This window comes from Streptomyces sp. NPDC033270 (assembly GCF_055576575.1).
Genome location: NZ_JBVIRA010000030.1, coordinates 49,424 through 102,498 on the forward strand (window position 1 = coordinate 49,424; position 53,075 = coordinate 102,498).

The following is a 53,075-nucleotide window of genomic DNA, read 5'->3' on the forward strand; positions in this document are numbered from 1 at the left end:
CATCTCCCGGGGAAAACTGTTGGGCGCTCACCACCACCACGACCAAAAACCCCGAGGAGAGGCCTTTGGCACCTTGGCCGCCTTTCTGGGGGCCCCTGGCTCCCCCCCCCCCCCCCCCCCCCCGCCACGGGACGAACACCTCACCCGTGCCGAAGACCGCATCGCCGCCGCCATCGCTGTCCCCGTACTGTTCTGAGTGCTCCACTAAGTACGGAGAATGCACCAGTCTCAGAGGGAAGGTCGTCCTCAGGCCAAGGTGGAGATGCAGAACGGGTGGCCTGCGGGATCCAGCAGGACCCGCCACCGGTCGGGGTCCGGTTGGAATTCGGGCTTGACGGCTCCCAGGGCGAGCAGGCGAGTCTGAGCGGAATCCAAGTCGTCGACTCCTAGTTCTATGTGAGCCTGCTTCTCCTGGGAGGGGTCTGGCCAAGTGGGGCGGCGGTAGTCGGTGAGCCGGTTGAATCCCAGTCCGGCAGCTCCCTCTTGGCCGAGCAGGACGAAATCGTCGGTGGAGAAGACCACAGGCAGGCCGAGGGCCTCTCCGTAGAAGTGGGCCAGCTCGGCGGGGTCGGGGCAGTCGAAGGTGACAGCCGAGTAGCGGAACGTGGATACTGACGTGTCTTTACGACTCATGAGCGGAACGGTATTAGGGATCCAGGACAGGCTGAGTCCTAGTTAGAGGCGTCTCACGTGGCAAGTTTCGCGAGCTTCTTGTAGCAGGTCAGGACGGTGGCCATGGCCACGCCTCGGCTCCGCCAGTCGTTGCGGACCACGTACGGGATCTTGAGACCACGAGCAGCCCATGGCAGGCTCATGCCGCATGATCGATACATTCGCGAAAGACAACCTGCACGGGAGACTGCGGCGGGACCGCAAGGCGCTGCTCTGGAAACTCGACGGCTTGTCCGAATACGACGCCCGCCGACCTTTGACAGCGACCGGGACCAACCTCCTCGGCCTGGTCAAACACGTGGCCACCGTCGAGGCCAGGTACTTCGGCGAGGTCTTCGACCGCCCTTCCCCGGAACCGCTGCCCCGGTGGCAGGACTCCAACGGCAGCGATCTGTGGGCGACCGAGGACGAGACCCGCGATCAGATCATCGGGTTCTACCGGCGCACGTGGGAACACTCGGACGCGACGATCAACGAGCTTCCCCTCGACGCCCCCGGCCACGTGCCGTGGTGGCCGGAGCCTCATCCCAACACGAACCTGTTCGCCATCATGGTCCATGTCCTCGGCGAGTCCATCCGGCATGCCGGGCACGCCGATATCCTGCGCGAGGGCCTCGACGGCCGGACCGGGGTGCGCGCCGAACACGAGAAACAGATCGACGAGGAAGCCCGTGCAGCCTACTGCGCGAAGATCGAGCAGGCCGCCAGGTCGGCCGCACCAGTCAAGGCTTAGAGGTTGTCTCACGTGACGTGATGATCGTGCGGCATGATGCCGGTCGTGGGAGCTGATCTATCGAAGCATCTGGTTCCTGATGAACTCTGGGAGCCGGCCGCCCCGTTGCTGCCGTCGTTCGCTGCTCGTCCGCAAGGTGGTGGGACCGCTCCGTGTGACGAGCGGGCCGTGTTCACGGCGGTGGTGAACGCGCTGACCAGCGGCTGCGCCTGGCGGCATCTGCCGCCGACGCTCGGCACCTCGACCGCCACCGCGTCCCCGGCACCACGGCAACCGGGGTGTTCTTCCTGGCCTGGGCGCTCTACCTCCGGCTGGGGCTGGGCTTTTCGCCGCTGAAGGCGGGCCTGTCCGGGCTGCCGCTCTCCCTGCTGCTGATGGCCGGCGCAGGCGTCTCGCTGCAGGTGCTGGTGCCGCGCTTCGGGCGCCGGGTACTCCAAGGCGGGCGCGCTGATCGCCGCGGCCGGGATGGTCCTCTTCGCATGGCTGACCGGCCACTACGGCACGGCCATCGCACTGTGGCAGACGATGCTGCCGCTGGTGCCGATGGGCATCGGCACGGGCCTGATCGTCGCACCACTGGCGGGCATCAGCCTGTCCTTGCCTTCGCGCTGCTGTACGCGGTGCCACGCAGTGCCGGGCGCAAGAGTGCCGACGTGGCCGTCGGCGACGCCCGAGCCGAGGAGCAGGCCGCAAAGCGGTACTGGGGTGCCTGCCGCACTCGCCCGCTGACGCGGAACCGGCCGGAGCGGGTGCTACGGCTCCACGGATGCGCGTACGCCCAATGGGACGTTCGCTGACCTATTGGACTTCTAGCGTCGAGGTGTCCCGCCAGGGCCGCGTCCACCGGGCGCGGCCGTGCCGCCCCGGTCTCCACGCACGGCGACCGGTGGCAGATGCGCGACCACACGTTACGTCTATGGAAAAGGAGGAGCCGTCGTGGGCTTCATGGATCCGGGAAATGTCGTCTGGTTCGAGATCAGCACTACGGACGGCCAGGCCGTGGAGGACTTCTACGGCTCGCTGCTGGGCTGGGAGTTTTCCGTCGACCCGGACTCGTCAGTGGGCGGGGTCACCTACACGCGCATCATGGCGCCGGGCATGCCCTACCCAATGGGGGCGATCTACGACAACATCAACAGTCCCGAGGAGGCGTTGAACGTCTCGATCGTCTCGGCGGACGTCGCCGCCGACCAGGAGCGGCTGGAGAAGCTGGGTGCCCAGGTGATCGTTCCGGCCACCCGGGTATCCGATGTGACCACCTTCGCGCGGCTGGCCGATCCTCGGGGCAACGTGTTCTCGCTGTTCCAGAACAACCAGACGCCCGAGCGGCTGAAGGAGTTCGCCGAGCAAGGGCAGGAGCAGATGAAGGAGATGACGGGCAAGCCCGTGCCCGGCTCCTATGCCTGGTTCGAGGTCGGCACAACCGACGCCAAGGCGACAGAGGACTTCTACGGCCAGGCGTTCGGCTGGCGGTTCGCCTTCGACGACACCGCCGGGGGCAAGCAGTACCACAACGTCTTCACCGGCAATCAGTGGCCGTCGGGCGGTATGTACGACCTCGGCGCGGACGGCGTCGACTACCTGATGCCCGACTTCCTGGTCACCGACGTGCCCGCCGTCACCGCCAACGCCATTGAGCTGGGCGCCACCGTCGAGTTCGGTCCGGATACCAACCCCGACGGACTGGTGTACTCCCGGATCGTCGACCCGCGCGGCAACCGCTTCGGCCTGTTCTCCGCGCCCACCGACGGACAGAACGCCTGACGACCCTCGTGTGTCCATGGGGCGGTGCGTACGCCTGAAAGGCATGCGTATGCCCGGCCCATGGGCCGAGGACCCTGCAAAGGAGACGACATGAAGATCGCGTTGCTGGGCACCGGATTCGGGCAGGCACACGCCGCCGTATACGCCGCTCGCGGGGATGTCGAGGTGGTGATGTTCGGCCGGAACCCGGACAAGACCGCCGAGGCCGCCGGAAAGTTCGGGTTCACCTCGTCCACGGACATGGACCGGGCATTCGAGGACGACTTCGGCCTGGTCGACATCTGCCTGCCGCTGCCGCTGCACGCCGAGTACGTACTGCGGGCGCTGGACGCCGACAAGCACGCGCTGGTCGAGCTGCCGCTCGCCGGCACCATGGACGACGCCCGACGCGTGGTCGAGGCCGCCGAACGCAGCGACAAGCAGGTGTTCGTGGACATGTTCGAGCGGTTCGTCCCGGCCAACCGGGCGCTGTTCGACGCCGTCCGCGACGGCACGTACGGCCGTCTTGAGCAGCTGACGCTGTGGAACCGGACCGCGCACCTGTGGCCGGGTGTCTCGTTGGGGCTGGGGACGCTGCCGCTGGAGGCCATGCACAGCGACATGGACATCGTCACGCGTACCCTCGGCCGGCCACGCAGCATCGAGGTCACCACGGTCGCCCGCGACGCCGACAGTGCCGCGATCGAGGCGACCCTGGGCTTCGACGGCGCGTTCGCCCGTGACTCGGTCTCCTCGCTGATGCCCATGTCGTGGGGCGCCCGCGGCGGTTACACCGCCACCTTCAGCGACGGTGTGCTGGAGGCGGTCTCGTCGATGGGCTTCGACGGCAAACCCACCGGAACCGTCACCGCCTACACCGCCGCCGGCGCCCGTGAGCTGGACCTGCCGCCCGCCGACCAGTACACCGCGATGATCGACCACGTCCTGGCCTGCCTGCGCGGCGAGGTCGCCAACGAGATCGCACCGGCAACCGCACTGGATGCTCTCCAGCTCACCCTCGACATCGACCAACAGGTCAACGGCAATACGTAGACGAACCTTACGTAAACGAACTTCCAGAGAGCCCATGAACGACGAAATCCTCATCGCGGGCGCACGCGAGCACAATCTCCGCAACGTCTCGCTGCGTATCCCCAAGAACAAGATCACGGCCTTCACGGGTGTTTCGGGCTCGGGCAAGTCGTCGCTGGTGTTCTCGACCCTCGCGGTGGAGGCACAACGACAGCTGAACGAAACCTTCACCACCTTCGTCCGCAACCGGCTGCCCCGCTACGAGAAGCCCGACGCCGACCGGATCGACCAGCTGTCCACCGCGGTGGTCGTGGACCAGAAGCCGATCGGTGCCAACGCCCGGTCCACCGTCGGCACCGCCACCGACATCGCCTCGATCATCCGGCTGCTGTTCTCGCGCGCAGGGGAATCCTCGGCGGGCATGGCGACGGCGTACTCCTTCAATACGCCCGAGGGTGCCTGCCCGACCTGCGCCGGGCTCGGCCGGACCGTCCAGCCCGACGTGGATGCGTTCTTCGACACCACCAAATCGCTGAACCAGGGCGCGCTGCGCTTCCCGCTGTTCAACGTTGGTGGTGTGCAGTGGAACCTGTTCACCCGCGCCGGCCGATTCGACCTGGACAAACCGCTGAAGCACTACGGGCAGCAGGAGTGGCGACGCCTGCTGCACGGCGAACCCGGCTCTTCCTCCGCCTCCGACGAGGGACTGATTCCGCGTTTCGAACGGCTCTACCTGGGCCGGGACATCTCCGCACTCTCGCCCCGCACCCGTAAGGCCGTCGAGGACTTCACGGTCCAGGGAACCTGCCCCAGCTGTCACGGGGCACGGCTCAACGAGGCCGCGCTGGGGACCCGCGTCAACGGACACCGCATCAGCGACTGGATGGCGATGGAGGTCACCGAGCTGATCGGCGTACTCGGCCGGGTCGACCACCCCCTGGGCACCCCGCTCGCCGAACAGGCCGCCTTGGGACTACGCCGCCTCGACGACATCGGGCTCGGATACCTCAACCTGGGCCGCGAGACCTCGACCCTGTCCGGCGGCGAGGCGCAGCGCCTGAAGACAGTGCGCTTCCTCGGCTCGTCGCTGACCGGGATGACGTACATCTTCGACGAGCCGTCCACCGGCCTGCACCCCCGCGACGTCGGCCGGATGAACGCCCTGCTGCGCGAGCTGCGCGACCGCGGCAACACCGTGCTCGTCGTGGAGCACGACCGCGACGTCATCGCCGCCGCCGACCACGTCATCGACATGGGACCCGGCGCCGGCACCCACGGCGGCCGCGCCGTCTACCAGGGCACCGCCGCCGGCCTCCGGAAGGCCGACACCCTCACCGGCCGCTGCCTGCGCCGCACCCCGGCACTGAAGGAACAGGTCCGTCCCCCGACCGGCTGGCTGACGGTCAAGGACGCCGCCCTACACAACCTCAAGGACATCACGGTCGAGATTCCCACCGGCCTGCTGACCGTGTTCACCGGGGTCGCAGGATCGGGCAAGTCCACCCTGGTCACCGAGGTGTTCACCGCCCAGCACCCCGAAGCGATCGTGGTCGGCCAGGGCAGCATCGGCGGGTCCTCCCGCTCCACCCCGCTCAGCCACCTCGGCATCATGGACACCGTCCGCAAGGCGTTCGCCAAAGCCAACGGCGTCGACGCCGGGTACCTCAGCTTCAACTCGCGCGGTGCCTGCCCCGTCTGCCACGGCAAGGGCGAGATCACCGCCGACATGGCCTTCATGGACCCCGTCACCACCACCTGTGAGACCTGCGCCGGCACCCGCTACGACCCCGACGTGCTCGCCCACACCCTGCACGGCAAGAACATCGTCGACGTCCTCGGCCTCACCGCCGAGGAAGCCACCGGCTTCTTCACCGACCGAACCCTCACCCGCAAGATCGGCCTGCTGAACGAGGTCGGCCTCGGCTACCTCACCCTCGGCCAGCCCCTCTCCACCCTCTCCGGCGGCGAACGCCAACGCCTCAAGCTCGCCGGGGAACTCCACAAGACCGGCGGCATCTACGTCCTGGACGAACCCACCACCGGCCTGCACATGTCCGACATCCAGACCCTGCTGGCGCTCCTGGACCGGATGGTCGACGCGGGCAACACCGTCCTGGTCGTCGAACACGACCTCGACGTCATCGAGCACGCCGACTGGATCATCGACCTCGGCCCCGACGGTGGACGGGGCGGCGGCCGGATCGTCTTCGAAGGCACCCCCACGGACCTCCTGACGGCCGAAGGGTCCTTCACCGCGGAACACCTCCGCCGCGACCTCGCCGGCGCGTGACCGGCCGGGCACCCCACGTCGTCCGCGGTGTCGGCCTCCTGCGCCTAGGGCCTGTCCGATGGGTCAGGGTCGGAAAGGCCGCGGCGCCTGGTGCGGTGCATCGCAAGGCGCCGGAGCGTCTCGATAGCGGAGCTCTCGGGACGTTTCGGCAACGCCGCGAGGTGCCGTGCCAGGCGCCGCGGCCCCGGCCATGACCCGTCGGACAGGCCCTAGCACGCCGGTGAGGTCCTCGTCCGGCCCACCGAGGCCCCTCCGGTAGTTCCCGCAAACTTCCGGGGGTTCCGGCAGACGACCAACTCGCAGCGCTGACAGGGCGGTTAGCCATGCCCTTCAGTCGTTCAGGTATGCCGCATCAGTCGCCGCCCCGGCTCTGGACCTGGCCCTGGATGGCGCCCAGGGCACGTTCGGCGATCCGCTGAAGGTGCGGGACGATCTCGGGCGGTCCGACGAGGGTGTACTCCAGACGCAGTGCGGCGATACGGAAGGCCAGGTACTCGGGAGAGTCCACGGCCGTGCGCAGTCGGCAGCGGTGCTCGTCGATCCGTTCAAGAGTTCCGAGTGAGGACGGCACGCCCTCGGCGGCGCGCTCGACCGGGGCGTGGATGATCAGTTCGGCGCGGCAGTTGCCCGGGCCGGCGGCCAGGGCGTCGGCCACGTAGACGGCGGCGTCCTGGCCGTCGGGCAGCTCTCGTTCGGGGACGCGGGAGCCGGTGCGGTGCAGGGCGTCGATCCGGTCGACGCGGAAGGTGCGCCAGTCGGCGCGGTCCAGGTCGTAGGCGACGAGGTACCAGCGCCGCCCGGCGGCCACCAGCCGCTTGGGTTCGGCCAACCGCCGGGAGGGCTCCCCGCGTGCCGGTGCGTAGCCGAAGCGGATCTTCTCGTGGGTGACGCAGGCGGCGGCGAGGGCGGCCAGCAGCTCGGCGTCGGCCCCTCGGACGGGCTGGGGGAGGAAGGTGGCGGCCTCGGCGAGGTGCGACACCCGTCGCCGCAGCCGCGAGGGCAGCACCTGCTCCAGCTTGGCCAGGGCCCGCAACGAGGTGTCCTCGATACCGCTGACCGCTGCCGTGGCTGCCGCGCGCAGGCCGATGGCGATGGCCACGGCCTCGTCGTCGTCCAGGAGGAGCGGCGGCATGGCCGTGCCCGCGCTGAGGCGGTAGCCGCCGATGTTTCCCTGTGTGGCCTGGACGGGATAGCCCAGCTCCCGCAGGTGCTCGATATCGCGGCGGATGGTGCGGGGCGTGACACCCAGGCGCTCGGCGAGCTCGGCGCCCGTCCAGTCGCGCGGGGCCTGCAGCAGGGAGAGCAGCTGCAGCAGACGGGCAGCGGGATCTCTGGAGCCTCGCGCCTCTGTTGTCTCTCCCGGATCGATTCGCATGCCGCTCACCCTCACCGGGCTTTAGGACATTGAGTGACCTATTGGTCCCTTACCGTCGAAGGCATCGGGAGAAACACCCGGTTCTGGGGCGCCGCCTACGGCGCCGTGCGCGACAAGTACGGCGTCATCTGGGAGACCAACTGCTACCTCCCGCAGGGTGATGGCGACGGGACCGGCGAGCCCGCCTGACGGCCCGGCCGCCGCGGGCTCAGGTTCACGAGGCGAGTTCGCGCTCCAGCGGGGTGCGGTAGGCGGGGGTGAAGCGGCGCTCCCCGAGGAAGGCCGTCATCCGTTCCGCCTCGGCCTCGATGGCCGTACGGGCCTCTCGTCCGGGATCCTCGAGCAGCCGCCAGGCCAGGGCTCCGTCCTTGCGCTGCGCCCAGCCGCCGATGATCCGGCCGTCCCACCACACGGTCGGGCCGATGTTGCCCATCCGGTCGAAGAGCGCGGGGACGTGGTCGGGATCGAGGTAGAAGCCGCGCTCCCGCCAGCCCATGGGCGTGGGGTCCAGCGCGGGCAGCAGCACGGCCGAAGGCTCCGGATCGGCAACCGGAGCGTCCAGGTCCTCCGCCAGCGCATAGCCGGCGCCCGCGTCCAGCCGGACCTCGACCGCCTCAGCGGTGGCTACGGCCTTGCGGGTCTCGGTGACCGTCCAGCCGGTCCACCACTTCAGGTCGGCGATCGTGCCCGGCCCGAAGGCACCCAGCCAGTGGCGGACCAGTTCGGCGCGGGCCGACGGGGCGGGAGTGTCCGGCAGTTCAGGAGCGAGGGTCCAGGCGTGCTGGTTGCTGGTCCAGCCGCCGCGGCGACTGCCGCGGGTGAGGTGGCCGTCGGCGGCCAGGGCGAAGAGCAGGTCGGTGGCGATACTGCGGCGCGACTCGTACCGCTTGCCTGGCGAGACCACCAACTGTCGGTCCAGTCCCGGGACGGCGGCGGCCAGCTCTGCCGTAGTGGCCTCGCCTCGATCTCGTACGGCCTCCAGGGTGCTGCGGGTGACGTTCTCCAGCCAGGTGGCGTCCCCGTAGTTGTTCTCTTCCAGCCGGCGCAGCAATCCCTTGGTGCGGGCCGCGGCGTTCGGTCGGCCGACGGCCGCCAGCATCACGGGCGCCAGGGAGGTGGGGACGACGAAGAGGGTGCAGCGCATCGCCGTCATCCGCAGCAGCTCCTTCCGCTCGTACAGCTCGCGCTCGACCGACTCGTGGCGGGGATCGGCCAGGCGGGCGGCGGCCGAGAGGTAGACCGCGGCGGCGTCGGTGGCGTGCAGGGCCAGCACCGAATCGACCACCTCACGGGTGGTTGTCGCGCGCCGGCCGGGGCCTGGCAGGTGGCGTCGGGCCAGGTGGGTGCGGCGCTGTGCGTCGGTGATGCGGGGAACGGCGCTCATGCGGGGGCCTCGGGGACCTGTGGGGTGTCCTGGCCCGTGGCGGGGGCGGGCAGGTTCGGGTTGGGGGTGAGGATGCGGCGCAGGATGTCTTCGACCTCCGCCCTGGTGGGAGGTGTGGTGCCGGCCAGGCCGCGCAGGGTCAGGCCGTTGGTGGCCACGGCCGCGGTACGGGCGGTGAGCGGGTCCACGTACGGCATCAGGGCCTCGATGCTCAGCTCGATGAACCGGTCGGCGATCGGACGCAGCGCGGGTCGGCGCAGTGCGGCAAGGTACAGCTCGAACTCCATGACCTGCTGGTCGCGTTGGGGTCCGAAGCAGCCCATGAGGGCGTCGGTGAGCAGCACGGTGAGCTGCTCGGGGGTGAGCTCGGGGCGCTGGGCGACCCAGTCGGCGAGGTAGGCGGCGTAGCGGTCGACGGCCCGCTGGAGGGCGGCCTGGATGAGGTCGTCCTTGGTTGCGAAGTGGTAGGTCGTCGCGCCGAGCGGGACGCCGGCCCGCTCGGCGACCGCGCGGTGGGTCAGCCCCTCGATGCCGCGCTCGGCGATGACCTGCTCCGTGGCGGTGGTGATCTCCGCTATCCGCCGCTTGGGGTCATACCGCCGCTTCGCGCCGCCCTGACCAGCCATGACCGTCCCTCCCAGGTGTCTCACACACATCGACGACATTGACTTATGTACGAAGGTATCAATCTTCCCTCGAACGTACCGAACGCACCCTTGCGCCTCCAGATACCCCCATCCCTCTCGTGTTTTTTCCGTTACTCACCGCCATTTAAGCAGGTGGAGCGGATTGCCGTTCAGGGTATTTTTGCCCTATTTGCCAGTACCCCTCGACAGAGAAGCTGCACGTATGTACTAATTGGATTGACGGGGTGCCGCGAGCATCCCGCAGACCTGAGAGCACAGGGTTTCCTTCACCCCCGCTACGCGCTCCAGCCCGCCCGACCGTCACAGGCGGTACGGCGTCACGACATCGTGCGAAGGCGTAGCGCGAAGCACCCCGGCAGCCGGCCCCGGCCCCGGCCCACGAGCCCCAGCCCCCTCTGAGCCCACCCCCACGTCATCCAGCAGGAGAAGACCATGCCTTTCGCACCGTGCATCAGCGTCCGCGACACCGCCGCCAGCCTCGCCTTCTACAAGCGGCTCGGCTTCGACGCCGACTCCAGCACCGCCCGCCCCGGCGACGACATCCACATGCTCCTCTATCGCGGCGAATTCGCCGCGATGATCTACAGCAACGCAGACCTGAAGAACTGGCTGCCCGTCCTGGCCGACACCCCCATCGGCTTCGCCGGCATGTTCTACCTGGCCGTCGACGACCTCGAAGCCGCCTTCGCGCACATCGCGCAGCACGCCGAGATCGTCAAGCCCCTCACCACCGACCACAACGGGCAGCGGATGTTCTACCTCCGCGACCCGGACGGCTACGTCATCGGCCTCAACGAGAAGGCCGCACTCCAGGCCAGCGACCTCGGCAAGTACGCCTGAACGCTCCCGAAGTACGCCCAGCCACTCCGGTCATCCCGCCAACCCCGCTCGGAGGAAAGCCCACCATGATGAACATCGCCCCCTGCCTGGCCGTGAAGGACCCCCTGGCCACCGCCGCCTTCTACCAGAAGCTCGGCTTCGGCGTCCTCGACACCGGCCCCCTCAACCCCGAACACCCGCTGCTGATCATCACCCACGAGGGCAAGCCCGCCCTGATGGTCCAGACGGACACCAGCCTGCGCGAGCTGCTCCCCACCATGCAGCCCACCAACGGCTGTTCGGGCATCCACTACTTCATGGTCGACGACTTCGACGCCACCGTCGAACGCATCCGCCCCCACGTCGAGGTCGTCAAGGACACCGTCACCAACTACGACCGCACCGGCCGCGAGTTCTTCTTCCGCGACCCCGACGGCTACATCCTCGGCATCTTCGGCCCCGACAACATCGATGCCTTCCGACACCAGACCGAAGCCGGAACCGGTAGCGCCTGAGGGCACCGCCACCGTGCACGCTCCCGCCATCTCCGCCTGCCTCGGCGTCAACGACCTCGACGAGACCATCGCCTACTACGAGAAGCTCGCTTCCAGGCACTCCCCGCCCCACCGGGCGCCTACATCCGCGTGCTGACCTACGGCGGCGAGTTCGCCTTCATGCTCGAGCAGACGAAGCTGCTCGGCACCTGGCTAGGGCCTGTCCGATGGGTCAGGGTCGGAGAGGCCCTAAGGGTCCGGTCGGCGCCCCAGGCCACCAGGCCCGCTACTTCCGCGGCCTGAACGGCTACCTCATCGGCGTCACCCAAAAGACCCAGCACTGACCACCCGCCCGCCCTGCACGACATCAACAACCCTCACCCAACAAGGAGTTACCCCATGAAGATCGCAGTTCTCGGCACCGGAGGCGGTGGCCGCGCGCACGCAGCCAAGCTGCTCGAACTCGGCCACGACGTCCACATCGGCACCCGCGACCCTGAGGCCACTCTCGCCCGCACCGAACCCGACATGATGGGCAACCCGCCCTACAGCCAGTGGCTCACCGACCACCCCGGCGTCCAGCTGCGCACCTTCGCCGACGCGGCCAAAGCAGCCGACCTCGTCATCAACGGCATCGACGGCGCCAGCGCCCTGAAGGCCCTCGCCGCCATCGCCGACCAACTCACCGGCAAGACCCTCATCGACTACGCAGTCCCGTACCTCTACAACCCGCAGGTCGAGCACCCTTGGCCCACCCCGTGGGGCGTCATGCCGAAGCTCGACCCGTGCGACACCGACAGCCTCGCCGAGCAGATCCAGCGCGCCCTGCCGAACGTCAAGGTCGTCAAGTCCTTCGTCACCCAGGAACAGGACACCGTCGTCAACCCCAAGGCCATCGGCGGCGGCGACCACACCATGTTCCTCGCCGGCGACGACGCCGAGGCGAAGAAGTCCGTCACCGAGCTGCTGCACTCATACGGCTGGACCGACATCCTCGATCTCGGCAACCTCGTCGCCGCCCGCGGCATGGAGATGTACGCCCACATGCACAGCGCCATCGGCCTCACCCTCGGCCTCGGCAACCACTTCGGCGTCAAAATCGTCCGCTGACCCCAGCTCGTCCGGACGCACGGAGAGCCGGTTCGCTCACCGGCCATCCTCTACCGCGGTGTTCAGCTGCTGTCCGGCGAGAGGAACACGACCGCGGTGTGGGACTGTGGCAGGCGTGGCGCGAAGCAGGTAGCCGGAGAACCAGGTGGGGAAGGCCCGTCGCAGCGTGCTCGGTCCGGTCAAGGTGACGGCTCCTGAGCGCAGGAGCGGGCCCCATGGGGTCTCACCAAGCCAGTAGCGGGTCAGTGCCTCCAGGTCGGCGTCTACGTGCAAGGCCACCTCAAAGCCGCCGTCGTCAGTGCACAGGTCGATCTGCGGCCGGCTGATGTGCAGGAAGTACGGCCCGCCCTGGGTTCCGCGGAAACGCAGTTCGACGATGGTCCGCCGCTCCGGCAGGTGCTCGGTCACGGTACGGCGGCGGATGTCCCACACGAGGACTTCGGGGTCGAGGTGTTCGGGCCGCAGGCCGCGCCGGTCCCAGTGCATGGCCCAGCCGCCCAGTTCCCGCACCACCGGCGCCAGATTCTCGCCTGCCTCGGTGAGCCGGTAGGCGCCGTCCTCCCGTGACACGATCCCGGCCTTCTCCAGGGTCTTCAGGCGCGTCGACAGCATGGTCCGTGAGATGCGCGGCAGGCCCCGGCGGATGTCGTTGAAGTGCCGCTCGCCCAGCAGTAGCTCCCGTACGACCAGCAGCGTCCACCGCTCACCCAGGACTTCCAGCGCGCGGGCGACCGCGCAGAACTGCCCGTATCCACTCATGCAGCCCACGGTAGCGGTCCAGAATCCGTACTTGCCGTGGCGTGGAAGCGATCTAGCGTTACTGCCATGAACAGCGAAAACACTGAAACCACCGCTCCTTCCGGTCTGGACTTCCTGCGTTCGATCATCGAGGGCCGTACGCCGCAGGCACCCATCTCGCACACGCTCGGCTTCACGCTCGTCGGCGCCGAGCCCGGCCGGGCGGTCTTCGAGGGCGGAACCGGAGAGCACCTGTACAACCCGATGGGCACCGTGCATGGCGGCTACCTGACCACCCTGCTGGACTCGGCGCTCGGCTCTGCGGTCTTCAGCCGCCTGCCCGCCGGTACGGGCTACACCACCGCACAGCTCAACGTGCATCTCATCCGGCCGGTGACCGCGCGGACCGGAAAGCTCCGGGCGACCGGCACCGCCGTCCACGTCGGGCGCACGCTCGGCACCGCCGAGGCTCAGGTGGTCGGCGTCGACGACGGGAAGGTGTACGCACACGCCACCACCACGTGCGCGATCTTCCCCATCCAGTGAGAGCGGCTCACGAGTGACGGCCCTGAGACGCCCCGATCCCGATCCGTCGCCGGCCACCGCCACCTGCCCCCGACCGCCTTGATCGACGCCCGGCTGCTCGACCAGCCGGCCAAGGCACTGTCAAAGACGTGCACCACGTGAGTGTGGCCACGATGGGGCCCAACCACGGCGTGGCTCATTCACCGGCCGGTTCTGGAGTGCTCCCGGAAGACGCCGGACCGGGGCCATCCCCTCCACTGCGATGTGGATGATCGACCAGCGGCCTTCCTCGAAGGCGTGGACCTCCTGCAGCCGCCAGCCGTCGGCGAGGGCGTCGACCAGGGCGCGGGAGAAGAAGTGCACGGCGAAACCGCCGTGCTCGAAGATGTCGTCGCCGTGCGCGGTGCCCGCGCCGAATGGGGTCTGCCCTGCTCATTAAGAGCTTGGGGAAGGGCGTCGCCGGTATGCCGGACGGTGTAGACGAAGGTGCCGCCGGGCCGCAGCACCCGGCGGACCTCACCGACCAGGGCGTGAATCTCCTTGGTCGACAGGGCCATGCACAGCAGCATGTGAGCGAACACCGCGTCCACCGAGGCGTCAGCGAGCGGCAGCGGTTCGCGCACGTCGTGCACCGCGGTGGTCACCCGCTCGGCGACACCTTGAGACCGGGCAGCTTCCTGGAGCTGCTGGAGCCCGACGGGGCGGAAATCGGTGGCCTGGACTGTGAACCCCTGGCGGGCGAAGTACAGGGCGTCGCGGCCGTGTCCGGCGCCCAGCTCCAGCACCTCCCTGGCCGCACCCCCTCGGAACACCTCAGCCGCGTGTACGGCGGGGCCGGAGGGCTGTCCGCCGTACATGCCCGGATGGGGCGGTGTAGGGGTGCTGCCAGTGGTCCTGCTGTGCGGCAGCGAGGCCATCGTCGTGGTGATGCATGCCCGTCCTGCCGTCATGGCCGTCACGCCGGGCGGCGGGGTCGTCGTACGACGGATCCTGGCACGGCCTCGCCGGTCGGATGAAGGGTGGCTGGGCCGTTCCGTCCCGTCGGCTTCAGGCGAGGTCGGTGGCGGGCTCGGTCGCGTAGCGGCTCATCGCATCGATGTTGGCCTGTCGCGTCAGCGGCCGGCCGTCGGCGAACACCTTCTGGAGGTCTCGGAAGTACTGCACGTACAGGTCGGGGGTGAAGGTGCTGAGCATGACGGCGGGCTGATCGGTCAGGTTGGCGAAGGTGTGCGGGGTGCCTGGCGGAACCATCACGAGCGTGCCCGCGGTGGCGTCGTAGTCCTCGTCCCCGACCGTGAACCGCACGGTGCCGGAGAGGACGTAGAAGCCCTCGTCGTGTTGGACGTGGCGGTGCTGCGGCGGTCCCTGGGTGCGCGGGGCGAGGACGGACTCGGCGATGGCGAGGCGATGCCCGGTGTGACTGCCGTCCTCCAGAACGCGCATGCGCGTGGTGCCCAGAACGATCGCCTCACCGTCGCCGGGACCCACCACCGATACGGCGGGGTCGGCCTGCGGCTCGCTGGTCTTCGCTTCTTCGGTCATGCTCACGAGTGCACCGCCGGGACCCCGCCGGTGTCCAAGACCCATCCCGCGGTGCCGATGCCTCGTGGGTATCGTTGCAGCGTGGAGCTACGGACCTTGCGCTACTTCGTGGCGGTCGCCGAGGAACTCCACTTCGGCCGGGCCGCCACCCGACTGCACATGAGTCAGCCGCCGCTGAGCCGGGCGATCAAGCAGTTGGAGGCCGACGTCGGGGCCCTGCTCTTCGCCCGCTCCCCCACCGGCGTCGCGCTCACGCCGGTGGGCACGGTGCTGCTCGACGAGGCGCGAGCCTTACTCGACCATGCCGACCGCGTCCGGGTACGCGTCAGCGCGGCGGCCGGCGCCGCGACCATCACCGTCGGCATCCTGGGCGACGGCACCGACCCGGGAGTGTCCAGGCTGGCCGCCGCCTACCGCCGAACCCACCCCGGCATCGACATCCGCATCCGCGACGCCGACCTGACCGACCCGACGTGCGGACTGCGCGCCGGACTGGTCGACGTCGCCCTCACCCGGGCGCCGTTCGACGAGACCGCCCTGACGGTGCGTGCGCTGCGAACCGATCCGGTCGGCGTGGTCCTGCGCGCCGACGATCCGCTGGCCCGCCGCGACCGGCTGCGGCTGGCCGAGCTGAGCGACCGCCGCTGGTTCCAGTTCCCGCAGGGCACCGACCCCATCTGGCAGTCGTACTGGAACGGCGGCAGGCCGCGCGAGGGGCCAATGGTGCGGGCCGTTCAGGAATGCCTGCAGGCCGTGTTGTGGAACGGCACGGTCGGCCTGGCCCCGTTCGGACACGACGTGCCCGCGGAGTTGGCCGTGGTACCGCTGATCGACATGACACCGAGCCGAGTGGTGGCGGTGTGGAACGAAGGTGACACCAGCCCGTTGATCCGCTCCTTCGTCGAGATCGCGACAGCCGCGTACCGCCACTGAACGATGGCAACTGGTGCTGCCGCATCCCGTGAACAATTCGAACGCTGCGGCCCTCGGGACTGCCTCCCGAAGCGGTGAACATCTGCTGCCCCTTCTCGGGTTCTGGCCCGCTTTTCGTGACGCGGTTGCTCTCCGTGACGCGAAGAGAACGCGCTTTCGGAGAAGCCGGAAGCCGGCACGGCCGAACATCTGCCGTTTCAGCATCTTGATGCGGTTGACGTGACCCTCGACGACACCGGAGCTCCAGGGCAGGGTGAGACCGGCGATGACGGCGTCGCGGTCGCGGTCGATGCCAGCGGCGAGGGTGTGGAGGCTGGGGAGGCCGTCCTGGCGGACGGCATCGAGCCACTGCGGGAGCTGGTCGCCCCGGCGCTCGGCCGGCGGCCGTGCGGTAACCGGCCGCGGCGAGGTGCGCTTCTCCCGCAGGTAGGCGCTGACCCGGCCGTAGCTTCCTTGGTAGCCGAGGGGAACGAGTTCTTCCCAGAGCATCCACGCGTTGGTGCAGCGCTAACGAGCTCGTGCATGGTTGGTGGTGAGGCGTGGAGAGTTTCGGTGGGGCCCGATGTTCACTTCTGCCGTACCGATGCCGGGTCGGTGGTCTGTTGGTGGGACAGCAGGCCGGCGACGGCCTGAACGATGGCGCTCATGTGCTCGCGACGGCTGAGGTGGCGGGTCAGGGCTCGCCAGTTCTTCAGGTGTGCGATGCCGTGCTCGACTCGGATGCGTCGTGAGGAGTGCGCCTTGCGCTGTCGCTCGTAGATTTCCTCGTACCGGTCCGGGGCGCTCTTCTTGAACTTGCGGTGTGGTGGTGGAGCGATCCACGCCGAACCAGCAGGCCAGGACGTCGTGCGTGTCCCGTGGCGGAGATGCACGAGGGTGGCCAGGAGCCGGTCGACGAACACCAACCGGTGCTTCGCACCGGCGCCCACGGCCCGCTTCCGGGGCCTGGGCACGAGCTTGGCGTAGTGCCCTTCGTGCCACAACCGACCCATCTCCGCAACGAGTTCAGCGATCACGCCGGCCGAAAAGCCGGTGATCCTCCGGCCACTGACGATTGCCACACGAGTTGCGTTCCCCACCACGCCGTGATCAACGATCAGGAGCCCGACGCCTCACGGCCTACCCATGCACGAGCTCGCTAGCTGTAATTCGACTCTGGCCCCGGGGTCTCCTCCCGGCGCCAGAGCACCGGCGGCGTGTACACGCGAGCCGCGGAGATGGCGGAACGCGAGGGAGCGTCGGTCGGCTTCACAGAAGTTGAGCCAGAGCCCGAGAACCAGCAGCACTTCGCCATGGGATGGGGAGGCACGAAGCCACCGGCGCCGAGACGGATCGTTCGGGTTTCGACGGCATCCTGTCTTCGTCGTGGGCCGGGCGGGTTCGACCAGGGGGCCTCCGGCGAGACCCGGACAATATCGCCTGGCGGGTCAGGGGCCGTTCAGGCAGGCTGCCGGGTGATGAATGATGAGGACGAGATGCCATACGCCCACTCCGACTCTGTCGAGGGCCTGCTGCAACGTGGGCGTGGCCTGGGAGCGGTGCAAGCGCTCCAGGACCCGCGGGGATCTGCTGCGTTCGTGTATGACGGGATCCGCCATGACTGGCGGTGGGACGGGACCGACGACCGGTCTCTGTACCTGGCGCGGCTGGTCCAGGACCTGAAGCTGTCCCCCACGCCGGTCGTGGACCAGCTGGCGGGGGACGAGGAGGCTTGCTTGCGGGCCTGCGAGGTGCTGGAGCTGCTGGCTCTTGCCGGATCGGGCGAGGCCAGGGAGGGGCTGCGGGCGTATGTCCGGGAAGGAGAGCACTGGATCGGCGTGCTGGAGTCGGTATCAGCCAGCTGGACGCCGGACTGGTGGGAAGACCTCGGTGACGTTGCACGCGCTCGGATCAGCGCAGAAGCGGAGCTTCCGTGGTTCCGCGAGCCGTGGACGCAGTTCGGGATCAAGGTGCAGAGCCCTCCGTTCGTTCCGCGGCCGTCGCTGGCCCAGCTCAGCACCGCAGAGCTCCTCGCCCTGCTCGCCGGCGATCGTACGGAGGATGACACGAAGTTCGACGCGCTGCGTGCGCTGAGTGGCCGAGAGCCTACTGAGGGGCTGATCCCGCTGGTCCCCTCGTTGGGCACCCAGGACGGTCGTCGGCCGTTGCCCCTGCTCAGGCGGGCCGTTGAGCGCCTGGGCGAGCTCGCCGTACCGGCAGCGCACGGCTGGGCACGGGACGACCGCCCCTGGCTGGCGCAGCTGGGGGCGGACGTCGTGGCCGACCATCCCGGCCCAGAGGCTCTGCAGGGACTCGTGGAAGAACTCGCCGAACAGTGGGCGGCACGGACCTGGTGCGGTCCTGACCGGACGGCCCGGCGCCTGGCCCGGTTCGGTCCCGAGGCCGCCGACGCGGTGCCCTACCTGCGGCGCTTCTGGCTGCGCACCCCGCACTCGTACGAAAGGGCCTCGTACCTAGAGGCACTGGCCGCCATCGACCGGGACGGCCTGGACTACGTGTATACCGAGTCCCTCTGGGACTGCGAGGAAACGGCGCGGCTCATCGGGATCGCCTCGGCACCCGCCTGCCCGGAGACCCTGGGTCGGGTCACGGTACTGCGCGACGACCCGATGGAAACGCCCGAGGTACGAGCCGCGGCCCGAGCACGGCTGGCGGCTCCCACCGGCCCGCGTCCGTCCTGACCTCGTTCGAAGGAGCAACCCCGGCCGCCGGGTGCCTCCCGGTCTCGTGAACAGCGGCCCCGGCCTGATCCGGGTGCCTCCCAAACTGCGGAACAACCGCTGTCGGGACTCGGGTTCTGGCTCAACTTCTGTGACGCGGCCACTCTGAGTGACAGCCAGGGTCCTTCGAGCCGTACGCGAAGTCGCTCGAAATTGGTCCGTCGGCCCGGCGGTTGGGCTGACAGTTCGGGCGGTGGACGAGGTCGTGCTCCGGCTCAAGGAGTTGTTGTTCCCGTCGATCGCGGACGTCGCGGTGCTGTCGGTGGACGTGAACATCGAGAAAGTGCGTGTTGATGCGCAATGCATCGCGGACGGTGCCGTGTGTCCGGTCTGCGGATGCTGGTCGAACCGGGTGCATGGTTCCTACCTGCGGTTTCCCGCTGATGTGCCGAGCGGTGGCCGAAGCGTTGTTCTCCAGCTGCGGGTCCGTCGGATTCACCTGCGGGAACTCGGGCTGCGCACGCCGCACCTTCGTCGAGCAGATACCCGGCCTGACACGTCGGCACGGTCAGCGGACCGAGCGGTTGCGCTCCACCCTGGCCGCCGTCGGCCTGGCCCTCGCGGGCCGGGCCGGGGCCCGCATCGCCCGCGTTCTCGGGATCTCTGTCAGCCGCAGCATGGTGCTCCGGCTGGTGGACGACCTACCAGAACCTGAGATTCCTGCGCCGCGGGTGGTCGGCGTCGACGAGTACGCCACCCGCAAGGGCCGCCACTACGGCACCGTCCTCGTCGACATCGAGACCCGCCGCCCTGTCGATCTGCTGCCGGACCGGGAGGCGTCCAGCCTGGCGGCCTGGCTCTCCGGCCGGCCAGGCATCGAAGTCGTGTGCCGGGACCGGGCACCGTTCTTCGCCGAAGGCGCCTCTGCCGGCGCCCCGCAGGCCGTCCAGGTCGCGGACCGGTGGCACCTCTGGCACAACCTGAGCGAAGCCGCCGAGCGGGCCGTCGCCCAGCACCGCCGCTGCCTGCGAGCCCTTGTCCCGGCCGCCCCCGAACCCGAGCCGGAACCCGCCCCGGAAGGGGAACCGTCCGGTTCACCATGGCCGACTGGGCACCGGTTCGCCGACCGCACCCGGGCCCGGCACGCCTCCGTCCACGCACTCCTGGAGGCAGGACACAGCCTGCGCTCGGTCCAGCGGCAGCTCGGCATGGCCTGGCACACCGTCAAACGGTTCGCCGACGCGGCGAAGCCGGAGGACCTGTTCACCGGCCAATGGCAGAACCGGCCCTCGGCCCTCGATGACTACAAGCCCTACCTGGACGACCGCTGGAACGAAGGCTGCACCAACGCGTGGAAACTGTGGGAGGAGATCGTGCCGCTCGGTTACAAGGGCAGCTACCAGCGCGTTCGCGCCTACCTGCACGACAAGCGCACCTCACCACGCCCGGTGACCGCCCGGCCGCCCTCACCCCGAACGGTCTCCGGATGGGTCCTCAGCCGCCCGGAAACCCTCACCGAGCCCGAACAACTCCAGCTCAAGACCGTCCGCACCCAGTGCCCCGAACTCGACGCCCTCACCCGACACGTCCGGTCCTTCGCGACCATGCTCACCGACCGCCAGGGCGAGCGACTCCCGGCCTGGCTCGACGCCGTCCGGCAGGACGACCTGCCCAGCCTCCACACCCTCGCCGCCGGCATCGACCGCGACATCGACGCCGTCACCGCTGGATTGACCCTGCCCTGGAGCTCGGGCGCGGTCGAGGGCCATGTGAACCGGATCAAAATGCTCAAGTGCCAGATGTTCGGCCGAGCCGGCTTCAAGTTGCTACGCAAGCGGGTACTACTCGCGTGAGCCAGTTGGCTGAGTTCCGGCTACTTCAGGGGCTGTACGAGGCTCTTCCGGGCGGACTTACGCCTCTTCCGCGGGAATGGCCGGCCGTGCCGCGTAGCGGCTGCGCATCGCGTCGCTGGCTGCGGGGCCCGCGGTGAAGACGTAGGCGGCGCTGTCGTCGAGTCGGCGGCCGGTTTTGGCGTCGACGACGACGGGCTCGACTTCCTCGCCGCTGTGCGCGTCGACGAGGATCATGCTGCGCTCCGTCGGCGTGAGGCGGGAGTTGCCCCACGCGGCCAGGGCGACGATCACCGGGCGCAGGGAGCGCCCGAGTTCGGTCAGGACGTACTCGTGCCGGACGGGGCTGGTCTGGTAGGGCCGGCGCTCCAGCAGACCGTCCGCGACCAGGGTCTTCAGCCGGGTGGTGAGCATGCTGGAGGAGATGCCCAGGCTCTCCTGGAACTGGTCGAAGCGGGTGTAGCCGTCGAAGGCGTCGTGGAGGATCAGCAGTGTCCACCACTCGCCGACGTGTTCCACCGTCGCGGACAGCGGGCACTCCCGGTCCTCCAGCCTGATCCGGCTTGCCACCGCGGCCATCCCCTCAGTTACTGCTAAAGTCAAAGTTAGTAGCTTCTATTTTAGCAGTCGAGGCGGGAGTGACGCCTCGTATACCCGCGCCCGGGAACGGAGCACATCGTGACCACATCCATCAGCGAATCCCTCGAAGGCCGACACGCTCTGGTCACCGGCGGCACCAAGGGCGCCGGAGCCGCGATCGCCCGACGGCTCGCCGAGGCTGGCGCGACCGTGCTGGTCACCGCCCGCAGCCGCCCCGACGACGTCGAGGAGAAGACGTTCATCGCCGCCGACCTGTCCACCGCCCAGGGCGCCGCCCACGTCGCCTCCGAGGTGGACGCCCGCGTGGGAGGCGTCGACATCCTGGTCAACACCCTCGGCGGCTCCGAGGCACCGGCAGGAGGATTCGCCGCGCTAGGCGAGGACGACTGGGAAAGGGAGCTGAACACGAACCTGCTGGCCGCCGTCCGCCTGGACCGCGCACTCGTGCCGCACATGATCTCCAAAGGCAGGGGCGCGATCGTGCACGTCACCTCGATCCAGCGCCGCATGCCGTTGTGGAACGGCACCCTGGCCTACGCCGCCGCCAAGGCCGCCCTGACCACCTACAGCAAGGGCCTGGCCAACGAGGTCGCCCCGCACGGCGTCCGCGTCAACACCGTCTCGCCCGGCTTCGTCCAGACCTCGGCCGCCGACAACCTCGTCGCCCGGATCGCCCACGAAGCCGACATCAGCCAGGAAGCGGCGCTGGGCCGGCTCATGGACTCCCTGGGAGGCATCCCGCTCGGCCGCCCCAACCGGCCCGAGGAGGTCGCCGAGCTCGTCGCCTTCCTCGTTTCCGACCGCGCCTCGGCCATCGTCGGCGCCGAACACGTCATCGACGGCGGCACCACCCCCACCGTCTGAACCCGCCAGCACCATCAGGAGCGTCATGCACGGCAACCAGCCCCGGACCATCACCCCGGACGACCTGCCCGAGGTGATCACCCGCTACCTCACAGCGCACCGCGCCCACGACACCGCCACCGCGGTCGCGACGTTCACCGACGACGCCACAGTGATCGACGACGGCAACACCTATCAGGGCAGCGCCGCGATTGAGCGGTGGCTGGACCGATCCGCCACCGAATTCACCTACACCATCCACCTCACGAACGCTCAGGAGACCGACACGGCCCACTACACCGCCACCCACCACCTCGAAGGCAACTTCCCCGGCGGCACCATCGATCTCCACTATCGGTTCACGCTGCGCGACGACCTCATCGAACACCTCGCCATCGAACCCTGAGCCCGCTCCCACACCACTTGTTCCCGCCCACGAGAGAGACCCCACCCACCCCAGACCGCCCCGTCCCAGCCCTCGTGCCCACCCAGCCACCCGACCAAGAGGCCAGCCCTCAAGTTCGGCATTCACTCGCAGATCAGCACGTGCACGCCTGAGGAATCAAGGCGAGCAACTCCGGGGCCATCCTCAGCACAGGGTGAGGAGATTCAAAGATCCCCATCAACCGACTACTCAGCGTGGACGCACCACAGAAGTTGAGCCAGAACCGGGACTCGTGAACAAAGCCAGTTGGTTGATCGCCTGGGTGCGGGCCTTGACTGCCGAGCCCTTGGTGAGTTCGTACATCCGGGCGATCTGAACCGGTCCATCACCTGACTTGGCCTGGGCACGCGCCCGCATGCTCAGCACCGCACGTGCTGCGTTCTGGGCATCGGCGTGGACGGACCCCGCATTCCTGGGACACGACTGGCCACCTGGTACCTGTCCCGGCCGGCCGAAGCTGCCGCACACGACCCGGAACTGCCTACGGCCTTCTACGAAGTTGCCAGCATGCTGCGCTCCCCGACCAGCCTGGGGCATCCCGCCATCATCGCCAAAATCCTCAAAAGGCTTCCGCCGACCCTTCGTAGGGCTTGATCGACCGGACAACTTCGCCAAGCAAATCCAGCGGACACCAACTCCGGCCCGCCCGCCACAACGAACCCCGCTGTTCACCCACGTCGCGGCGCTCCAGCCAGGACACACCGAGTACCAGAACAACACCCACCAGCCCATCCCCGTCGTCGCCTGCACCCTCCGGGGCCTTCCTGATGCCCAGGGCGGTCCGCTAGAGCCGCTACAGCGGCTCCGAAGGCCGCGGGAGGGGCTGACGTCACACCCGTACAACACCGTAGGACAAAAGGAGATCACGATGGATACGATCCACGCCCGTACACTGTTCGAGGAACTGCGCAAGCAGGAGAGTCAGGTCTCCACAACCGAACTCGACGCGATCTGGGCCGCGTTGGAGACCGGTCCGGGCCGAGGAGATCCTCGGCGAGTGGAAGGGCGGCCGACACCGGGCACCCGCTCAACGGCCAACTCGACCAGATGGGTTGGTATGGCAAGACCTTCGTGAGCGTGAGGGACGCAAAGCCAGTGATCTGCCGAGGCGAGAACGGCGAGCTGTACTCCAACATCGAGCTGGGCAAAGGCGAGGCCAGCCTGTGGAACATCGAGTTCCGCGGTGAGGTCACCGCGGCGCTCATCTACGACGGCATGCCGCTCCTCGACCACTTCAAGCGGGTCGACGACACCACCCTCATGGGGATCCAGCACGGCAAGGAACTCCCCGACGACAGCCCCTTCTTCTACTTCATTCTTGAGCGCGTCGCCTAAGAACGGCCGCAGGACGTCGCAGGAAGGAACCACCATGCGTATCCGAGCCGCCATCACCGAGAGCCAGGGCGGACCGTTCGTCGTAAGGGACGTGGACCTCGAAGCCCCGCGGCCGCACGAGGTACTGGTCAAAATCACCGCAGCCGGCCTGTGCCACACCGACCTCCGCGTCCAGGCCGCCTGGCCGGAGCAGCTCATGCCCATGGTCTTCGGCCACGAAGGCGCCGGGGTGGTCGAGGCAACGGGCACGGAGGTGACTGACCTCGCCCCAGGCGATCGCGTGTGCCTGACCTTCAACAGTTGCGGTACGTGCGAGCAGTGCACGGCAGACCAACCGGCCTACTGCCACCTCATGCGGCCCTTGAACCTCTCCGGGGGACGCCGCGACGGCACCACCCCGTTGTCCGTCGACGGTGCCCCCGTCCGTGGCGGATTCTTCGGTCAGTCCAGCTTCGCCACGTACGCCATCGCCCACCAGCGCAACGCGATCCGGATCCCCGCCGACCTGCCCGCCGTCGTCGCCGCACCGCTGGGCTGCGGGGTGCAAACAGGAGCGGGCACCGTACTCAACCGCCTGCGCCCCGAGCCGGGCCAATCGCTGGTCGTCATCGGCGCCGGCGGCGTCGGACTCAGCGCCCTCATGGCCGCCCTCGCCGTGAACTGCGACCCAGTCATCGCCGTCGATCCGGTCGCCTCCCGACGCGCCCTGGCCATCGAAATCGGAGCCAAGGCCGCCCTGGACCCTACGTCGGACGATGACCTCGTCACCGCCATCCTGGACCTCACCAGCGGCGGAGCACACCACATCGTGGACACCACCGGCCTGCCCGATATGCTCACGCAGGCCGTCGGCGCACTGCGCCCCAGGGGCGACCTCGCCCTCCTCGGCATGGGCACCGAAGTCACCTTCAACATCATGAACCTGATCGGCAAAGGCATCCGCCTCCACGGAGTGATCGAAGGCGATTCGGATCCCGGCCGTCTCATCCCGCAGCTGGTCGACCTCCACCAACGCGGCCTCTTCCCGGTCGACCGACTCATCACCACCTTCCCCTTCGAGAACATCAGCGACGCGGTATCCGGCATGCGGGACGGCACCGCGGTCAAACCTGTCCTCACCTTCGACTGAGCCAGATATCTCCTCCGGCCCCGCGCCGTGCCCCAACTGGGGCACTTGCCATCCAGTACGCCAGACAGAACGTCCCCGGAGACCACCCGGCTGCCCGGCGCCCCTCCCCCGCGCTTCTCGATGCACGCCACGAGGCCAGTGAGCAGTGGCGCCGGTGCAGCAAATACCGCCCACGCAGGCACCGGGCACCGATCCGGAATTCCTCCGGCATTCCGCAGATGACATGGCAGAGGCAGGTGTAAGAGGCCATCCGCATTCCGGCCATCACGGGCCTGCAGCGGTCATGAAGGCGATCCGTCCACAGCGGACCCCGGGCTGGTAGGGGCCCTGCGGACTGATCGGCTTCATGACCGCTGGCCCACGACCTCGAACACCAAACCCAGGCTCCTGGGTGCGTCGTGGCCGGCACACCGGAGCGTTCGGCCAGCTGCGAGATGCGATAGCTGCTCATGGCTACGACGCTGATCTCTGCGACGCTACGCCCGCTGCCCGAACCCTCGGCCTTGGGCATAGCTTGACGGCGCCTGACGTGGTAGCACGGCAGGCCCGCCGATCAGCTGGCGATGCTGTTCCTTCGAGTGACGGGACTTGTCTGGAGCGCTGCCTTGACGCGTTCCGCAGCGCGTTCGCCGGAAGCAAGCGCGGAGTTTGTCGTGCTGAACGAGAAGTAGTCTCCGGCCAGTTGAACGCGGGCTTGGGGAGCGAGGCTATGGATGAACTGCTGTAGTTCTTGATAGCCGCCCGCTGGGCGGACGAGGCCTGCCAGCGGATGGTAGTGCACCAGGCTGGTGGTCTGGTGGGCGGTGATGTGTTGGGCGAGTTCGGGGATGCACTTGCCGAGCACATCGAGAGCCGCGGTGGTGACCTCGTGGTCTTTGCTGTTCCGGTGGAGCTGACTCCAGTGGGGGTGGAAGCGAAGTGAGATCAGCCCCTTGCCGGCGGGTACCCGGCCGGGTGCGCGGATGTGATCGATCGTGACGTAGTTGAGGTCGGGGTTCTCGCGGGGTGGGCAGAACGCTGCGAGGTAGTCGACTGGTGGAGGACTGTCGAGTCCGAAGTGGACTCCGAGGTCGGGTGCGTAGCGTTGTTGGGACAGGTAAGCGCGCTGCGTTGTCGAGAGGCCGGGAACGATGCCGGGGACCTGTGGTGCGGGTACGGCGACCACACACGCCTCGGCTTCTTGCACCTGAGGGGGTGCTGTTCCTTCTTGCCAGCGGACTCGGACACCACCACCGGGTCGCTCTTCCACACTGGTCACCTGTGCCCCCAGCCGGACAGGGACCCGCTCGGCCAGCCGTCGCGGTAGGAGATCGATCCCCCCGTCGAAGTTGAAGCACCGTTTCCCGATCAGTACTTGTGCGGCGATGAATGCGCCCATGACCGACAGTTCGTGTGCGGGGGCGTAGTAGAAGGCTGAGCACAGTGGGCGGATCAGGTAGTCGGTCACCTCCTCGCTGAGCCTTTGCGAGCAGTAGTCCTCCACGCTTCGGTCGTCGAAGGCCGCGCCACCCGACATGTCGTCGAAGCGGATCGAACCGGCGACTCGGTGGGCGTCTTTGAGGAGGTTGAGCGCGGCGAGCTTGGCCCGCCAGCTCAGCAGGCCGGTGCGCAGGAGGTCGGTCCGGCGGTGGCAGCGGAACTGGTGGACCTTTCCACCACGCACGATGCCTACGACGTCGCTGCTGGCACGCATCTCCTTTTGGAGCCCGGCGTCGGCCAGCAGGTTGACCATCTCGCGGTAGTTGTAGGACAGCCACATCGCGCCCAAGTCCAGCTGGTAGCCAGCGTGAGTCAGGGTGCGCATACGCCCTCCCACGTGCTGATCGCGTTCCAGCACGGTTACCGAACAGCCCGCTTCCTGCAGCCGGAAGGCAGCGGCCAATCCGGCGATTCCGGCGCCCACGACGACGACCCGCCGTTTCTCGCCGGCCAGCTTGGTGGGTCCGTTAGAGGTTTCCATTGCTCGGCCCTTCTCCGTCCGTGGTGCCTGTCTCGTACCCGGGGTCAGTGGCCCGGGTTGCCACGCGGTACCGGAGGGTGGCAAGGGCCCAGTCGCGCTCACCCCGCATCACGTACTCGATGCCGGCTCTGTATCCGTCCACCACCGCCCGGTCTGCCGGGGCTACACCGAGCCGCTCGTACATCCTGGGAAGATTGGCCGCGTGGCTGAGGTACTCCGCCACGTGATGCGCGAAGAGCGCCTCAGCGGACGTGAATGCCTGCCGAAGGCCCTGGTTCGCGTCCCGCGCCATGAGCAAGACCAGGTTGTGCTCTTCCTTGCCGGCGATTTCTTTGCCGAGACTGATCAGGTCGTTCATCACACACATGACCAGCCCTGCTGAGCGCACCAGTTCGCGGTACTCGGATGCGGCGCGAACACGGTCGGGGACCAGGCCCCGCCTTGTTCGCTCCGCCCCCCGAGTCAGGACCAACACCCGTGCGCGGCTTGTTGTTTCCCTCTTCGGCATCAACCAGCCAGTCGACGCTGTCGGGGCCCGTGCCTCGCAGGTGCTGGAGGTGGTCGGCAAGAGCACCGATCGTGGTGGCGTAGGAGCGCACATTGTCGTTCAGGACGATGACGACCGGACGTTCCGGCGCAGCACCGAGGTTGTTCAGCGCCTCCCAGCACATCCCGCCCGTCAGCGCACCGTCCCCGACAACGGCGACCACCGCACGGTCGCTCTCGCCCGCCAGCTGACGGGCCTTCGCCAGACCGTCGGCGTAGGACAGCACGGTCGAGGAATGCGAGTTCTCCATCACATCGTGCGGCGACTCGGCCCGGGAAAGGTAGCCGGACAGACCGCCCGCCTGCCGCAGTTGACCGAACCCCCCGGCCCGGCCGGTCAGGAGCTTGTGGACATAGCCCTGGTGACCGATGTCGAACAGCAAGGTGTCCCGTGGAGAGTCGAACACCCGGTGCAAGGCGATGCTCAGCTCCACCACACCCAGATTCGGTCCCAAATGCCCACCGGTCGCGCATACCTTCTCCACCAGAAAGGCCCGTACCTGCGCGGCCAGCAGTGAAACCGACCCCGCTGGAAGATGTCTTATCGCCTCAGGGCTGATATCAGAGTCCAGCAACAAATGATCTGTTTGTGTTGCCGAATTGGTGGCCATCGCAGGTCTCTTTCATTGGAGAGCAGCCCAGGCCATACACCGGCTCACCGGAGGAAGACACCCGCCCAGTACGCGCAGTAGACAGATGCGCACAGCGCCTCTTCCATGCTCAGCCTGCGAGTGCTCTCAAACCCGTGAAGGCACACACCATCAGCACTTGCCGCACACGCTGCACTACGTCAAAGTGCCCTGTGACGAACCGCTCATTGAGTGGTGTCACCAGTACGCTCCCGTAACTCCCCGTGCGCAAGAGGATTTCGCCACCGAGGTGTTGAACGTGTTGAAAGCTCGCGTTTGCGACCTCGGTAGTCAAACCTGCGAGCCGCCATGTGTGCACGGCCGCTGCAGTACGCATCACACAAACGTCTACCCCCCGCACCATCCACGCTTCCAGAGCAGCGCAGTCACGCCAGCGGCTTTACGGCCTGACACCGTAGCTGCCACCGCTCGCACCGGACTTGGCCCTGGATGTTGCACACCAGCGACACTTTGATCTCGCTGGTCAGGGTAGATATGGATTCCCGCGCAGATATCAATGGTCTGCATTCGATGGCTTGATGGCGTGAATTCTTGGGCGACGAATGGCGCCTTCGTGGTGGGCGTGACAACACCGGGGAAGCAGCGTTCTCAGGGTGCGGTCGTGATCAGATCGAGTGCGTGCTCGGGACGTGACTGGTAGCGATCAACAGCGGCGGCCATGTTGTCCCAGCCCACCAGCCGGGCAAGGCCGATCGCGAGGTTGTGCGGTGTCGCCATGACCCACGGTGCTCTGCTCGTGCCGGCACGGTTTCGGGAGGATCCCCGGATCCTTGGGTGTCGCGAAGAACGGGCAGTGGCGTCGTCACGTTGTGGACGCTCTCCGACGACAACGTCATCCACTGCTCCGGCACAGAACTCAACGGTCTGTACGACATCACTCAACAACCTGTACGACATCGACAAGGACGTGATCACCAAACTGGTCACCGCCGGCCGATGGCGGCTTGGGCATCTCAGTCGGGCCACGGCCGTTACCAGGCCCGGCTCGCCGTGGTCACGGTCCGACGAGTGAGGGCCGCTCGGCTCGGTGCTGGGCGGCGGGCAGCACGGGATAGTCGGTGTACCCGGCCTCTCCGCCTGCGTACATCAGGCCCTTGTCCCGTACTGGATTGAGCGGTGCGCCGATGCGCAGTCGTTCGACCAGGTCGGGGTTGGCCAGGAATGACCGGCCAAGCGATATCAGGTCGGCTCCCGCGGCCAGGAGCCGTTCGCCCTCGTGCCTGCCGCCGTCGTCGGGAAGCGGTCCTCCCCACCCCAGCACCGGATTGGCGATCAGCGTGCCCGACCAGGCCTCTCGGATGTGCTGGAAGAGGGGCCGGTCCGGGTCGGCGAAGACGATGTGCAGATAGGCCAGGCCGGTGTCCGTCAGGGCGTCGATGAGCGCCGGGTAGATGTGCTCGGTATCGCCCTCGTCGATGCCGTTGACGGTGAGTCCGGGGGCAATGCGCAGGCCGACCCGTTCGGGGCCGATCGCGTCGGCGACGGCCTGGACCACCTCGACCACGAACCGGATGCGGCCGGCCACCGAGCCACCATAGGCGTCCGTGCGGTGGTTGGTGTTCTGTGCCATGAACTGGTGGAGGAGGTAGCCGTTGGCGGCGTGCACCTCCACCCCGGCGAAGCCCGCGTCGATGGCGTTGCGGGCGGCGGCGGCAAAGTCGGCCACCGTGGAGTGGATCTCATCAATGGTCATCTCACGAGGCACGACCGGATCCTGGTGTCCGCTCGGGGTGTGGATCGTCTCCGGGAGCGGCACCGGCGAGGGCGCGACCGGCGTCAGGCCACTGTTGTCGGGTGCCCGATCCGGCCGCCGTGCTGCAATTGCAGGAACATCCGGCCGCCCGCTGCGCGCACCGCATCGGTGACACGCCGCCATCCAGCCACGTGCGCCTCGTTGTAGATCGCGGGAATGTTGGGGTAAGTCAGGCCCACGGCGTTGGGCGTGGAAGCCTCGGCGATGATCAACCCCGCCGAGGCGCGCTGTGCGTAGTAGGTGGCCATGATCGATTCCGGAACGCCGTCGGCCGCGGCGCGGTTCCGGGTCATCGGCGCCATCACCAAGCGGTTGGACAGGCGCAGGGAGCCGAGACGGGCGGGCTCGAACAGGCGGGATGTCACGGGGGTCTTCGTCATGCCGATACGGTAGAAGTTGACATCAGTGTCAGGTTCAAGTCCTGAGTCGGCATGTGAGGTGGGAAATGCGGATCGGTGAACTGGCCCGGCGTAGTGGGGTGAGCGAGCGTTCGCTGCGCTATTACGAGACGCAGGGGCTGCTGAGGGCCGAGCGCACGCCGGGTGGCCAACGGCACTACGGTGACTGGGCGGTCGACCGGGTCATCCGCATCCAGGCACTCTATGCCGCAGGACTGAACAGCAAGAAGATCGCTCAGCTGCTCCCCTGCATGCGTGACGCGGACGGCGCCCCGAACGAGATCGCTACGCCACTGCTGGTGACCGAACTCACCACGGAACGGGATCGCATCAATCGAATGATCACCGACCTGATCCGCTCCCGCGACGTCCTGGACGAAGTCATCACCACGGCATCGGTCGGCTTGAACGCCTCCGCCGTCTCCCGGGCCGACACCGCCGGGGCAAGCCGCGGATAGTCGGCGACGCTCCACATCGGCCGCAGCATCCGCGTCGCCACCGCCCCCCTCCCCGCGAGCCGAAGTCGGCGAGCCGGAGCACAGCAAGACCGTGCCGAACACCTCACCGGGCCCGTCCCGGAACGCAGGAACCCCTGCCGGAGCCATCCGACGGGGGCTCCTCACCTCTCACTGCTCTCACACACGTCTCACCAACAGGGTCGACGCACCTGGACCACAAGGACTTGACCTGCGGAAACGCTCCTGCGCGAGACCACCTGGACGGTACAAGACGCTTCCGACAACCTGTGCCATGTGGTTCCGCCGTCGACGGCCACGTCGTGCAGAAGCACGTGCTGGCGGCAACGCGCCGCTCAGCTGGCCTGGCAGGTCCTACGGCCCGCACACGGGTGCCGGGGCTGAACTGGGCGCGGATGGAGACCGGCTGGTGGATTGCCACAGGGCCGCTGCAATCGATCCGGGTGCAGCGGCCGGTGTCGGCTTCGCGGTGAGGGACTGTCAGTGGGGCGCCCTACGCTCCTGCTGTGAATTTCTTCCATAACCCCAACAGCCACCCCGACCGCAATCCTGACAACATGGCGGAGAGCGTCTATCTCAGGCTGATAGCCGATGACATGCTGCCGCCGGAGATCGTCGACGCCTACGAATACGTGCGGCCCGTGGCGAAGGGTCTCGTCGAGGCCCTCTCCGTCGACCTGGGCGACGCTGTCAGCATGCTCAGGGACTGTGACGTGGCGCAGTACGGCGGGCTGGAAAAGCTGCGGGCGGCCGGACGGGCCAACCTCCTCAAGGATCCGTTCGAGTACGACACGGTCGAACTCGATGACGGGACGGTCCTCCACCTCGTCGGCGGCGACTCCCATTACGTGGGGAGCCAGGTGCTGGTGCTCGACGAGGTTATGCGGACCACACACGGATACCCGCCGCCGCCCGAAGGCGTGCTGGTGGCCGTCCCCGGCCGGCACCACTTCGCCTTCCACCCGATCATGGACCACCATGCGGGCACAGCCGTCAAAGCCCTGGCGTCCTTTGGCCTCGAATCGTACGAAAACGACGCCGACGAAGGGAGCGGCCCCATCTCCCCGTACCTGTACTGGTGGCGTGACGGAACCCTGACCTCGCTGACCGCCTTCGACAACGGAGACGGCACGCTCACGATCGAGGTGCCCGGGGAGCTGGAGCCGATCTTGGGCCCGTCGGCCTAGGTCGTGTCCGCAAAGTCCCGTCGTCCGCCCGTCGGGCGGGGCCTGCGGCGTCTGGTGCACTACGTTCTCCCCCACGCCTTAAGGGCGCGGGAGGTACCCCCACCGCGAACTCCGTCTCAGCTCCTCATCCGCTCCTTGGATGCCGAGCTGCATCGCAAGGCGGAGGGTCGTCCTCGTAGTGGGTCTACGTGGACGATCCCGACAACACAGCGAGCGTGCGTGCCAGGCGTCGCAGGCCAGGCGGGACTTTGCGGACACGACCTAGCGGCGTGGCCGCCGGGGGTCGGCGCGCCTGCCCCCGGCCTCCTCGGCGTACCGCTCGAACCACAGCGGCCCAGACCTGTCTTCTCCCATCGATGGGGACACGGCCGCGCATCACCGTGCCGGCCGCCGCGGATTCCCCCGCGATATCCGCATGTCCCTCGTCGTCGTGGAGCTCGCTATGCATGTTCCTGACACCATGTCCATGTATCGCGGGTGGGTGGTTGGCGCGGGAGGAGGCCCCGTCGCCGGCCACGGCGGCGCGCCGGGTGCAGGCACGGCTCACGGACAGGCGGATGCGCACCTTCTTCAGGACGGGGATGAACTGCGGGCTGTCGGCGGGCTGCCCGGCGTTCAGGACACGTCTCTGCGGGCGGCCTCGGTGATCATCCCTTCAAGCAGGGCCTGGAAGAGCCCGCGTCCCGCCATCACGTGAAATGGTTGTCGACCGTCCGCCAGGCGCCGAACCGCTGGGGCATCTCCCGCCACTGGCTGCCGGTACGGAGCCGCCGGATCACCCCCTCGATCTGCTCACGCGAACGCTCGGGGTACGGGCCGTTCCTGCCGATCGGCAGGAACGGGCCGGTTAACTTCCGGACCTCGTTGGTGAGTTGAGCACGCGACACACCAACGTCCTGCCGGACCACCACCCCGCTCGGGGCCCAAACCCGAATCTGACCCACGGGGAGTTTGTGACGCACACTCGGCAGTTCCCCCTCCTGGCCTGTCACGCGGCCTGTCCGGTCGCAGTCAGTACCAGTTCGCGGACGGTGATCCGCTGTGGTTGCTCGTAGACCCAACAGACCGCCTCCGCGATCCCATTGGCCGTCGGGAGTTCCACCGCATCCTTGAATGCCTGGCAATCGGCCTTGGCGGCCTCGTCGGTGGTGTGCGACAGCAGGTCCGTACGGGCCGGAAGTCCTCGTACTGGTCGTACTTGGACTTTCGGCCGGTGCGGCGCAGGGGGGACCCCCTGCTCGAGCGAAACTGAGAGCTTGGGGGCGCGTGCCGGGCGTCGCGGCCTTTCCGACCCTGACCCCTCGGACAGACCCTAGCGTGTGGCGAGCCGCTCCAGCAGGGCGGCGCTCCGTGCCAGCAACGCCCGCTCCTCATCCGTGAGTTCGGCCTCGATGGCCTGCGCGAGCCAACCGGCCCTGCGGCCGCGCTCCGCTTCGAGCGCGGCCCGGCCCGCGTCCGACAGCTCGACCAGCGACTTACGGCCGTCCGTGGGGTGCGCCCGGCGCGTGATCAGGTTCTGTTCCATGAGCAGCCCCACCGACCGGGCCATCGACTGGGGGCGTACGCGCTGATCGGCGGCGAGGTCGCTGGTGGTCATGGCGCCGTTGCGGTCGAGTGCACCGAGCACGGCGGCCTGGCCCAGCGGGATGCGGTCCTCGTCTTTGACGCGTCGGGTGAGCTTGCCCATCGCGGTGCGCAGTTCGACGGCGATGGCGGCGGCTTCCGGGGTGGGCATAGGGCACTTTACCCCGTTGGCCAGCAAAGCTGTGCACCTGACCTGCGCAGCAATGCTGCACAGCAAAACTGAGCAGCAAAGCTGTGCAGTATTGCTGTAGGGTTTGGGTCGTCGGGCTCAGCGCCAGCGTTGTCGCAGCCAGGGCCACGGCACACGACAACGGGAAGGAACTCCCATGTCCGCAAAGGCAGTTGGGACCGTCCACGCCGGCATCGAGACCGTCACCGCCCGACGGATCATCGACAGCCGGGGCAACCCCACGGTCGAGGTCGACGTCGTCCTGGCGGACGGGTCCCTGGGGCGCGCGGCCGTCCCCTCCGGCGCCTCCACCGGTGCCCGGGAGGCCGTGGAACTGCGCGACCAAGACTCCGCGCGCTGGCACGGCAAGGGCGTCGACCGCGCGGTGGCCCACGTCAACGGGGAGATCGCGGCGTCCATGCGCGGCCGGGACGCGGCGGACCAGGCGGGTCTCGACGCCGCGCTGGTCGCCCTCGACGGCACCGCCACGAAGTCCCGGCTCGGCGCCAACGCGATCCTCGGCGTCTCCCTCGCCGCCGCCAAGGCCGCCGCGGCGGCCCACCGCCAGCCCCTCTACCGCTACCTCGGCGGCGCCGACGCCCACCTCCTGCCGCTGCCGATGATGAACATCGTCAACGGCGGCGCCCACGCCGACAATCCGCTGGATTTCCAGGAGTTCATGATCGCGCCCGTGGGCGCGGACACCTTCGCCGAAGCCGTCCGCATGGGCAGCGAGGTCTTCCACACCCTGCGCCGCGATCTGCTGGCAGCCGGGCACTCCACGGGCGTCGGCGACGAGGGTGGCTTCGCGCCCGCGCTGCGTACGGCAGAGGAAGCGCTCGACTTCGTCATGACCGCCATCGAGCGCACCGGCTACCGCCCCGGTGCGGACATCGGCCTGGTCATGGACCCGGCGTCGTCGGAGTTCTTCCGCGACGGGGTGTACGACTACGCCGGCGAGGGCGTGCGCCGCACCCCCTCCGAGCACGCCGACTACCTGGCCAAGCTCATCGACGCCTACCCGGTCGTCTCCATCGAGGACCCGATGGCGGAGAACGACCTGGACGGCTGGCGCGAGCTGACCGCCCGCGTCGGCGACCGCTGTCAGCTCACCGGCGACGATGTGTTCTGCACCAACGAGACGCTGCTGCGCGAGGGCATCCGCACCGGCGTCGGCAACTCGGTCCTGGTCAAGGTCAATCAGATCGGGACCCTGACCGAGGCGCTGGCCGCGGTGGCCACGGCCCACCAGGCGGGCTGGACGGCTGTCATGTCGCACCGCTCGGGCGAGACGGAGGACACCACCATCGCGGATCTGGCGGTGGCGACCGGCTGCGGTCAGATCAAGACCGGCTCGCTCTCCCGCTCCGACCGCACGGCGAAGTACAACCAGCTGATCCGGATCGAAGAGGAGTTGGGCGACTCGGCGCGCTACGCGGGCCGCTCCGCACTGCGTCGGGCGTGAGCAGGAGGCAGAGGTAGAGACCAGCGGGCTCCCGGCACGCGCGATCGGGGGCCCGCGCGCGTGCCGGGAGACACATCTTCCTGGGCTCTCTCCCCCCGTGTGACCTGCGCCTTTCCGGACCGGTCGGCACGGCCGGTCGAATGGAGCCAGCCAGCCAGCCCTGGCCTCCTGCGGGAGGCGCTCGTCCGCCTCCAGCGGCACGGCGTCAACGTCCGCGTGTCAGACCAGCGACGCCCGCGCCCACGATCACGGCCGTGCGCGCACCGCGACAGCTGTTCATGTACGCCTCCAGAGCACCTGATTTCTTCGAAGCCGTAAGCTCCGTCTGCGCTGCGCCCTATCCACATCAGGCGGCGACCATCCGCTGTCAGCAATCGAAAACAGCCGACGACAACCGCGCCCATGTGCATCCCACTGGCTCGTGGGCACACCGCTTTCGGGTCCGCCGTAACTCCCGTCCTCAGTAAGGGAGTTCCTTGGGTCAGGCCGAGGAAGAACGGTGCGGTTCCTCCCTTATGGTGACGCTGACTCAATACTTACTGCTAGCGAGGAGCAACCATCCATGGCAGTCTCGATCGGATTGCATGTCAGCCCGGAATTTCCGGCGCTGCTCCAGCGGATTGACGCACTCGGCGGGGCGCTTGAGGCGGACGCGGACGCGGCCGAGGAACTCGGCAGACTCACCGAGGACACCGCGCGGGCGTTGCTCGGTGCCGGGGTCGTGAGAGCCGCACTGCCGCAGAGCCTCGGCGGCTACGAGTTCTCCCCACGCCAATTGATAGAGGCAGTCGAGCGGGTCAGCTACCACGATTCCGCGGCCGGTTGGACGATGATGGCGCTGCAGTTGATGACCGGCACCACTGCGGCCTATCTCGATGCCGTTGCGGCGGCCGACTTGTTCCCGGATGTCGCGGGCGGGGACCACGCGTTGTTGGCTGGACACGGCACCCGGCCCGGCCGGGCCGTCCCGGTGGAGGGTGGCTATCTGGTGAGTGGCAGTTGGCAGTTCGCCTCCGGTATGGCGCACGCCACCCATGTCCACAGTGCGATCCAGGTCGAGGGCACCGGGGAGCTGCGGGTGCTGGCGATGCCGAAGTCGCAGGTGGAACTCGTCGACAACTGGGATGTGCTCGGCCTGCGGGCGACGCACAGTATTGATTACCACTGCGCCGATGTGCTTGTCCCGGCGTCGCACACGTATCTCGCCACAACGACGAAGCCGGCCAGCGGCGGCGCGATCTACCGCCTCGGATTGGTCAACATGTCCGCAATCGGACACACCGGTTGGGCGCTCGGTGTCGGGCGGCGCCTGCTCGATGAGCTGAAGTCGGTGGCCGCGGCCAAATCCGGCACACGTAACGCCGCCGTCGACACCGCGCAGTTCCACGCGGAGTACGCGACCGCCGAAGCCAAGCTGCGCTCGGCTCGGGCGTGGGCGATGGAGGTATGGCGAGGTATCGAAGACACCCTGGATGCGGGCGAGTTGTCGAGTACCGAGCAGGACACTCTGCTCAGGCTGGCGCTCAACCACGCGACGTGGACCGTGCAGGACGTGGGTCAGACGGTGCACCGATGGGCGGGGACGACGGCGATCCGGCGCGGGCCGATCGACCGGTTTCTGCGTGATCTCGGCACAGGCACCCAGCACATCACCTCAAGCCCCACGGTCCTGCAGAACTGCGGGAAATGGCTGAGCGGCGCGCAACCCCAAGCACACTGGGAATTTCTCGACTTGACGCCGTGATTATCAGGTCGGCGCGGTGGATGGGGTCCGGGCTTGGGTTCCACGGCCGGCCGGGGTTCTGGAGGGTCGTGGTAAGGCTCTTCAGAGGGCGAGTTCGGGTCGGTGGTGGTCCAGCCACAGGGCCAGGTCGACAACGCGTTCGAGGCGGAGGCGGTGGCCCCACTCCAGACGTTCGGGCGGGGTGTCGAGGCAGGGCTTGATGCGGGCCTCGTCGGCCAGGGCACGGACCTGCTCGGAGGACAGGGCGTCGCGGGCCAGGTCCTGCAGGCCACGGTTGTAGTCGGGGTGGTGGGTGGCCGGGTAGTGGTTCTTGGGGCGCCACAGGACCGACTCCGGCGCCAGGCCCGTACCGGCCGCGCGCAGCAGGCTCTTCTCCCGGCCGTCGAAGCTCTTCAGTGCCCAGGGCGTGGCGAAGGCGTACTCGACGAGGCGGTGGTCGCAGTAGGGGACGCGGACCTCCAGCCCCTGGGCCATGCTCAACCTGTCCTTGCGGTGCAGGAGCTGGCGCAGCCAGCGGGTCAGGGACAGGTGCTGCATCTCGCGTTGCCGGTGCTCGGCGGGGGTCTCGTCGTCCCTATGCGGTACGGCGGCCAGCGCGCTGCGATAGGTGTCCTGGCGGAACTCCCCCATGCGCAGGTCGAGCTCCGGGTTGAGCGGCATCGCGGCCTCGTCACCGGTGACGAGCAGCCACGGGAAGGTGGCCGCGGCCAGCGCCTTGGGGTTGTGGAACCAGGGGTAGCCGCCGAACACCTCGTCCGCCGCCTCGCCGGAGAGGGCCACGGTGGAGTGCTTGCGGATCTCGCCGAACAACAGGTACAGCGAGGTGTCCATGTCGCCGACACCGATCGGCGAGTCCCGCGCCACGACGACGGCCTTGCGGTGCTCGGGGTCGAGCAGGGCGCGCGGGTCGAGGACGACCGTGCTGTGGTCGGTGCCGATGTAGGCGCCGGCCTCGGTGGCGTAGGGGGTGTCGTGGCCGGTGCGCAGCACGTCGCCGGTGAACTGCTCGGCCTGGTCGCTGTAGTCGACGGCGTAGGAGCGGATGCGGGCGTACGGGCCTGCGCGCAGCCGGAGTTCGTCGGCGAGCAGTGCGGTCAGGACGGTGGAGTCGATGCCGCCGGACAGCAGGCTGCACAGCGGGACGTCGGCCTCCAGTTGACCGCGGGCGGCCGTGCCGACCAGCGCACGGATCCGTTCGACGGCCGTGTCCTGGTCGTCGTCGTGGACTTCGGCCTCCAGCTGCCAGTAGCGGCGTTCGCGGATGCCGTCCCGGTCCAGTACGAGCAGGCCGCCGGGCGCCACCTCCCGTACGCCCGACCACACGGTCGGCCCGGTGTTGAACAGCAGGCTGTACGCCTCCCGCAGCCCGTCGGCGTCCACCCGGGGCCGTATCTCCGGGTGGGCGAACAGGGCCTTGGGCTCCGAGGCGAAGGCCAGGCCGCCGTCGAGGGCCGCCCAGAACAGCGGTTTGACGCCGAGCCGGTCGCGGACCAGCAGCAGCCGCTGCGCGCGCTCGTCCCAGACGGCGAAGGCGAACATCCCCTCCAAGTGCTCGGCGAGGTCCTCGCCCCACTCGGTGTAGGCGCGCAGTACCACCTCGGTGTCGCTGCGCGTGTGGAAGAGGTGTCCCCGGCCACGGAGTTCGGCTCGCAGCTCGTGATGGTTGTAGACCTCGCCGCTGTAGGCGAGCACGGTGGTCGACCGGTCGGGCCGGTCGGGCCGGTCGGTCATCGGCTGCGCACCGCCGGCCAGGTCGATGACGGCCAGCCGGCGATGGCCGATCGCGGCGTGCTCGCCGATCCAGACGCCGCCGGCGTCGGGGCCGCGCGGGGTGAGGGTGGCGGTCATGGCCTCGATGACCGGGGCCTGGGTGCGGGCGTCGTGGTGGAAGGACGCCCAGCCGGTGATTCCGCACATGGGGGGTGGCTCCTGGGTCAGTGGTGGGCGGCGGGCGCCGCGTCGGCGGTCTTCTCGGGCACAGAGGTGGGCGGCCGACTGGGCAGGGCGAGCAGGGGTACGGCGAGGCAGGCGGCGGTGGCGGCCAGCGCGAGCCCGGCTCGTACTCCCTCGTCGGGCCCGATCAGTCCCCAGACGGCGGTGGCCAGGGCGGGGCCGAGGGTGAAGCCGAGGCTGCGGGCGAGCTGCATCGTGGAACCGACGGTCGCGGTCCGGTCCGGTGGGGCGGCGCCCATGACCAGGGCCTGGGTGGGGCCGCCGTTGAGGCCCATGCCGGCGCCGGCCAGCGCCAGCCGCCAGGCCACGTCCAGTGGTGACCAGCCATCGCCCAGTGGCACCAGCAGGAGCAGGCCGGCGGCGGTGACGGCGGCACCTGCGGTCGCGACCGGCCGGGCGCCGCACCTGTCGGCGAGGCGTCCACCGATCTGCCCGGCCAGGCCCATACCGAGGGGGAAGGCGAGGACGGTCAGTCCGGTCGTGGTGGCGCTGACACCGTTGTCGTGCTGGAGATGCAGGGCGATCAGATAGTGCATGGCGGCGAATCCGGCCGCGAGGGCCAGCACCGCGCCATGGGCCCGGAACAGCCCCGTCGCCCTCATGACACCGGCCACCGGCCGACCGCCCGGACCGCGCAGCCACCACCAGAGCGGCGGGACCGCCGCGATGGCGAGCACCAGCCATGCCGGGTGGTCCGCTGCCAGGGTCAGCGCCAGCAGCAGGACTGCCACACCCGAGGACACCAGCAGTGCGTCCGCCACCGACCGCCGATCGGGCCGGCGCAGCCCGCCGCCCCTCGGCATGGCCCTCCAGGCCACGACCAGGGCGAGCACGCAGAACGGGATCTTGACCAGGAAGACCGAACGCCAGCCCAGGTGGTCCAGCAGCAGCCCGCCCACGACCGGTCCGGCCACCGCGCCCAGCGGGCCCAGAGTGGCGGGCACGCTCATCGCCCGGCCGCGCAGCTCCGGTCGTACGGAGCGGATCGCGAGGACCGGCATCAGCACGAACAGCACCGCCCCGAACGCGCCCTGCATCAGGCGGGCGGCGATCAGCCCGGCCATCCAGGGCGCGGCGGCGGCCAGGACGCTGCACAGGCCGAAGCCGCAGGTCGCGACCAGCACGGCAGGACGCAGCCCCACGCCGTCGAGCCACCGACCGACGGGCAACAGCAGTGCCACAACGGGCAGTTGATAGCCCAGCACCGCCCACTGGGCCAGCGCGGTGGGCACCTGCAGACCATCGGCGATGTCCGCCAGGGCCACGTTGACGATATTCATGTCGAGCATCGCCACGAACGCCAGCAGGCCCGCCACGGCGACCAGCGACCAGCGGTCCTCGCCGACGGGTGTGCGACCAGGCATGTGACCGGGCCGTTCCGAACCGGGACCGTGTGCCACTCTTCCCCCCTCACCGTCGCGGTGGGCTGCCGGACAGCAACCTCGTCTCATGAGTCGAGGAGGATCGGGGGCGAGTTCCCGGCCACACCCAGAAAGTGACCAGTGGACTTGTCTTCGTCTTGTCTTCCTCCTGTCTTGCTCCTGTCTTCCTCCTGTCTTCCTCTTGATCTTTTCCACTTGCCGTCCGCTCCGACCAGCCGAAACCGGCACCCGCCCGCCCCAGCCGTGGAACTCCGTACTCCGCTCAGCCGACTCCTGAGGTGAGGGCGGCGGGCCTGCGGCCTGAACACCCCCGCCCGCGGATCCGTACACCACCGAAAGCCCCACATGAAACCCAGGAGTTCTCCCATGACCCAGAAGCAGTACAACGTCACCGGTATGAGCTGCGAGCACTGCGTAGCGAGCATCACGGAAGAGCTCTCCGAGGTGCCGGGGGTCAGCGAGGTCGTCGTCGACCTCCCCACCAACACCGTCACGGTCCGCGGCACCGACCTCGACGACGAGCGACTGCGCGCTGCCGTCGTCGAGGCCGGTTACGCCGTCGCCGCGCCGGCCGCCGCCTGAACAAGGGGGCATCGGATGTGAGGACGGCCGTCCGGCCCTGCGCGGTGTAGGACGTCGCGTACCGGGGCAGCGACGGGCCCCTGCGGGTCGCACGTCCCCAGCGCTGGAACAGCTACCGCAAGCCGGCCGGGACTCGTTGCTCCACGATCGCCATGCCGGAGCGACGAGTCCCGGGCGACTCGGATCAGGAAAGGCGCAGATCGGTCCAGGGAATGGTTTCCCCGGGCAGCAGGTACCGCTCGATCTCGGCGAAGCCGTGCTTGCATGCGAACCGCAGACCGTCCTCGTTGGAGGACAGGACCACCGTTTCGATCACCTTGGCGCCCAACTCCCGCGCGCGGTTGAGCCCGCGCGCGTAGAGCTCCTCGCCGAACCCCTGCCCACGGTGAGGAGCGAGCACACGGGCGATGACCGTGGCCGTCAGCGTGTCGTCCGACGGAGGGCGCACCGTGCTGCAGCCCACGAGAACGTCACCGAGGTAGGCGACCTCCAGGTGATGGCGTTGTGCGCGCTCGCGTACCTCGTCCATGGACAGGAGGTGGGTAGGGATGATCGTGTTGTGGACGTACTGCCAGTCCCTGAGCGCGACGTCGTCGTCCGGCTGCTGGATGTGAAGGTCAGACATCGCAGCAGAAGACCCGAGTACACCGGGAACGTCAACTCCATTTCATCGCGCCACGGAGACGCCATGGCCACCACGGGTGCACGCAGCCAATAGACACGCTTCCAGGGCTGCCCCGTAAGTGGCTGCTCGGCGCCTGGCATGATCGGTGCGTGACAAGCGAATCTGTGCAGTCCGGCCGGACGAGGTACGTCCTGTTCGATGTCGATGGCACGTTGATCGACGCGGTGGGCAACCAGCGCCGGGTGTGGCGGGCGTGGGCGGAGAGCTACGGGCTGGACCCGGACGAGGTCTACCGGGTGGCCCTGCGGACCAGGCCCACGGAAACCTTTGCGCAGGTCGCTGCGCGCCACGATCCGCACGAGTGCCTGGCCGCACTGCACGAGCTGGAGGACGAGGACGTCCGGTCCGGCGTCTATGCGGCCTTCGACGGCGCGGCAGAGGTGCTGCGCGGCCTGCCGTCGGGCTCCTGGGCGCTGGTGACCTCGAACTACGAACACCGGGTACGCGGCCGTTTCCTGCGGACGGGCTTGCCGATGCCGGGCCTGATCGTGGACGCAGCCGCTGTCGAAGAGGGCAAGCCCTCTCCCGTTCCCTATCTGCGGGCAGCTGCGCGCCTGGGTGCCGAGCCGGGGAACTGTCTGGTCATCGAGGACGCCCCGTCCGGGGTGCAGTCCGGGCTGCGGGCCGGTATGACGGTGTGGGGCGTGAACGCCGCTGCCGCGGTGGAGGGCGTGCACCGCCACTTCGAGAGCCTGCGCGAAGCGGTCCCGCACATCCTGGCCTTCGCGTCCGGATCCTCCGGCGACGCCGTGGTGGCCTGAGCCCGTCCGCCGGCACCAGGTATCGCTGTGGAGACACCCGGCGCTGTTGGAGCTCTTTGAACTATCAGGGAGCACCAACAGCGCCCATGAGTAACGGCATTGAACAACGGTCGGCCGTCGCCAGCAGAGCAGCGCGCGCAGCCGAGGCTGAGCAGGGCTTCATGGATGTCGTCGCGCTTCTCCCAGCGGATGCGCAGACGACGAAAGTGGTGCAGCAGCGCGAAGACACGCATCCGGACATGGCTTGGGCGCCCCTGCTACAGGGGCGCCCAAGTCTCACCAGCCGAAGGTCAGCGAGCGCCCCCGACGCCGAGGGCCTTGGTCTTGGAGGCGAGGTCGTTCTTCGTGTGCAGCTTGTCAGCGACCTTGTCCAGCGAGCCGACGAGCGCCTTGACGTCGAGGTCCCTGAGCGGGTTCTTCACGTCCTGCTTGGTGACCGTGGCGGCGTCCAGCAGCTGCATCTCACCACTGCGCGGCCCAGGAGCCGCGAGCGCCGGGGACGCGGCCCCCAGAACCAGCGCGACACCGACAACACCCACAGCAGACTTGGCGATCTTCACGACCTGTATCCCTTCCGGCAGACGCGCTGCATGGCGGCGCACGACCCTCGTGCCTCCGGAGCGTCCTGTCCTCGGACGCCGAAATCGCGCTGCCACAGGCCCTAACCACTGCGCTCATATCAAAGTGCCGGAGTGTCACCCGTTCGGGCGCGATCTTCACCAGCGGCGCCCGATGGCTGCGGGCGCACTCCTGACCGTCGTGGCCCGGCCCGGCACACGGTGAGCCGGGCCGGGCGCGCCGATCCTTCCGCTGGCTCAAGCCGTGACCCGTCAGACCATGCCCCATGCCCAGGCCCATGCCCTAGTTCGGCTGGCCGATCGGCCGGACGACCAGCGTGTTCACGTCCACGCCGGGTGGCTGGGAGATCGCCCACACGACGGTGTCCACCAGTTGCTCGGCGGAGATCATCGGGCCCGCCGCGTCGGCGCCGCCGGGGCGGTCGTCCCAGAACGGCGTCCGCACCCGGCCCGGCGCGATCAGCGTCGTGCCGACCCCGTACCCGGTCGTCAGCATGCGGACGTTCTCCGCCAGCCCGGTCACCGCGAACTTCGTCATCGAGTAGAGGTTGCCGGGCGTGTTCTTGAACCCCGCGACACTCCCGATCAGCACGATCCGGCCCTGCGACGCCTTCAGTGCCGGGAGCGCCGCCCGCACCAGCAGTGCGGGACCCAGGACGTTGGTGAGCACCATGCCCTGCCACTCTTCGGGGTCGCCGGTCTCGACGGTGCCGTTGGTCGCGTACCCGGCGTTGGCGATCGCGTAGTCCAGTCGCCCGAACACGCGCACGGTCTCCTCGACCGCCGACGAGACCTGCCCCCAGTCCGCCGCATCCCCCTCGAACGTCAGCAGCCGGTCGCCCGCGCCCGCCTCCGCCGCGGACTCGGCCAGCACGGCCAGCTTCTTCGTGCTGCGCCCGGTCGCCGCGACCCGGTAGCCGAGGCCCAGCAGGCGGCGCACGGTCTCCGCCCCGATCCCGCTCGACCCTCCGGTGATGAAAGCGACGGGCGCTTCGGTGCTCTCGATGGACACGTTCCCGTTGGACATGGTCTCCCCGTGTGCTGGTGCGCTGCGCGCGGAAGTGCGGCGCCGTCGCTGCCCGACGCTAGATCGTCCCGGGCCGCGCGTCCACGCCATTGCCGATCACGGACACGTCCACTTCTCCAGAAAGCGGAGTACGGAGGTGTGGTCGAACACCTCGGAGCTCACCCAGCCACCGCGGGTCCACGGGGATATCACGATCAGGGGGACGCGGAAGCCGAGCCCGTACGGCACACCGTTCAGGAATTCGCCGCCGGTTCCCGCGGGCGGGGCCGGCGGCGGGACGTGGTCGAAGAAGCCGTCGTTCTCGTCGTAGTTGAGGAACAGCACGGTGCTGTCGAAGACGGCCGGGTCGGGCGGCGAGCGCCCGGATCACGAGGTCCACGAAGTGCGCTCCATCGCCCGGCGGGGCATAGGGATGCTCGGAGAACGCCTCATTGGCCAGCACCCAGGAGACTTGCGGCAGCGTCCCGCCCACGACGTCCGCTTTGATCACGGCGGCGATGTCGCCGGGGTCGAACCGGTGACGCGGGGCACCGAGGCCATGCCGCGGTCGTGCAGCGGGTCGCCGGACTTGGCGTCCACGAACTTCTTGAAGTACGCCAGTCCGTTGTCGCCGAAGTTGTCGTTCGCGTTCTGGTAGACCTTCCAGCCCACTCCGGCGCTCTGCAGCGCCTCCGCGTAGGTCTCCCAGGTCAGGCCGGACTCCTCGCCGCCGTCGTAGCTGGTCGAGTCGACCTTGCCGCTCCACAGGTGCCGGGGATCGGCGAGGTTCAACAGACAGCTGACGATGACAATGGGTGAATCGGGGATGAACGGAGGCCCGTCGCCAGCCGTGAGTTGAATTGCCCTGGTGGCACATCACCCACTGATCCCGTCCTCGGCGAGTACGCGTGCGAGGTTGCGCTCGGCGAGGGCGGTGATGGTGACGAAGGGATTCACGCCGATCGAGCCGGGGATCAGCGAGCCGTCCATGACGTAGAGACCTCGGTAGCCGGGAATCCGGCCGTACGCGTCGGTGGCCCGGCCCAGGACGCAGCCGCCGAGGGGGTGGTAGGTGAAGTCGTCGGCGAAGGGCCGGTTGCCTCCGAACAGGTCGTAGCGGTAGATCGTGGTGTTCGCCTGGTTGATGCGGTCGAAGAGGGACTTGGCGGCGTCGACGGACGGCTGATTCTGGTCGTGGGTCCACCGGAGCTTCAACGCGTCGGTCGCCCGGTCGTAGGCGAAGCTGCCGCGCTCGGGGTTGCGGGTGATGGCCAGGTAGAGGCTGATCCAGTGTTCCAGGCCCATCGGCAGCGGGGCGATCTCGGCGAACACGGGCGTGGTCGGGTTCGTCGAGTCGTCGATGGCCATGACGGGAATCGTGGACTGACACTCGCCGGTGGTGTCCCACAAATGGTTCGCTCGCGCGGTCATGACGTTGCCGTTGGTGCCCCAGCCCAGGCCCACCTCGGCGGAGAGGCCGGGGAGCACACCCGTCTCCCGGGCGCGCAGCAGGAGTTCGGTGGTGCCGAGGCTGCCCGCGCCGAGGAAGAGGTGACGGCAGCCGATCTCCCGAGTGGCGATGACCCGGCCTGTCTCGTCGGTCCGGTCCACGGTGAGGACATAGCCGCCGTCCGGTTCCTGCCGGATCGCGCGGACGCGATGGAGGGTCTCGATGGTGACCTGGCCGGTGCCGAGGGCGGCAGCCAGGTAAGTGCGGTCCAGGGTCCGCTTGCCGTGGTTGTTGCCGTAGATCACCTCACCGGCGAGCGCCGACTTGGTGACCTCCCCCGCCTCTTCGCGCCGCATGTACGAGAAGTCGTAGACGCCCGGCACGAAGGTCGTGCGCAGGCCGGCCCGGTGGGCGTGGGTACGGGAGACCCGGGCGAACCGGTACCACTTGGTGCTCTCGAACCAGTCCGGGGCGACGGTGTTGACGCCCAGCATCCGGTGGGCGAGCGGGAAGTACCGGTCATACATCTCGGCCGCGTCGACCTGCGGAAGAATCGTGGAGAAGTACGCGCGGGACGGGGTGACGGCCATGCCGCCGTTGACCAGCGATCCGCCGCCGACGCCGCGTCCGACGTACACGGACATGGCGTCGAAGCGGACCCGGTCGAGGACCCCGGGGTAGGGGGTGATGTCGCGGTTGACGACGTCCAGCCACAGGAATGTCGCAAGCGGTGCCTCTGTCCGGGTCCGGAACCACATGGACCGGCGGTCGGGGACACGCATGGGGCAGAACACCTTGCCGTCCTCGGCGGGCTGGTTCCACAGGCGGCCCCTCTCCAGGACGAGGGTTCGCACCCCCGCCTCCCCCAGCCGGAGTGCGGCCACGGCCGCGCCGTAGCCGGAGCCGACGACAACGGCCGGAGCGTAGTCCTCGGCGCTCCCGGTCGCCGCCCCGGCCGGCGTCAGGCCGATCCGGGTCAGCCCGAGCACGGCCGCAGCCTGCAAGGCAGCAATCCCCACTAACTGACGACGCGTCAGAATCGAAGTCATGTGCGCATCATGTGCGGAGCATTTCCCTCCGCCTAGAGTCCGCGCACACCTTTCTCACCGTCGAAGTCCGGGGCGGGCGGCTGCCCGGCCGTGTGGACGGGCCGCCGCTCGTTGCCGGGGAAGACTTGCCCGACGTTGTCCCGTGCGGCGTGGGGCATCGTCGCGGATCGCTTCAGCCGGTGTCGCGGTCGGTGGAGTCCGAGCGTCGCTTGTGTCCTGCCGTGGTGGCGATGTCCTTCATGAATGTCTGGTAGGCAGCTGCTCGCTCTCGCGCCGATGTGGAAAAGACGCGAGTGGTAGCACGGTGGGCGTCGGCTTCCTTCCGCAAGGTCGTGTGAGCCCGTAGCCGTGCCTGATGCTCGTCGTCCCAGTCGCGGAGAGCCGACGGTGTGGGGCCCTGGTAGCCGTGGTCGGCGTACAGGTACACCGCGACGTACAGGCACACGAAGAAGACGGTCGTCAGGATCTGGCCGACGTCGTGCAGCAGGACCCCTGCGACCAGGACCGCGCCGAACACGAAGCCCGCCTTCTGCAGGCTTCCTCGGATACTGGCAAGGTCGGCCGGGAGCCACTTGCGCGGGTACCGGAGGGGAGGTTGATAGGCCGCACCCAGCCGTACGGCTCGCGGCAACCGGGCAACGTAGGCCGACAGGGCCAGCCAGGGCAGGTGCCAGGAAATCGTTCCGGCCAGGGACGGCCAGGTCCAGCCCCACACGATCCAGGCCGCCGGGACCATCACCACGCCCCAGATCCCCAGCCACAGCGTCACGCGGACGGCTGCCCCCCACCGGGCGGCGGGTCTGCACCGAGCGGCCTCGTAGGCGGCCCACTGACGCTCATGCTCGGCATCGGCTGCCGCAAGCGCGCGGGCTTCCTCCGCACGTGCCGCTAGTTCGGCCTGCCGCTTCGCGTCGTCCGCCGCCTTCTGCGCCAGCCGCTCCGCATCGAGCGCGGCGTACGCGGCGAAGTCGGTGCGGACGAGCCGTCCGATGGGAGAGTCCGGATCGCCGCCCTGCTCGCACAAGCGGTCGTACCATCCGACGCTTCCAGCGGCGGGCGGCGTCAGGCGCCCGAAGGCGGTGCGGAGCCATTCCCCGGTACGGGGATCTGGGAGGAGCGCGGCCAGTAGCGCACCGCGCGCGTCGCCGTCGGCCCACTCCCGGGCCGGGCCCGGCAGGTCGACCGATCCGGCCACCTGTCGCCAGGACTCCCAGGCGTCGTCCCACGCCTCCTGTCTCCCGCTCAGACCGCGCAGTTCGGTGAAGGCGGCCAGAGCATCCAGCAACCCGCCCGCACAGAGGTCCCGGTAGACGCCCGCCGCCGGACCGTCTGTGTCCAGGCGGCCTTGCAAGCACGCCACGGTCAGCGATTCCATGGTCACACGAGTGCCCTTCCAGACCGCCTCCCCGTCCGGATCGAGCCAGCACAGCAGGCGCAGGACCTTCAGATCGGGCGTCACCTCCGGGTTCGTCAGCCAGCGGTCGATCAGATTGCGCCGGCCTTCGACGTCCTCGGTGAAGGGGTCGTCGAACTGCTGCAGCCACGCCAGCAGGTCACGTCGGCCGTCGGTGGGCTCGGACGGTGTGCCCATACGGTCGAAGAACTGCTGCCGGGCGGTTGCCCAGTGCGCGCGAATGGTCGCCGCCAGATCCCGCGGTGCCGAGTGCAGCGCACCGGCCAGGGCGAGCGGCTTCCTCCTCCGCGCGGCCGACGACAGTTCGGTGACGGACGGTGCGGTCCCGGCATGGCGGGTGAAGGCGTCGACGAAGGACACGTCGTCGAGCAGGGTCCTGCCCTTGACCGCCTCCAGCCGCTGATGTCTCCAGTTGCGGGGGGCCTCCGCCACCACTCCCAGCAGCAGCCCTTCGGCGAAGAGCGCAGCCCCCGACATGCCCTCCCACGGTGAATTGCCGCTCGCCAGCTCCGGCGAGACGTCCTTGACGTCCAGGACGTACCTGTTGCGGACGATGCCCGAGCCGGGGCGCAGCGCGCACTCGATGTGCTCGATGTCCACGCCGCGTGTCCTGTCGTGCTGGGCACGGGGAAAGCCCATGGCCTGGCAGCCGCCGAGGGGGGAGTCGTCCATCAACCTCGCCCAGTGCACCGGGGACAACCGTGCGACGGTCTCCGGCCGGACGAGGTCCTCGGCGGAGACCAGCAGGGCGGCATCGCACGTCTCCGCTCCCCTCCACACCACCCGGGCGCTGTGGCTGCCCGTTCCGCCCACCACCGTCACCCGTGCTTCGGGCTCGTCCCTGACGACGTGGGCCGCGGTGAGGAGCAGCCGCGGGGTCAGCAGATAGCCACTGCCCCTGCTGCCGGTGATCTGCACGGCGGCGACGCGGTTGTGCTCGGGGCCCACCGGCCGGCCGGCGCGTAAGGTGCCGCTCACAACGTGCCGGCACCGGCGAGACCGGACACGTCGCCCTCATCGTCGGCGGCGATGAGCACGGGCTCTCCGTTGGTCTGGACGGGCTCAAGAGTGAGCGACACGCGGTGCGTGCGCGTCCGGCTCACGCCGGCGTCGGTCTCCCCGGAGACGACGAACGCGCGTATACCGCCCCGCGCACGGGCGTCCTTCCGCAGCTCGACGGTGAACTCCAGCGCGATCGGTCCCACCTTGAAAGCGATGTCGTTCCCGGCACCCTGAGCGGCGGCACTCATCAACTCGTCGCGCACCGCCTGCACCGCCTCGGCGAGTTCCATGTCCCCGGCCCCCAACACATCCCCCTCGTACTGTCGTTCGCCTCGAAAGTTTGCTGACTCAGAGTAAAGCAAGGCAACGGCGTGGACAGCAGGGCGAGGCTCGGGCGTCCGTCCATGCCAAGGCGGGTTCCAAGGTCGCCACGGGGCGTGCGGATCCGCGTCCGGGAGTCCTGCCCCTGCCCCCGCCCGTCTGTCTGTCTGTCTGAAGTGGTCAGCGGAGAGGGGGGTGCGGTGGTTCTTTGACGGGTTTTCTCGGCCGGCCGACGAATGGATCGTAGCGGCGTGCGGGGGTAGCTCCCATGCCAGTGATCTTGCGCTGCCGGGCCACCGAAGGGTGGCGTTTCCGCAGGTGAAACGCTCGAACTGGACTCTACGCCCTGGTATTGGGCTTAGTTCGAGTCCGCCGGGTTCGATCACGCTGTGCTGTCATCATGTAAAGAATGCATGCACCGGCTGGGAATTTTGCCATGCGGGTTTGCGGCGAGCGCGTGCGTCCTGCTTGGCTTCTCGCATGACACAGAACCTGCCTCAATCAGCCGCATTGCATTTCGTGGCATTGGTTAGTGCGCTTGCTGTCATGGCGACTGTGCACGATGACCCACGGATCAGGGGGCGCGCGCTCCGCGTGCTTGAGATTCTTTTCTTCCGCCGCTAGCCGTTCATGTGACCACCGGGTTTGCCTTGACGTTCTCCTTTGGGCGAGGCCCCAGGGCAAACCCTTGTCTTCGTATCGCTCCTGCAGGTCAACGGGGAGGATCGGCGGGGGCGGCGCGGGTGACGCTCATGGACGCGCACCGGAGGACTGCGGGTGGCAGCCAGTGAGGAGCTGGCCGAAGTGTCGGCGCCCAGGGGCGCGCGGTGCACTTCGACCAGCAGACATTACTAGGCGTCAGGGAACAGCGCTTCAGAGATCAGCGCCCATAGCGCCTTGACCGCCAGGGCGATGGTGAACCGTTGCGCAACTTCCCTCCGCCATGTCCTCTTCCTTTTCACTGCCGATACCTCCGCGTTTTGAACAAACGCGGGAGGGACGCCCTTTCGGCTCACTCCCTCTCCGCGGACAGCGCGTTGGGCGCGTCCCCCACTGATGCAAGGCCGCGCACGGCAGCCTCTTACCCGAGGCGTTGGCTCACCAGAGAGAGCTACGACAGCGGCTCCACGCTACTGAAGGGCGAGCGAGGACAGGCGCCTTTGCGTCAGATGGCACGCCCATGGTGAATATGCCTCAAGATTCAGGAGAAGTTCCGTAGTCAGCGTTGCGCTGGAGCCGGTCCGGACGTGACCAGGTGCCGGCCCCCGCCCAGGCCCTTGTTTGGGACGTACTCCGCTTTTCGGCGGCCTTGTGTTCCTGGCGGCGGTGCGGCTGGGTTGAAGTGGGGAGCCGGCAAGCCGACCTCAGGCGGACTTGAAAACCTCGCCCACCAAGGGGAGGGTCATTTCAAACGAACAGTCGAAAAGCAAGGGAGTCGAACGATGGAAACGCGAGACCCCGGCGCACCCTGGGGCACCACCCGCATGGCACCGTATGCCGAGACCGGCCTGATTTCCCTGCGCACCCCGGTGATCGACCCCGCAACCCAGATCGCCGTCGTCATCGACGAACACGGCCGCACGGTCGAACTCCACAACCACCGAACCAGCAGCAGCACCTCGAACTCCACGAGTACCAGCAGCGCCGACAGCTACGACTCCGACGACTCCTCGGACTCCGACCACGACTGATGACGACGGGACCGAGCGGGTCGGTACTGGTATTGACCAACCCTCACGACGTGACCACCGACGTGGTACTGCGGATCCTCGCGGAACGCCAGGTCCCGGTAGTCCGTCTCGACCCCGGCACAGACCTGCACACAGGTGCCGCGCTCACCGCCACGTACCGCACGGGCGATCAGCGCGGCACCTTGCGCACGCCGAGCCGCAAGCTCGACCTCACCGAAGTGCGCTCCGTCTGGACGCGCCGTCCCTCGCCCTTCGACGGCCCGCCAGAACTGGACGGACAGGAACGCCGGTTCGCAGCCTCGCAATCCCTGTGGGGTGTCGGCGGCATCCTGGCGTCGCTCTCCGGAGCCCACTACGTCAACCACCCGTGGAACAACCGGGCGGCGGAGTACAAACCTGCCCAGCTCGCCGCCGCACAGCGCTGCGGCTTCTCGGTCCCCAGCACGCTGCTCACCAACGACCCTGACCAGGCACGGGAGTTCGCCACCCACCAGACCGGAGGAGTGGTTTACAAGCCTTTGTGGAACACCCCCTATACGGTTGACGGCCAAGCACAACAGGTGTGGGTGCGGGAGGTGCGCCCGCACGAGATCACCGCCGCCGTGGCCGTCTGCCCGCACCTGTTCCAAGCCAAGGTGGAGAAGACGTTCGACGTGCGTCTCACGGCTGTCGGCAACCGGCTGTTCGCGGTCCGGATCGACAGTCCCGATCTCGACTGGCGGCAGCGGCAATCCCTGATGGAGTGCACGCCGATCGCCGTCCCCGAGCGGGTCGCGCTCTCGGTGTCCGCCTACCTCACCATGTCCCGACTCGCTTTCGGCGCGTTCGACTTCGCCGTCACGTCCACCGGCGACTGGTACTTCCTCGAGTGCAACCCCAACGGACAGTGGGCATGGCAACCCGAATCGATCACCGAGTCGATCGCCCATGCCATTGCTGACGAACTCCAGAAGGGCCCCGAAGCCTGAGCCGGTCTCCGGCGGACAGCCCGCCCCGGCGGGCTTCCTCCCCTTCTGTATAAGCCGGTTCTGTATAAGCCGGACTCTCTCAGGCCGGGCCGGCCTGTTGCGGTCCCGGGCGACGGGCGCGATACCGGGGTCGCTGACGGCACGCGTCCCGTGGGGTCTTGAGGGCCCGTGTACGCGTCGTCGTCTCCACTCCCGTGGGCGCCGGAAGGACACGGCCCGTTTATGCGGCGGGTTTGAGTTCGGCGCGGCCGAACAGCAGGGCGTAGCCGGTGGGGAGCTGCTGGAGGATGCGGGTGATCAGGTCGGGGCCGGCGTAGGCGGCGACGGCTGCGAAGACGGAGCCGGTGTCCCAGCGGGTGGTGGCCAGGGAGGCGCCGGTGCGGGCGGCGAGGTCCTTGACCAGGGCCCAGCCGGTCAGTGGCTGGGTGTCCGGGATCTGTGCGGTCAGGACGCGTGCGGCCTCCAAGGGCAGCCGCGCGGCCAGGTCAACGCGTTCGTCGCCGGTCAGCTGGCGTCCCAGCCCCGAGAGGACCAGGCGGACGGCTTCGTCGGCCCTCTCGCGGGTGGGGTAGGCGCCTTCGTAGCGGACCTTCTCCAACATCTGCTCATACGCCGTCCCGTACGGCTGCTGGTGCTCAAGCGGTACGCGCGCGTCGGTGATCACTGCGATGCATGCCTTTCGTGGAACCAGGGTGGGGTGGTGCCGGTATGTGGCACCGAGATATGGGTCAGGCGGACCCGGGGCGGCCGAAGAGGAGGTCGTAGCCGGTGGGCAGCTGGAGCAGGATCTCCCCCAGCAGGTCGTCGCCGGCTGTGTCGGCGACGGTGGACAGCACGGCGCTGACGTCCCAGGTCGCGGTCTGCTCGGTGGCGCCCTCGACCCAGGCTGCGGTCGCCCGGACGAACCGTTCCGGTGGCAGCGGTTCGGCGCTCTGCAGCGGGTTGAGGAGGATCAGGGCGAAGTCCTCCGGCAGGCGGGCTGCGAGCCGGGCGCGAACTTCGCCGACCAGGTGCGCGCCGAGCAGAGCGAGCACTACCCGGGCCGCGCGCTCGGCTTCTTCCAGAGTGTCGTACTCGCCGCGTTCCTTCACGTGGTCGAGGAACGCTTCGCGACGCAGAGTCATCTCGGCCGCCACCCCTTCTTCGGACTGTCCACGGGGGTGCGGAGGGCGGGGGTGAGTGCGATATCAGGTGCCCGTCCTCCGCACCTGTCCGGCCGGTGTCAGCCGGAGATCTCCTTGCGGCCGGATCCGACGCCGATGGAGATCTTGCGGGGCTTGGCGCGCTCGGCGATGGGGATGCGCAGGGTGAGCACGCCCGCGTCGTAGTCGGCGTCGATGTGCTCGGTGTCGAGGGTGTCGGCGAGCACGATCTGGCGGGAGAAGACGCCCAGCGGCCGCTC

At 68.6% G+C, this 53,075-nt stretch carries 49 protein-coding genes and 10 pseudogenes; 27 read left to right on the plus strand and 32 right to left on the minus strand.

Going from position 1 to position 53,075, the window contains the following annotated elements:
- Positions 1–246: 246 nt before the first annotated feature.
- Together ACZ5XZ_RS32555 and ACZ5XZ_RS32560 are read right to left on the minus strand one after the other, a co-directional pair.
- Entirely contained in the window at positions 247–633 is a 387-nt protein-coding gene (locus ACZ5XZ_RS32555; protein ID WP_468984667.1) for a VOC family protein, read from the minus strand.
- Between the two features lie 53 nt (positions 634–686).
- Positions 687–815 carry a hypothetical protein gene (locus ACZ5XZ_RS32560; RefSeq protein WP_468984669.1) on the minus strand — a complete coding sequence of 43 codons (129 nt, stop codon included), beginning with the start codon at positions 813–815 and terminating at the stop codon, positions 687–689.
- Positions 816–820: 5 nt separating this feature from the next.
- On the opposite strand from ACZ5XZ_RS32560, the gene ACZ5XZ_RS32565 reads away from it, so the two are divergent.
- The 6 genes and pseudogenes from ACZ5XZ_RS32565 (at position 821) to ACZ5XZ_RS32590 (ending at position 6,470) form a co-directional block, all read left to right on the plus strand.
- A complete protein-coding gene (locus ACZ5XZ_RS32565) occupies positions 821–1,405 on the plus strand; it encodes a DinB family protein (protein WP_468984672.1) in 585 nt (194 codons plus the stop codon).
- Between the two features lie 36 nt (positions 1,406–1,441).
- Positions 1,442–1,741 carry a transposase gene (locus ACZ5XZ_RS32570; RefSeq protein WP_468984769.1) on the plus strand — a complete coding sequence of 100 codons (300 nt, stop codon included), beginning with the start codon at positions 1,442–1,444 and terminating at the stop codon, positions 1,739–1,741.
- Positions 1,675–2,002 (plus strand): annotated as a pseudogene (locus ACZ5XZ_RS32575) (MFS transporter); the annotation flags it as partial. The gene ACZ5XZ_RS32570 and the pseudogene ACZ5XZ_RS32575, both read left to right, overlap by 67 nt.
- Before the next feature lie 348 nt (positions 2,003–2,350).
- A complete protein-coding gene (locus ACZ5XZ_RS32580; protein ID WP_468984772.1) occupies positions 2,351–3,169 on the plus strand; it encodes a VOC family protein in 819 nt (272 codons plus the stop codon).
- Between the two features lie 90 nt (positions 3,170–3,259).
- Positions 3,260–4,201: a Gfo/Idh/MocA family protein gene (locus ACZ5XZ_RS32585; RefSeq protein WP_468984675.1), complete on the plus strand. Its 942-nt coding sequence runs from the start codon at positions 3,260–3,262 to the stop codon at positions 4,199–4,201.
- A gap of 34 nt (positions 4,202–4,235) precedes the next feature.
- Positions 4,236–6,470, plus strand: a complete 2,235-nt coding sequence (locus tag ACZ5XZ_RS32590) for an excinuclease ABC subunit UvrA (protein ID WP_468984677.1) — start codon at positions 4,236–4,238, stop codon at positions 6,468–6,470.
- A 352-nt stretch (positions 6,471–6,822) separates the two neighbouring features.
- Here the strand turns inward: ACZ5XZ_RS32590 and ACZ5XZ_RS32595 are convergent, their stop codons facing one another.
- The gene (locus ACZ5XZ_RS32595; protein WP_468984680.1) at positions 6,823–7,845 is read right to left on the minus strand and encodes a helix-turn-helix transcriptional regulator; all 1,023 of its coding nucleotides are present in this window, start codon (positions 7,843–7,845) and stop codon (positions 6,823–6,825) included.
- A 33-nt stretch (positions 7,846–7,878) separates the two neighbouring features.
- On the opposite strand from ACZ5XZ_RS32595, the gene ACZ5XZ_RS32600 reads away from it, so the two are divergent.
- Positions 7,879–8,034 (plus strand): hypothetical protein, encoded by a 156-nt coding sequence (locus tag ACZ5XZ_RS32600; protein WP_468984682.1) that lies wholly within the window; start codon positions 7,879–7,881, stop codon positions 8,032–8,034.
- A gap of 25 nt (positions 8,035–8,059) precedes the next feature.
- Here the strand turns inward: ACZ5XZ_RS32600 and ACZ5XZ_RS32605 are convergent, their stop codons facing one another.
- Both ACZ5XZ_RS32605 and ACZ5XZ_RS32610 read right to left on the minus strand, forming a co-directional pair.
- Positions 8,060–9,229, minus strand: a complete 1,170-nt coding sequence (locus ACZ5XZ_RS32605; RefSeq protein ID WP_468984684.1) for a winged helix DNA-binding domain-containing protein — start codon at positions 9,227–9,229, stop codon at positions 8,060–8,062.
- A complete protein-coding gene (locus ACZ5XZ_RS32610; protein ID WP_468984686.1) occupies positions 9,226–9,855 on the minus strand; it encodes a TetR/AcrR family transcriptional regulator in 630 nt (209 codons plus the stop codon). The genes ACZ5XZ_RS32605 and ACZ5XZ_RS32610 overlap by 4 nt, the downstream gene beginning before the upstream one ends.
- Before the next feature lie 453 nt (positions 9,856–10,308).
- Here ACZ5XZ_RS32610 and ACZ5XZ_RS32615 point away from each other — a divergent pair, with 453 nt between their 5' ends.
- The 4 genes from ACZ5XZ_RS32615 (at position 10,309) to ACZ5XZ_RS32630 (ending at position 12,299) form a co-directional block, all read left to right on the plus strand.
- Complete coding sequence (locus tag ACZ5XZ_RS32615) at positions 10,309–10,716, plus strand: VOC family protein (protein ID WP_468984688.1); 408 nt, start codon at positions 10,309–10,311, stop codon at positions 10,714–10,716.
- Between the two features lie 65 nt (positions 10,717–10,781).
- The gene (locus ACZ5XZ_RS32620; RefSeq protein ID WP_468984690.1) at positions 10,782–11,210 is read left to right on the plus strand and encodes a VOC family protein; all 429 of its coding nucleotides are present in this window, start codon (positions 10,782–10,784) and stop codon (positions 11,208–11,210) included.
- A gap of 13 nt (positions 11,211–11,223) precedes the next feature.
- On the plus strand, positions 11,224–11,346 hold the full coding sequence (locus ACZ5XZ_RS32625) for a hypothetical protein (RefSeq protein ID WP_468984692.1): 123 nt from the start codon (positions 11,224–11,226) through the stop codon (positions 11,344–11,346).
- A 242-nt stretch (positions 11,347–11,588) separates the two neighbouring features.
- On the plus strand, positions 11,589–12,299 hold the full coding sequence (locus ACZ5XZ_RS32630; RefSeq protein WP_468984695.1) for an NADPH-dependent F420 reductase: 711 nt from the start codon (positions 11,589–11,591) through the stop codon (positions 12,297–12,299).
- A 36-nt stretch (positions 12,300–12,335) separates the two neighbouring features.
- Here the strand turns inward: ACZ5XZ_RS32630 and ACZ5XZ_RS32635 are convergent, their stop codons facing one another.
- Positions 12,336–13,058, minus strand: coding sequence for a winged helix-turn-helix transcriptional regulator (locus ACZ5XZ_RS32635; protein WP_468984697.1), 723 nt, complete (start codon positions 13,056–13,058; stop codon positions 12,336–12,338).
- A gap of 66 nt (positions 13,059–13,124) precedes the next feature.
- Between ACZ5XZ_RS32635 and ACZ5XZ_RS32640 the strand changes: the two genes are divergently transcribed.
- Positions 13,125–13,583: a PaaI family thioesterase gene (locus ACZ5XZ_RS32640; protein WP_468984699.1), complete on the plus strand. Its 459-nt coding sequence runs from the start codon at positions 13,125–13,127 to the stop codon at positions 13,581–13,583.
- Between the two features lie 179 nt (positions 13,584–13,762).
- Here the strand turns inward: ACZ5XZ_RS32640 and ACZ5XZ_RS32645 are convergent, their stop codons facing one another.
- Entirely contained in the window at positions 13,763–14,512 is a 750-nt protein-coding gene (locus ACZ5XZ_RS32645; protein WP_468984701.1) for a class I SAM-dependent methyltransferase, read from the minus strand.
- Between the two features lie 97 nt (positions 14,513–14,609).
- Positions 14,610–15,104 carry a cupin domain-containing protein gene (locus ACZ5XZ_RS32650; protein WP_468984704.1) on the minus strand — a complete coding sequence of 165 codons (495 nt, stop codon included), beginning with the start codon at positions 15,102–15,104 and terminating at the stop codon, positions 14,610–14,612.
- Between the two features lie 57 nt (positions 15,105–15,161).
- On the opposite strand from ACZ5XZ_RS32650, the gene ACZ5XZ_RS32655 reads away from it, so the two are divergent.
- The gene (locus ACZ5XZ_RS32655; protein ID WP_468984773.1) at positions 15,162–16,037 is read left to right on the plus strand and encodes a LysR family transcriptional regulator; all 876 of its coding nucleotides are present in this window, start codon (positions 15,162–15,164) and stop codon (positions 16,035–16,037) included.
- Positions 16,038–16,181: 144 nt separating this feature from the next.
- On the opposite strand, the pseudogene ACZ5XZ_RS32660 reads toward ACZ5XZ_RS32655, so the two are convergent.
- Positions 16,182–16,403 (minus strand): annotated as a pseudogene (locus tag ACZ5XZ_RS32660) (transposase); the annotation flags it as partial.
- Positions 16,404–16,603: 200 nt separating this feature from the next.
- Positions 16,604–17,098, minus strand: a complete 495-nt coding sequence (locus tag ACZ5XZ_RS32665) for a hypothetical protein (protein WP_468984706.1) — start codon at positions 17,096–17,098, stop codon at positions 16,604–16,606.
- 516 nt (positions 17,099–17,614) lie between these two features.
- Between ACZ5XZ_RS32665 and ACZ5XZ_RS32670 the strand changes: the two genes are divergently transcribed.
- Positions 17,615–18,718 carry a hypothetical protein gene (locus ACZ5XZ_RS32670; RefSeq protein WP_468984709.1) on the plus strand — a complete coding sequence of 368 codons (1,104 nt, stop codon included), beginning with the start codon at positions 17,615–17,617 and terminating at the stop codon, positions 18,716–18,718.
- Between the two features lie 232 nt (positions 18,719–18,950).
- Positions 18,951–20,550 (plus strand): annotated as a pseudogene (locus ACZ5XZ_RS32675) (ISL3 family transposase).
- A gap of 57 nt (positions 20,551–20,607) precedes the next feature.
- On the opposite strand, the gene ACZ5XZ_RS32680 reads toward ACZ5XZ_RS32675, so the two are convergent.
- A complete protein-coding gene (locus ACZ5XZ_RS32680; protein ID WP_466765978.1) occupies positions 20,608–21,126 on the minus strand; it encodes a winged helix-turn-helix transcriptional regulator in 519 nt (172 codons plus the stop codon).
- Between the two features lie 99 nt (positions 21,127–21,225).
- Here ACZ5XZ_RS32680 and ACZ5XZ_RS32685 point away from each other — a divergent pair, with 99 nt between their 5' ends.
- Positions 21,226–22,011, plus strand: coding sequence for an SDR family oxidoreductase (locus ACZ5XZ_RS32685; protein WP_468984712.1), 786 nt, complete (start codon positions 21,226–21,228; stop codon positions 22,009–22,011).
- Positions 22,012–22,036: 25 nt separating this feature from the next.
- Entirely contained in the window at positions 22,037–22,396 is a 360-nt protein-coding gene (locus tag ACZ5XZ_RS32690; protein ID WP_468984714.1) for a nuclear transport factor 2 family protein, read from the plus strand.
- Between the two features lie 282 nt (positions 22,397–22,678).
- Here the strand turns inward: ACZ5XZ_RS32690 and ACZ5XZ_RS32695 are convergent.
- Positions 22,679–22,831 (minus strand): annotated as a pseudogene (locus ACZ5XZ_RS32695) (IS110 family transposase); the annotation flags it as partial.
- 472 nt (positions 22,832–23,303) lie between these two features.
- On the opposite strand from ACZ5XZ_RS32695, the pseudogene ACZ5XZ_RS32700 reads away from it, so the two are divergent.
- Positions 23,304–23,770 (plus strand): annotated as a pseudogene (locus ACZ5XZ_RS32700) (DUF4334 domain-containing protein).
- A 34-nt stretch (positions 23,771–23,804) separates the two neighbouring features.
- Complete coding sequence (locus tag ACZ5XZ_RS32705; RefSeq protein WP_468984716.1) at positions 23,805–24,899, plus strand: NAD(P)-dependent alcohol dehydrogenase; 1,095 nt, start codon at positions 23,805–23,807, stop codon at positions 24,897–24,899.
- A gap of 553 nt (positions 24,900–25,452) precedes the next feature.
- Here the strand turns inward: ACZ5XZ_RS32705 and ACZ5XZ_RS32710 are convergent.
- The 5 genes and pseudogenes from ACZ5XZ_RS32710 to ACZ5XZ_RS32730 form a co-directional block, all read right to left on the minus strand.
- The gene (locus ACZ5XZ_RS32710; protein ID WP_468984719.1) at positions 25,453–26,859 is read right to left on the minus strand and encodes a protoporphyrinogen/coproporphyrinogen oxidase; all 1,407 of its coding nucleotides are present in this window, start codon (positions 26,857–26,859) and stop codon (positions 25,453–25,455) included.
- Positions 26,846–27,460: a terpene synthase family protein gene (locus tag ACZ5XZ_RS32715; RefSeq protein WP_468984775.1), complete on the minus strand. Its 615-nt coding sequence runs from the start codon at positions 27,458–27,460 to the stop codon at positions 26,846–26,848. The genes ACZ5XZ_RS32710 and ACZ5XZ_RS32715 overlap by 14 nt, the downstream gene beginning before the upstream one ends.
- Positions 27,396–28,016: pseudogene (locus ACZ5XZ_RS32720) on the minus strand (1-deoxy-D-xylulose-5-phosphate synthase N-terminal domain-containing protein); the annotation flags it as partial. The gene ACZ5XZ_RS32715 and the pseudogene ACZ5XZ_RS32720, both read right to left, overlap by 65 nt.
- 627 nt (positions 28,017–28,643) lie before the next feature.
- Complete coding sequence (locus ACZ5XZ_RS32725; RefSeq protein WP_468984722.1) at positions 28,644–28,772, minus strand: hypothetical protein; 129 nt, start codon at positions 28,770–28,772, stop codon at positions 28,644–28,646.
- Positions 28,773–29,049: 277 nt separating this feature from the next.
- Positions 29,050–30,188, minus strand: a pseudogene (locus tag ACZ5XZ_RS32730) (alkene reductase).
- Between the two features lie 65 nt (positions 30,189–30,253).
- Between ACZ5XZ_RS32730 and ACZ5XZ_RS32735 the strand changes: the two are divergent.
- Both ACZ5XZ_RS32735 and ACZ5XZ_RS32740 read left to right on the plus strand, forming a co-directional pair.
- Entirely contained in the window at positions 30,254–30,664 is a 411-nt protein-coding gene (locus ACZ5XZ_RS32735; RefSeq protein ID WP_468984724.1) for a MerR family transcriptional regulator, read from the plus strand.
- A gap of 524 nt (positions 30,665–31,188) precedes the next feature.
- Positions 31,189–31,869: a hypothetical protein gene (locus ACZ5XZ_RS32740; protein WP_468984726.1), complete on the plus strand. Its 681-nt coding sequence runs from the start codon at positions 31,189–31,191 to the stop codon at positions 31,867–31,869.
- A gap of 630 nt (positions 31,870–32,499) precedes the next feature.
- Here the strand turns inward: ACZ5XZ_RS32740 and ACZ5XZ_RS32745 are convergent.
- Together ACZ5XZ_RS32745 and ACZ5XZ_RS32750 are read right to left on the minus strand one after the other, a co-directional pair.
- Positions 32,500–32,756 (minus strand): annotated as a pseudogene (locus tag ACZ5XZ_RS32745) (transposase); the annotation flags it as partial.
- Between the two features lie 425 nt (positions 32,757–33,181).
- Positions 33,182–33,604 (minus strand): MarR family winged helix-turn-helix transcriptional regulator, encoded by a 423-nt coding sequence (locus ACZ5XZ_RS32750; protein WP_329395209.1) that lies wholly within the window; start codon positions 33,602–33,604, stop codon positions 33,182–33,184.
- Positions 33,605–33,779: 175 nt separating this feature from the next.
- On the opposite strand from ACZ5XZ_RS32750, the gene eno reads away from it, so the two are divergent.
- Together eno and ACZ5XZ_RS32760 are read left to right on the plus strand one after the other, a co-directional pair.
- Complete coding sequence (gene eno / locus ACZ5XZ_RS32755; protein WP_468984729.1) at positions 33,780–35,087, plus strand: phosphopyruvate hydratase; 1,308 nt, start codon at positions 33,780–33,782, stop codon at positions 35,085–35,087.
- A 562-nt stretch (positions 35,088–35,649) separates the two neighbouring features.
- Entirely contained in the window at positions 35,650–36,831 is a 1,182-nt protein-coding gene (locus ACZ5XZ_RS32760) for an acyl-CoA dehydrogenase family protein (RefSeq protein ID WP_468984731.1), read from the plus strand.
- 81 nt (positions 36,832–36,912) lie between these two features.
- On the opposite strand, the gene asnB is transcribed toward ACZ5XZ_RS32760, so the two are convergent.
- Both asnB and ACZ5XZ_RS32770 read right to left on the minus strand, forming a co-directional pair.
- The gene (asnB, locus tag ACZ5XZ_RS32765; protein WP_468984734.1) at positions 36,913–38,748 is read right to left on the minus strand and encodes an asparagine synthase (glutamine-hydrolyzing); all 1,836 of its coding nucleotides are present in this window, start codon (positions 38,746–38,748) and stop codon (positions 36,913–36,915) included.
- 17 nt (positions 38,749–38,765) lie between these two features.
- Positions 38,766–40,148, minus strand: a complete 1,383-nt coding sequence (locus ACZ5XZ_RS32770) for an MFS transporter (protein ID WP_468984736.1) — start codon at positions 40,146–40,148, stop codon at positions 38,766–38,768.
- Positions 40,149–40,532: 384 nt separating this feature from the next.
- On the opposite strand from ACZ5XZ_RS32770, the gene ACZ5XZ_RS32775 reads away from it, so the two are divergent.
- The gene (locus ACZ5XZ_RS32775; protein WP_468984738.1) at positions 40,533–40,748 is read left to right on the plus strand and encodes a heavy-metal-associated domain-containing protein; all 216 of its coding nucleotides are present in this window, start codon (positions 40,533–40,535) and stop codon (positions 40,746–40,748) included.
- Between the two features lie 184 nt (positions 40,749–40,932).
- Here ACZ5XZ_RS32775 and ACZ5XZ_RS32780 read toward each other — a convergent pair whose 3' ends face one another.
- Positions 40,933–41,373: a GNAT family N-acetyltransferase gene (locus ACZ5XZ_RS32780; RefSeq protein WP_468984740.1), complete on the minus strand. Its 441-nt coding sequence runs from the start codon at positions 41,371–41,373 to the stop codon at positions 40,933–40,935.
- 149 nt (positions 41,374–41,522) lie between these two features.
- On the opposite strand from ACZ5XZ_RS32780, the gene ACZ5XZ_RS32785 reads away from it, so the two are divergent.
- A complete protein-coding gene (locus ACZ5XZ_RS32785; protein WP_468984741.1) occupies positions 41,523–42,194 on the plus strand; it encodes an HAD family hydrolase in 672 nt (223 codons plus the stop codon).
- 120 nt (positions 42,195–42,314) lie between these two features.
- Here ACZ5XZ_RS32785 and ACZ5XZ_RS32790 read toward each other — a convergent pair.
- The 7 genes and pseudogenes from ACZ5XZ_RS32790 to ACZ5XZ_RS32820 form a co-directional block, all read right to left on the minus strand.
- Positions 42,315–42,418, minus strand: a pseudogene (locus tag ACZ5XZ_RS32790) (IS5/IS1182 family transposase); the annotation flags it as partial.
- Between the two features lie 66 nt (positions 42,419–42,484).
- Positions 42,485–42,754 carry a hypothetical protein gene (locus ACZ5XZ_RS32795; protein ID WP_468984743.1) on the minus strand — a complete coding sequence of 90 codons (270 nt, stop codon included), beginning with the start codon at positions 42,752–42,754 and terminating at the stop codon, positions 42,485–42,487.
- Between the two features lie 301 nt (positions 42,755–43,055).
- The gene (locus ACZ5XZ_RS32800; RefSeq protein ID WP_468984745.1) at positions 43,056–43,799 is read right to left on the minus strand and encodes an SDR family oxidoreductase; all 744 of its coding nucleotides are present in this window, start codon (positions 43,797–43,799) and stop codon (positions 43,056–43,058) included.
- A gap of 105 nt (positions 43,800–43,904) precedes the next feature.
- Positions 43,905–44,549: pseudogene (locus ACZ5XZ_RS32805) on the minus strand (alkaline phosphatase family protein); the annotation flags it as partial.
- 105 nt (positions 44,550–44,654) lie between these two features.
- Positions 44,655–46,277 carry a GMC oxidoreductase gene (locus ACZ5XZ_RS32810; protein WP_468984747.1) on the minus strand — a complete coding sequence of 541 codons (1,623 nt, stop codon included), beginning with the start codon at positions 46,275–46,277 and terminating at the stop codon, positions 44,655–44,657.
- Positions 46,278–46,449: 172 nt separating this feature from the next.
- Entirely contained in the window at positions 46,450–48,669 is a 2,220-nt protein-coding gene (locus ACZ5XZ_RS32815; RefSeq protein ID WP_468984750.1) for a S1 family peptidase, read from the minus strand.
- The gene (locus ACZ5XZ_RS32820; protein WP_468984752.1) at positions 48,666–48,983 is read right to left on the minus strand and encodes a trypco2 family protein; all 318 of its coding nucleotides are present in this window, start codon (positions 48,981–48,983) and stop codon (positions 48,666–48,668) included. The genes ACZ5XZ_RS32815 and ACZ5XZ_RS32820 overlap by 4 nt, the downstream gene beginning before the upstream one ends.
- Positions 48,984–50,456: 1,473 nt before the next feature.
- Here ACZ5XZ_RS32820 and tgmA point away from each other — a divergent pair.
- Both tgmA and tgmB read left to right on the plus strand, forming a co-directional pair.
- Positions 50,457–50,705 carry a putative ATP-grasp-modified RiPP gene (gene tgmA / locus ACZ5XZ_RS32825; protein WP_468984754.1) on the plus strand — a complete coding sequence of 83 codons (249 nt, stop codon included), beginning with the start codon at positions 50,457–50,459 and terminating at the stop codon, positions 50,703–50,705.
- Positions 50,705–51,673, plus strand: coding sequence for an ATP-grasp ribosomal peptide maturase (gene tgmB, locus ACZ5XZ_RS32830; protein WP_468984756.1), 969 nt, complete (start codon positions 50,705–50,707; stop codon positions 51,671–51,673). The genes tgmA and tgmB overlap by 1 nt, the downstream gene beginning before the upstream one ends.
- 220 nt (positions 51,674–51,893) lie before the next feature.
- Here tgmB and ACZ5XZ_RS32835 read toward each other — a convergent pair whose 3' ends face one another.
- The 3 genes from ACZ5XZ_RS32835 to ACZ5XZ_RS32845 all read right to left on the minus strand — a co-directional run.
- A complete protein-coding gene (locus tag ACZ5XZ_RS32835; RefSeq protein ID WP_468984758.1) occupies positions 51,894–52,337 on the minus strand; it encodes a DUF2267 domain-containing protein in 444 nt (147 codons plus the stop codon).
- Positions 52,338–52,401: 64 nt separating this feature from the next.
- Complete coding sequence (locus ACZ5XZ_RS32840) at positions 52,402–52,797, minus strand: DUF2267 domain-containing protein (RefSeq protein ID WP_468984760.1); 396 nt, start codon at positions 52,795–52,797, stop codon at positions 52,402–52,404.
- A 98-nt stretch (positions 52,798–52,895) separates the two neighbouring features.
- On the minus strand, positions 52,896–53,075 hold a 180-nt coding region (locus ACZ5XZ_RS32845; protein ID WP_468984762.1), incomplete at its 5' end, for an Hsp20/alpha crystallin family protein.

Excerpts from the sequence above, each read along its gene's own strand:
- ACZ5XZ_RS32555 (WP_468984667.1), bottom strand. The coding sequence starts at position 633 with ATGAGTCGTAAAGACACGTCAGTATCCACGTTCCGCTACTCGGCTGTC.
- ACZ5XZ_RS32560 (WP_468984669.1), bottom strand. The coding sequence starts at position 815 with ATGAGCCTGCCATGGGCTGCTCGTGGTCTCAAGATCCCGTACGTGGTC.
- ACZ5XZ_RS32565 (WP_468984672.1), top strand. The coding sequence starts at position 821 with ATGATCGATACATTCGCGAAAGACAACCTGCACGGGAGACTGCGGCGG.
- ACZ5XZ_RS32570 (WP_468984769.1), top strand. The coding sequence starts at position 1,442 with ATGCCGGTCGTGGGAGCTGATCTATCGAAGCATCTGGTTCCTGATGAA.
- ACZ5XZ_RS32580 (WP_468984772.1), top strand. The coding sequence starts at position 2,351 with ATGGATCCGGGAAATGTCGTCTGGTTCGAGATCAGCACTACGGACGGC.
- ACZ5XZ_RS32585 (WP_468984675.1), top strand. The coding sequence starts at position 3,260 with ATGAAGATCGCGTTGCTGGGCACCGGATTCGGGCAGGCACACGCCGCC.
- ACZ5XZ_RS32590 (WP_468984677.1), top strand. The coding sequence starts at position 4,236 with ATGAACGACGAAATCCTCATCGCGGGCGCACGCGAGCACAATCTCCGC.
- ACZ5XZ_RS32595 (WP_468984680.1), bottom strand. The coding sequence starts at position 7,845 with ATGCGAATCGATCCGGGAGAGACAACAGAGGCGCGAGGCTCCAGAGAT.
- ACZ5XZ_RS32605 (WP_468984684.1), bottom strand. The coding sequence starts at position 9,229 with ATGAGCGCCGTTCCCCGCATCACCGACGCACAGCGCCGCACCCACCTG.
- ACZ5XZ_RS32610 (WP_468984686.1), bottom strand. The coding sequence starts at position 9,855 with ATGGCTGGTCAGGGCGGCGCGAAGCGGCGGTATGACCCCAAGCGGCGG.
- ACZ5XZ_RS32615 (WP_468984688.1), top strand. The coding sequence starts at position 10,309 with ATGCCTTTCGCACCGTGCATCAGCGTCCGCGACACCGCCGCCAGCCTC.
- ACZ5XZ_RS32620 (WP_468984690.1), top strand. The coding sequence starts at position 10,782 with ATGATGAACATCGCCCCCTGCCTGGCCGTGAAGGACCCCCTGGCCACC.
- ACZ5XZ_RS32630 (WP_468984695.1), top strand. The coding sequence starts at position 11,589 with ATGAAGATCGCAGTTCTCGGCACCGGAGGCGGTGGCCGCGCGCACGCA.
- ACZ5XZ_RS32635 (WP_468984697.1), bottom strand. The coding sequence starts at position 13,058 with ATGAGTGGATACGGGCAGTTCTGCGCGGTCGCCCGCGCGCTGGAAGTC.
- ACZ5XZ_RS32640 (WP_468984699.1), top strand. The coding sequence starts at position 13,125 with ATGAACAGCGAAAACACTGAAACCACCGCTCCTTCCGGTCTGGACTTC.
- ACZ5XZ_RS32645 (WP_468984701.1), bottom strand. The coding sequence starts at position 14,512 with ATGACGGCAGGACGGGCATGCATCACCACGACGATGGCCTCGCTGCCG.
- ACZ5XZ_RS32650 (WP_468984704.1), bottom strand. The coding sequence starts at position 15,104 with ATGACCGAAGAAGCGAAGACCAGCGAGCCGCAGGCCGACCCCGCCGTA.
- ACZ5XZ_RS32655 (WP_468984773.1), top strand. The coding sequence starts at position 15,162 with ATGCCTCGTGGGTATCGTTGCAGCGTGGAGCTACGGACCTTGCGCTAC.
- ACZ5XZ_RS32680 (WP_466765978.1), bottom strand. The coding sequence starts at position 21,126 with ATGGCCGCGGTGGCAAGCCGGATCAGGCTGGAGGACCGGGAGTGCCCG.
- ACZ5XZ_RS32690 (WP_468984714.1), top strand. The coding sequence starts at position 22,037 with ATGCACGGCAACCAGCCCCGGACCATCACCCCGGACGACCTGCCCGAG.
- ACZ5XZ_RS32705 (WP_468984716.1), top strand. The coding sequence starts at position 23,805 with ATGCGTATCCGAGCCGCCATCACCGAGAGCCAGGGCGGACCGTTCGTC.
- ACZ5XZ_RS32710 (WP_468984719.1), bottom strand. The coding sequence starts at position 26,859 with ATGGAAACCTCTAACGGACCCACCAAGCTGGCCGGCGAGAAACGGCGG.
- ACZ5XZ_RS32715 (WP_468984775.1), bottom strand. The coding sequence starts at position 27,460 with ATGTGCGCTCCTACGCCACCACGATCGGTGCTCTTGCCGACCACCTCC.
- ACZ5XZ_RS32725 (WP_468984722.1), bottom strand. The coding sequence starts at position 28,772 with ATGGCGACACCGCACAACCTCGCGATCGGCCTTGCCCGGCTGGTGGGC.
- ACZ5XZ_RS32735 (WP_468984724.1), top strand. The coding sequence starts at position 30,254 with ATGCGGATCGGTGAACTGGCCCGGCGTAGTGGGGTGAGCGAGCGTTCG.
- ACZ5XZ_RS32750 (WP_329395209.1), bottom strand. The coding sequence starts at position 33,604 with ATGCCCACCCCGGAAGCCGCCGCCATCGCCGTCGAACTGCGCACCGCG.
- eno (WP_468984729.1), top strand. The coding sequence starts at position 33,780 with ATGTCCGCAAAGGCAGTTGGGACCGTCCACGCCGGCATCGAGACCGTC.
- ACZ5XZ_RS32760 (WP_468984731.1), top strand. The coding sequence starts at position 35,650 with ATGGCAGTCTCGATCGGATTGCATGTCAGCCCGGAATTTCCGGCGCTG.
- asnB (WP_468984734.1), bottom strand. The coding sequence starts at position 38,748 with ATGTGCGGAATCACCGGCTGGGCGTCCTTCCACCACGACGCCCGCACC.
- ACZ5XZ_RS32770 (WP_468984736.1), bottom strand. The coding sequence starts at position 40,148 with ATGCCTGGTCGCACACCCGTCGGCGAGGACCGCTGGTCGCTGGTCGCC.
- ACZ5XZ_RS32775 (WP_468984738.1), top strand. The coding sequence starts at position 40,533 with ATGACCCAGAAGCAGTACAACGTCACCGGTATGAGCTGCGAGCACTGC.
- ACZ5XZ_RS32780 (WP_468984740.1), bottom strand. The coding sequence starts at position 41,373 with ATGTCTGACCTTCACATCCAGCAGCCGGACGACGACGTCGCGCTCAGG.
- ACZ5XZ_RS32800 (WP_468984745.1), bottom strand. The coding sequence starts at position 43,799 with ATGTCCAACGGGAACGTGTCCATCGAGAGCACCGAAGCGCCCGTCGCT.
- ACZ5XZ_RS32810 (WP_468984747.1), bottom strand. The coding sequence starts at position 46,277 with ATGACTTCGATTCTGACGCGTCGTCAGTTAGTGGGGATTGCTGCCTTG.
- ACZ5XZ_RS32820 (WP_468984752.1), bottom strand. The coding sequence starts at position 48,983 with ATGGAACTCGCCGAGGCGGTGCAGGCGGTGCGCGACGAGTTGATGAGT.
- tgmA (WP_468984754.1), top strand. The coding sequence starts at position 50,457 with ATGGAAACGCGAGACCCCGGCGCACCCTGGGGCACCACCCGCATGGCA.
- tgmB (WP_468984756.1), top strand. The coding sequence starts at position 50,705 with ATGACGACGGGACCGAGCGGGTCGGTACTGGTATTGACCAACCCTCAC.
- ACZ5XZ_RS32840 (WP_468984760.1), bottom strand. The coding sequence starts at position 52,797 with ATGACTCTGCGTCGCGAAGCGTTCCTCGACCACGTGAAGGAACGCGGC.